The organism is Nocardioides sp. GCM10030259 (genome assembly GCF_042666375.1).
GTDB lineage: Bacteria > Actinomycetota > Actinomycetes > Propionibacteriales > Nocardioidaceae > Nocardioides.
The window spans coordinates 112689-167603 of record NZ_JBHTDF010000026.1; the positions used below are offsets into that span (position 1 = coordinate 112689).

A 54915-nucleotide genomic window follows, 5' to 3' on the forward strand; every position below is an offset into this window, starting at 1 on the left:
GTCGTCTCGTCCGGCAGGATCACGCCGACCTTGCCCTCGGAGGCGCTGCCGCCGCCGTCGCTGCCGCCGTCGTCGCCGCCGTCGGAGTCGTCCCCGCACGCAGCGAGGGCACCGAACGCCAGCACCCCCACCGCGACCAGGGACGCGAACCGCGCTCCCTTGTTCCTGACCATTTCCTCGACCTCCATGGCTCGGACTCGTGTGACCGCCACGCGCCTACTGTGCTGTGACCGCCATCACGGTATATGTTGTCCGGGACAACATACTCATGCCGACAGGGCCCGGCAAGGCGTTGTGAGCGCGTGTTTTGTTGCACGTTCCAACCAAGCGTCTCCCTGCGTGCGCGTAACCGAATCGTGATCGAAACCCGTCTAGAAACCCGTCTTGGAAGAAGGACCCCGATGAGCTCCAGCAGCACCGACCCCGCCGCCTTCACCCCCACCCGCGAGGACCGGTTCTCCTTCGGCCTGTGGACCGTCGGCTGGCAGGGCGTGGACGTCTTCGGTGGCGCCGTGCGCCCCGAGCTCGACCCCGCCGAGGCCATCCACCTGCTCAGCGACCTGGGCGCCTACGGCATCACGTTCCACGACAACGACGTCTTCCCGTTCGACGCCTCCCCCGCCGAGAAGGAGCAGCGGCTGACGTCGTTCCGCAAGGCGCTCGAGGAGACCGGCCTCGTCGTGCCCATGGTGACGACGAACCTCTTCTCGCACCCCGTCTTCCGCGACGGCGGCTTCACCAACAACGACCGCGACGTACGCCGCTTCGCCATCCGCAAGGCCGCCGACCAGATCGACCTGGCCGCCGAGCTGGGCGCGAAGATCTTCGTGGCGTGGGGCGGCCGCGAGGGCGCCGAGTCGGGCGCCGCCAAGGACGTGAAGTCGGCACTGTCGCGCTACAAGGAGGCGTTCGACGTCCTCGGCGCCTACTCCGAGGAGCAGGGCTACGGCCTGAAGTTCGCGATCGAGCCCAAGCCCAACGAGCCCCGCGGTGACATCCTGCTGCCGACCGTCGGCCACGCGCTGGCCTTCATCAACGAGCTCGACCGCCCCGACCTGGTGGGCCTCAACCCCGAGGTCGGCCACGAGGAGATGGCGTCGCTCAACTACGCGCACGGCCTGGCCCAGGCGCTGTGGCACGGCAAGCTCTTCCACATCGACCTCAACGGCCAGACCGGTCCGCGCTACGACCAGGACCTGCGCTTCGGCGCCGGCAACGCGCGCGGTGCGTTCTGGACCGTCGACATCGTCGAGAACGGCGGCTACGACGGCCCGCGTCACTTCGACTACAAGCCGCCGCGGACCGAGGACATGGACGGCGTGTGGGAGTCGGCCCGCGCCTGCATGCGCAACTACCTGATCCTGCGCTCGAAGGTGCAGGCGTTCCGCGCCGACCCCGAGGTCCAGCAGGCCCTCCTCGACGCCCGCCTCGACCAGCTCGCCCAGCCCTCGCTGGCCGCCGGCGAGACGATCGCCGACCTGCGCTCCGAGTCGTTCGACCCCGACGCCGCCGCCCTGCGCGGGATGGCCTTCGAGCGCCTCGACCAGCTCGCCCTGGAGCACCTGTACGGCGTGCGCTGAGGCGATGGTCCCTGACGTTCTCGGGGTTCGCACCGCGCGCAGACCCCGAGAACGTCAGGGACTACCCCAGCAGGGCCTTCTCGATGTCGGCCACCGCGGTCGGGACGCCGGCGGCGTACCAGGTGACGCCGCCGGCCTCGACCTGAGTGGTCGCGCCGCCGACGCCGAGGATCAGGGCGGCGCCGGGGAGGTCGTCCCAGGGCGGCAGCGAGTCCTGGCAGCGCACGTGCAGCTGGCCGGCCGCGATCGCGGTCGCGTCGAGCGATGCCGACCCGAGCATCCGCAGGGTCGCCGCTCCCCCGACCAGCCGGCGGAAGGCCGCGCCGGCCTCGCCGTCGTACTTCGGCGGGTGCAGGTACGTCGTGACGCACGACGCCGCGAGCGGCCGGTCCACAAGCGGCGGCAGTGGTACGCCGTCCACGGTGGTCGGCAGGCCGGGGCCACCGACGAACGTGCGGCCGGTGGCGGCGTGGTGCACCGCGCCCAGCACGAGCTCGTCGCCGTCGGTGAGCGCGAGGGCGGAGCACCACCAGTCCATGCCGGCCACGAAGTTGTAGGTGCCGTCGACCGGGTCGATGATCCAGGTCCGCCCGGAGGTGCCGGTCCGGGAGGCGCCCTCCTCCCCCAGCACGCCGTCGTCCGGCCGCTCGGCGGCCAGCGTCTCGACGACCTGTCGCTCGGCGGCGTGGTCGGCCGCGGTCACGACGTCGGAGATCGAGGTCTTGGTGTCGGGCTCGAGGCCCTCGGCGCGCATCCGGTGGGCGAGCTCGCCGGCCTCACGCACCAGCCGCGCGGCGAGCGCGGCGTCGTGCGCCAGCTTCATGCCCAGGCCTCGGCGAGCAGCGCGCGCGTGTCGGCGAGCAGCTGCGGCAGCGTCTTGGTGCCACCGAGCACGGTGATGAAGTTCGCGTCGCCCGACCACCGCGGCACGACGTGCTGGTGCAGATGCTGCGAGAGCGATCCGCCCGCGACGCCGCCCAGGTTGAGCCCGACGTTGAACGCGTGCGGTCCACTCACCCGGCGCAGCACCCGCACGGCGTCCTGGGTCATCGTCATCAGCTCGGTGACCTCCTCCGTCGTCAGGTCGTCGAGCTCGGCGACGTGGCGGTGCGGGAGCACCATCATGTGGCCCGGGTTGTACGGGTGCAGGTTGAGCACCGCGAAGCAGCTCTTGCCCCGGTGGACGACGAGGCTCTCCTCGAGCGGCAGGTCGCCCATCACGCAGAAGGGACACCCCCGGTCGTCGGGCGTCACGCTCGGTACGACGTACGCCAGCCGGTGCGGCGTCCAGAGCCGGTCGAAGCCCTCGAAGCCGTCGCGTTCGTGGCCGGCCGGATCGTTCATGGCCACAACCCTAGGGTGGTGCCGTGCACGTCCGTCCCGCGGCTCCTGACGACATGGCCACCGTCGCCGACATCTGGCACCGGGCCTGGCACGTCGCCCACCCCGGACACGTGCCGGAGGGGCTGACCGCCGCACGCACGCTCGCGGCCTTCCACGAGCGGACGCCGGCCCGGGTCGCCGACACCACGGTCGCCGAGGTCGACGGCCGGGTCGTCGGGTTCACGATGGTCGCCGGCGACGAGGTCGAGCAGGTCTTCGTCGACCCCGACGCCCACGGCTCCGGGGTCGCCGGCCCGCTGCTCGCCGCCGCCGAGGCCCGGCTCGCCGAGGCCGGGCACGAGGTGGTCTGGCTGGCCGTGGTCGTCGGCAACGCGCGGGCGCGGCGCTTCTACGAGAAGCACGGCTGGTACGACGCCGGCGACCTGCCCTACGAGGTCACGGCCGGCGGTACGGCGTACATCTCGCCCTGCCGGCGCTACGAGAAGCGCGTCAGTACTGCCGGAACCACTCGCCCAGGTCGGTGACGCCAGGGCAGGTCACGTCGAGGTCCCGCTGGCCCTCGACCCACTGCCCCAGCACCGCCTCGCCTCCCTGGATCTGCCAGTCGTCGCCGCAGCGCGACAGCGCCTCCTCCTGCGAGGTCTGGCCGGCGGCGCGCCACTCGGGCAGCTCGAGGGCGAGGTCACCGACGACCTCGCGCCACAGGTACGGCGTCGAGTAGACGCCGACGTCGTACCCGGCGTCGGCGTACCCCCGGGTCGCGCCCTGCACCACCGCCCCGTTGGCCTCGAGGTCGGCGCTCCACTCGAAGTCGCGGACGTGCTCGACGTCGACCCACACGATCGGCGAGTCGAGCCCGGCGGCACGCATGGTCGCGACGTTCGCGAGCGCCTGCTGGTAGCCGGTGTTCGCGAGCGTCCCGAGCTCCGTGGTGGCGTCGAAGGGGCCGTCCGCGCCGTGCTCCGCGATCATCGCGTCGTCGGGCCAGCTCGCCACGGCGTACGCCGCCGCCTGCAGCTGTCGCTCGCGGATCCAGTCGACCTGGTCGGCCAGGCAGGGGTTCGCGGTGAAGCCGGGTCCGTTGGTGAGGCCGACGACGACGTACTCCGCGTCGTCGCGCGGCATCGGCAGGCCCAGCGTCGGCCGCTCGGGGATGCCCATCCCCTTCGGGCACTGCGGCCAGCTGATGTCGGCGCCGATGACGGGTCCCTCGACGAGAGAGGTCGGCGAGGACAGGGACGGGGACTCGCTCGGCATCTCGCCGGCCTTCTGCTCGGCGAGCTGCGCGAGCGCCTCGAGGCGCGCCGACTCGGCGTCGGCGGTCGGCGTGACGACGGCGGTCGGGCGCGGCGTCGACGGCGTCGCCGGCAGAGCAGGCGTCGTCGCCTGCTCCGCGGTGGCCTCCCCGCCCGTGCCGCCCGACGAGCAGGCCGTGAGCAGCGCGGCGACGGCCACCAAGGCCGCGCCGCGCCGCCTCACGATCAGACCTGTTCGCGCGATGCCACCGCGTCGACGACCCGCTGGATCGCCTCGTCGAGAGGTACGCCGTTGTCCTGGCGGCCGTCCCGGTAGCGGAACGACACCGCACCTGCCGCCACGTCGTCGGCGCCGGCGATCATCATGAACGGCACCTTCTGGAGCTGCGCGTTGCGGATCTTCTTCTGCATGCGGTCGTCGGAGTCGTCGACCTCGACCCGCAGCCCGCGGGCCCGCATCTGCTTCGCCACGTCGTGCAGGTAGTCGGAGAAGGCGTCCGCGACCGGGATCGCCTGCACCTGCACGGGTGCCAGCCACGGAGGGAACGCGCCGGCGTAGTGCTCGACGAGCACGCCGAGGAAGCGCTCGATCGAGCCGAACTTCGCCGAGTGGATCATCACCGGCTCCTGGCGGGAGCCGTCGTCGGCCTGGTACTCCAGGCCGAAGCGGGCGGGCTGGTTGAAGTCGTACTGGATCGTCGACATCTGCCAGGTCCGGCCGATGGCGTCGCGGGTCTGCACGGAGATCTTCGGGCCGTAGTACGCCGCGCCGCCCGGGTCGGGCACGAGCTCGAGCCCGGACTCGGTGGCGACCTGCTCGAGCACGGCCGTCGCCTCGGCCCACTGCTCGTCGCTGCCGATGAACTTGTCCCGGGAGTCGTCGCGCGTGGACAGCTCCAGGTAGAAGTCGTCGAGCCCGAAGTCCTTGAGCAGGCCGAGGACGAAGTCGAGCAGGTGCTTGATCTCGCCGGGCGCCTGCTCGCGGGTCACGTAGGAGTGCGAGTCGTCCTGGGTGATCATCCGGACCCGGGTGAGGCCCTGGAGCACGCCCGACTTCTCGTCGCGGTAGACCGTCCCGAACTCGAAGAGCCGCAGGGGCAGCTCCCGGTACGACCGCCCCCGCGACCGGAAGATCAGGTTGTGCATCGGGCAGTTCATCGCCTTGAGCCGGTAGTTGTGTCCCTCGGCCTCCAGCGGCGGGAACATGCCGTCGGCGAAGTACGGCAGGTGGCCGGAGGTGAAGTAGAGGTCCTCCTTGGCGATGTGCGGGGTCCCGACGTACTGGAAGCCGGCCTCGATGTGGCGCGCGCGGACGTAGTCCTCCATCTCCCGCTTGATCACGCCGCCCTTGGGGTGGAACACCGGAAGCCCGGGGCCGATCAGGTCGGGGAAGCTGAAGAGGTCGAGGTCGCGGCCCAGCTTGCGGTGGTCGCGTCGCTCGGCCTCCTCGATGCGGTGCAGGTGCGCCTCGAGCGCCTCCTTGGACTCCCAGGCGGTGCCGTAGATGCGCTGGAGCTGCTTGTTCTTCTCGTTGCCGCGCCAGTACGCCGCGGCGGTGCGCATCAGCTTGAACGCCGGGATCCGCTTGGTGGTCGGCACGTGCGGCCCGCGGCACAGGTCGCTCCACGCGACGTCGCCGTTGCGGCGGATGTTGTCGTAGATCGTCAGGTCGCCCGCGCCGACCTCGACACTCGCGCCCTCGGCGGCGTCGTCGGACTTGCCAGAGCCCTTGAGCCCGATCAGCTCGATCTTGTAGGGCTCGTCCTTGAGCTCGGCGATCGCGTCGTGGTCGGTGGTGACCCGGCGGGAGAAGCGCTGCCCCTCCTTGATGATCTTGCGCATCCGGGACTCGATCTTCTCGAGGTCCTCGGGCACGAACGGGGTCTCGACGTCGAAGTCGTAGTAGAAGCCGTTCTCGACCGGCGGACCGATGCCGAGCCTCGCCTCCGGGAAGAGCTCCTGGACGGCCTGCGCCATCACGTGCGCGGTGGAGTGCCGCAGGATGTCGTGGCCGTCCCTGCTGTCGATCGCGACGCCCTCGACCTCGTCGCCGTCGGCGAGCTCGTGGGAGAGGTCCCGGAGCTGGCCGTTGACCCGGGCCGCGATGACCGCGGTGTCCTCGGCGAACGGCTCCCACGCCTTGGTGCCCGTCGTGACCGTCCGGTCCTCACGCGCGTCGGCGTGGACGAGGACGATCTTGATGTCGGGCACGGTGTCTCCTTCGGGTGGCGTCCCGGTCGCTCCGGGCGTCTCCCGATCGTATCGACCGGTCCCGGACCGCCGCGCGGCGGTTTCCCGTGCGGCCGTAGGGTTCGTCGTCGTGGAGGTACGCCGTGACGACCCGCTCACGCCCGACGTCGTGGCGCTGCTCGACGAGCACCTGTCCGACATGCACGCGACCTCGCCGCCCGAGAGCGTGCACGCGCTCTCCCACGCGGCCCTCGCCGACTCGACGATCACGTTCGTGACCGCCCGCGACGGCGGCGAGCTGCTCGGTTGCGGTGCTCTCAAGCAGCTCACCGCCGACCACGCGGAGATCAAGTCGATGCGCACGACCGACGCCGCCCGTGGACGCGGCATCGCCACCGCGGTGCTGGGCTGGCTGCTCGCCGAGGCCCGCGACCGCGGCCTGGCCAGGGTCAGCCTCGAGACCGGCACCGAGGACTACTTCGACGCCGCCCACCGGCTCTACCAGCGCCACGGCTTCGTCGACTGCGAGCCGTTCGCCGACTACGCGCTCGACCCGCACAGCCGCTACATGACGCTGTCGATCGACTGAGTCAGCGGCTGTCAGCGCAGCTTCTCGGGCACCTCGGAGTCGTAGCCGAAAACCTGGAAGTCGAGGGCGTAGAGCCGCACGATCCGCGCGGCCAGCGCCGGGTCGATCCGCACCGGCTGCGGCGGCGTCGCCGAGACGTTCTGCCGCGGCAGCGGGACCTCGCCGACCCCGAGGCGCTCGCAGACCTGCTCCCAGTCGTCCTGGAGCCGCTCGAAGCGGCCGAGGAACGCGAGCCGGTCCAGCGGCAGCGTGGCGGTCTGCGGCTTCACGTGCCGGTTGGTGACCAGCAGGTCCGTCGTCTCGAGCGCGGTCACGAACTCCTCGAACGTGCCGCCCTCGACGCCGGTCGGCCGCGACGTACCCTGCCCCTCGCCCACCACCTTGTCCTGCCAGCAGGACACGAGCCGGGTGTAGGGGTTCCGCACGAAGCCGAACGCCGCGTACTGGCGCTGGGGGCCCTGCGGCCAGCGCTTCAGGCCGCCCCGGTGCATCACGACCTCGAGGTCGGGCCGGCTGGCGAACGCCGCCGAGATCGACCGGGTCGCGACCTTGGCGGTGCGCACGTAGATGAATCGCCCCGGGTCGCTGACGGAGAGGCTGAACCGCTTGGCCGAGGGCCGGGTGACGACGCCGTGAACGTCCGAGGTCATGGGCCCATCCTCGCTTGCGTTGCCGAGCCGGCGCCGATCAGATGTCGATCAGATGTCGATCAGTGTGGAGCGCATCGGTGGGCGATACTGGGTTCGAACCAGTGACCTCTTCGGTGTGAACGAAGCGCGCTACCACTGCGCCAATCGCCCGTGCGGTCGCCGACTCTAGCCTACGTTGCGGCCACCTTCACATTCGGCACAGATTGGTCGGCGAACTCCGCGTCACGACCCTTCCTGCCGCCCGTCTCCTAGGCGTGAATCGCCTCCCGATGCCGCGCCGGCTCTCGCAGCAGGTCACCCTCCAGTGCCTCGACGCGCGGGGCCGCAGCATCGACCTGCCCGCCCTGCTCGCCTACGACCCGGCCGACCCATGGGCGATCGAGTTCACCTTCGGGCAGAAGTCCGGTCCGGTGCGCTGGCTGATCGGCCGCGACCTGCTGCTCGTCGGCCTGACCGACCCGGCCGGCGAGGGCGACGTCATGATCTGGCCGAGCATCGACGAGTACGGCCGGGCCGCCGTCGTGCTCGAGCTCAGCTCGCCCAACGGGCGGCTCGTCACCCAGCTCCCCAGCCGCGAGCTGGGGTCGTTCCTCGCCCGCACGCTCGTGGTGGTGCCGCAGGGCACGGAGGAGATCGACCTCGACCTCCTGGTCGAGTCGCTCACCGGGTCACAGACCCAGTAGCTCGGGCTCCCGGCTCCGCCACAGGGCCGCCACGTCGGCGGTGACCGGACCGGGCGCCGGCAGCTCACGGTCGTTCCAGCGCGCGACGGCCTGCACGTCGCGGGTCGTCGACACCAGGAACACCTCGGTTGCCGCGTCGACGGCCTCGATCGGCTCGTCGACCTCGCGCCCGCCGTACCACTCGAGCACGAGGCCCCGCGTCACCCCGGCCAGGCAGCCGCTGGCCAGCGTCGGCGTGCGCAGCTCGCCGTCGACGACATAGAAGACGTTGGATCCCGTGCCCTCGCACAGGTGTCCGGCGAGGTTCGCGAAGATCGCCTCGCTCGCCCCCTGCCGCTGCGCGGCGGCGAGCGCGATCACGTTCTCGGCATATGACGTGGTCTTGAGCCCCGCCAGCGCGCCGCGCTCGTTGCGGGGCCACGGCACCGTCGCCACCGCGGTCGTCCCCGGCCACGCCTTCATCGTGTCCGCGACGACGACCACGGTCGGCGGCGCATCGCCCCGACCCGACCCCATCGGCGCCGGCCCGCCGGTCACCGTGATGCGGAGCCGGCCCAGCGGCAGGTCCGCGCCGTCGAGCACGGCCGCCACTCCCCTGCGCACGTCGTCGACGTCGACCCCCGTCAGCCCCAGCCCCTCCGCGGACCGCTGGAGCCGCGCCAGGTGCAGGTCGAGCGCGAACGGGAGCCCGCCGATCACCTTGACCGCCTCGAACACCCCGTCGCCCACGGTGAGCCCGTGATCGGTGACGAGGACGGCCGGGGCAGTCGCGTCGGGGAGCAGTTCACCGTTCATCCACGCGCGCATGAGCGCCACCCTAAAGGGGCACAAACGGCGCACGACGCGCGGCTCGGGGGTCGATTTTGCATGGTCTGGGGCATCGGCTACTGTTCTCACGCACGCCGACCGGGAGACCGGACGGAGCGCAAGCGGACGTAGCTCAGTTGGTAGAGCGCAACCTTGCCAAGGTTGAGGTCGCGAGTTCGAGCCTCGTCGTCCGCTCGGAGAGGTCTCTCCCTGGTTTGGCCTCCATGGTGGGTTGGCCGAGAGGCGAGGCAACGGACTGCAAATCCGTGTACACGGGTTCAAATCCCGTACCCACCTCCACGCAGTCCCTCCGACTAACTCAAGACCCCGGGCGATTGGCGCAGCGGTAGCGCGCTTCCTTGACACGGAAGAGGTCACTGGTTCAAACCCAGTATCGCCCACCAGAGCGAGAACGGCCCCTGAGCAGGCACCACGCCTCTCAGGGGCTCTTTCGATTTCTGACCGTCAGCGGCGGGACCAGGCGGGGACGGTCTCGACGTCGCCGATCGGCTCGGGCAGGAGCGGCTCGGGGGCTCCCGATCCGTCTGCGTCGACGACCCAGATGCGGGAGCCGTCATCTGCTACATGGGCGAAGGCGATCCTGGAGCCGTCCTGAGGGGAGAAGGTCGGGTCCTCGTCGAGCCCGTCGAGGTCCGTCAGCTGCTCGACGCTGTCGACCGGAATCGACTCCTGTGAGCTGGAGAAGGGTGCGGTGAAGATCTCGAAGTCCCGGTTGTCGCCTTCGTCGAGGTCCTTGCGAAAGGCGATCATCGTCCCGTCCGGGGAGACGACCGGGTCGCTGTACTGACCGGGGAACTCCGCCCGCAGGAGGAGCCGCCAAGCTCCGGTGTCCACGTCGATGGCCCAGAGGGACCCACCCTGCACGTCAGACTCGGTGCTGCCCCACAGGACGATGGTGCGGCCGTCGCGCGAGTAGGTGGGGTCGTTGAGGCTCAGCAAGGCGGATTCAGCCGGTGGGTCGAAGGTCTGCAACGCGGTGCCGGTCTCATCGAGGAGCACGACGTTGATCGCATCGTTGCTGCCCAGGCAGCGGACGACCAGGCGCGTGCCGTCCGCCGACCAGGCCGGACGGCTCGTGCTCTGCTGGCACTGCTCGGGTGTGGTGTCGAAGAGCGGCCTGTCACCGCCGTCGTCCCCCGCTCCGGTGGTTCTCAGCTCGTAGAGATCGGCCGAGACCGACTTGGCCCGCGAGAAGATCATCTGGTCCCTGTCGGGGCCGAGCGCCGGGAGCCACTCCTTCAGGTCGCTGTCGGTCAGCCGCCGGTTGAGCGATGCGTCGTCGGTGTCGACCAACCAGATGTCCTGGGAGCTCCGGTCCGGCCCCGCGGCGATCAGGAGCTGGGAGTCGCTCAACGGCCAAGGGCCAGCCGTGTCGCCCTCAGCCTCGGGCGGGCCGGGGCCGTCGCCGCGGATCTGGGAGATCGCGAAGGCGACACCACCGGCCACGATGACCAGGGCCAGCGCGATGGCGATCGGCCGGGCGTGCGCCCGGAACCCCGCGACGAACCACTGCAGGAGCCGGAGCAGAAGCGGTGGCGGTGGCGGTTTCGGTGGCGGTTCCGGCTTCGGTTCCGGCGGCGGCGTTGGTAGTGGCGGCGGCGTCGGCGGAGGCACTGTCGGATCGAGGTCGAACAGCCTCGTGTCTCCAGAGCGCAGGAAGAGCACCGGGGTGCCGAACTCGGACTCCTTCTGGGCCGACACGATGGCCCGGCGCGCAGGAGCGACTGCCGCATCGATCGGAAGCCCTTGTGCCAACTGGGTGTACAGACTGCCGCTGAAGGCGATGGCCGCCTCGTCCGTGACCTCGAACTGCATGGCGATCACGGCGGGGATCTTGAACTCGATCAGGCTTCCGGCGACGCCGGAGAAGGGGTCGAACCGGGAGGCGCGCGCACCCTCGCACGAGTTGAGCACGACGAGCCGGAGACTCTTCTCGTCCTGCAGCATCCTGCCCAGCTTCTCGCCCGGGACATCGTCCGCGCGGCGACCTCGCGGGGACTCGAGGACGAGGATCCCGTGCTCGGTGGCCTCGTCGTACGCCCCGTGGCCGATGTAGTGGAGGACGTGGATCGGGTCGCGCTTGGAGACGCGTGCGCTCAGCTCGGCCAGGGTCCCCGTCTCCAGCCACTCCAGAGACACTCGCCCGTCGGCCGTCAGGTCCACGAGGGCCTCTTCGAGCTTGCGACGCTCCTCGGCGCTGTTCAGCTCGGGATATCCGGCGGGGCTGCTCACCATCCCGAGCACCTTCAGCGGAAACTCGACCTTCAGCGGCCAGCGGGCGCTCTCGAGGTCCAGGGCCCGGACGAGTGGCGTGTAGATGGACTCCGACAGGAAGCTCGGGCGGGAGTAGAGGTACTCCCACGGCAGCCGCGTGAGCTCCGGCGCGCCGGACAGGCTGATGGCGATCCGCAGCCCGCGTTGCTTCTCCTCCGCGGCCGCCCTGGCCGCGTTGTACACGGCGGCGACGTGGTCCTGCATCAGGGCATCGAACAGCCCCGTGCCCAGCGTCTTGATCTCGTCGACGCGCTCGTCCTGAGGCCCCCTCGAGCGTCGGACCTGGCCGACGCTCTCCACGAAGTCGTCGAGCTCGTCGTCCGTGAGCGGCGACCGGAAGTGCCCGCGTCCGACTCGTCCGCTCGGGGTCGACGCCAGCACCCGGTAGGACCCATCGGTGTCGCGCTCGATGCGGAGATGGAGCTCGTCGTAGTCGGGAACGTCCTCGATCATCAGGGCCCCCTCCCGCAGCCCGAGCCCTCTCACCGATTCTCCCACCCGTCGAGGCGGAAGTCAGCAGCCGCGGCCGGGACGCAGGCCGGCCTACACGGCTGGACGGGCCAGCAGCAGCCCGCCGTCGACCGGCAGGACATGCCCGGTGATCCAGGCGGCGTCGGGGGACGCGAGGAACCCGACCGCGGCCGCGACGTCGGCCGGCTCCCCCACGCGACCGAGCGGATACAGCGGGAGCATCCGGTCGGCGCCGCCCTCTTGTCCGTCCCACACGCCGGTCCGGATCGTGCCGGGGGCGACCGCGTTCACTCGTACGCCGTCCACCGCCAGGTAGCGCGCGAGGTTGGCGGTCAGCGCCGTCAGGCCGGCCTTCGCCGACGAGTAGGGCTCGCTGCCCAGCGCCGCCTGGCCGTTGATCGAGCTGACCGTGACGATCGCCGGGCTCCGGGGGCTGCGGCGCAGGAAGGGGATCGCGGCGCGACAGACCCGCGCGACACCGGTCAGGTTCAGGTCCAGGAGCGTCGTCCAGGTCTCGTCGTCGGTCTCCTCGAAGACGCCGTGGGGCAGGTCTCCCCCGGCGACGTTGACGACGACGTCGACCCCGCCGAGCTCGTCCGCCACCCGGGCGACGCCACCGTCGACGGACTCCCGGTCCGTCACGTCGATCCCCAGCGCCATCCGCCCGGCCCGTGCGGGCAGGCCGTCGGCGACCGCCCGAGCCAGGTCCGGGTCCAGGTCGCTGACCGCCACCCGGGCACCCTCGGTCGCGAGCCGGACCGCGCACGCCCGGCCGATCCCCTGCCCCGCGCCGGTGACCAGGGCGGTCGCGCCGTCGAACCGTGTCGTCGGGCTCGCCACGTCGTCATACCCTCCTCGTTGGAAGACGGTCAGGCGAACCTACCGGGTTCCGGTCTCACGTGACGGCCGCGACTGCTGCGACAGGTGTCAGTCGACCCACCCACGGGTATCTCCAGGTCATGAGCGCCCAGTTCCTCAGCTGCGAGGTCACCCGCTGCCCCGCCTGCGGGCGGCGTTCGATGGTGGTGACCTACGAAGGTCTCGCCGACCCCGCGCAGCCGGACGAGGCGGCGGTGTGGATGCCGACGGACGCGGCCTGCGAGCACGGCTGCGACACCCGGGACCACCCCCTCCCGGGGCTCTCGCGCGAGGTCGCCTGACGGACGCGACCGCAGCGCGCCCGGGGCAGACACCCGGCGGCCGCGCGTGCCCCCGGACCCCCCGAGGCACGAGGAACCACCTGCGCCCGCCGCCGGGTGCAGCAACAGCATGAGCGCGGCCCCGGTGTACCGGCTCACCCCGACGAATGAGGTCAGGCGTCGTCGGTGGCGAAGTCCTCGTCGTGGGTGCCGGGACGCGGCGCCCAGGGCAGCTCCTTGGCCGGGCGTACGACGATGAGGCGGTCGCCGCGGGCGAGCTGGGTGACCACGGGGTCGAAGTAGCGGTAGACCTTCTCGTCGCGCACGACCGCGATCACCTGGTCGGGCAGCTGCTGGGGCTGCTTGCCGACCTCGGAGACGATGAGCTCGCGCTCGGCCACCTCGAGGCCCTCCCCGTACGTGAGCAGGTCCTCCATGACCTGGCCGAGCGTCGGCGACAGCGAGGACAGGCCGAGCAGGCGGCCGACGGCGTCGGACGAGGTGATGACCGAGTTGGCGCCGGACTGGCGCATGAGGGCGACGTTCTCCTGCTCGCGGACGGCGGCGACGATCCACACGTCGGGGTTGAGCTGGCGAACCGTCAGCGTGGCCAGCACGTTGGAGTCGTCGCGGTTGGTCGTGATGATCACCTGGTCGGCGTCGCCGACGCCGGCCCGGCGGAGCACGTCCTGACGGGTGGCGTCGCCGGTGACGACGGCGAGCCCGTCGGCGTGTGCCTCCTGCAGCGCGCCGGCGCCGGGGTCGACCACGATGATCGCCTCCCGCTCGAGCCCGTTGTTGACGAGCGTGTCGACGGCGGCCCGGCCCTTCGTGCCGTAGCCGATGACGACCACGTGGGATGACATGTGTTTCCTCCAGCGGGCGGTTCGGAAGAGCTCGCGGCCCTGCGAGGCGAGCACCTCGAGGGTGGTCCCGATCAGCAGCACGAGGAAGGCGATGCGCAGCGGGGTGATGACGAAGGCGTTGATCATCCTGGCGTGTGCGGCGACCGGCGCGATGTCGCCGTACCCGGTCGTGCTCAGCGTGACCGTCGTGTAGTAGATCGAGTCGACCAGGTTGACGCCGTAGCCGGGCGGGTCGTTTCCGTCCCGGTAGGCCGCGCGGTCCAGGTACACGATCAGGACGGTGCCGACCAGGATGGCCAGCGCCAGCAGCAGCCGGCGGCCGAGCTCCCACCACGGTGAGCGGGTGCTCGCCGGCAGGGACAGCTTCCCGCGGCTGCGTCCCTGGGTGATGTCGCTGGAGTCGTCGGACACGCGCGTGAATCTAGTCGGTCTCGGCCCGTGAGCCGATGCGGCGGAGCCGTTGCACGAGCTCCGACCTGGCGAGCACGGTCGACGACTGCGGGAAGACCGAGTCGAACGCCGCGTTGACGGCCGCGCCGATCAGCACCGCGATCGAGACCAGGTAGAGCCACAGCAGCACGGCGATCGGCGCGGCGAGCGGGCCGTAGATCGACTTCGAGTCGGCCGAGGTGACGGTGAGGAACCAGCGCAGCAGGTAGGAGCCGACGATCCAGCAGAAGAGCGTGAACGTCGCGCCGGGGAGGTTGAAGCTCCAGTTGGTCCGCACCGGCACCGACACGTGGTAGAGCGTCGCGAGGAAGCAGATGCAGATGACGAGGACCACCGGCCAGTAGAACGCCATCAGGACGTCGGCGCGCTCGGGCAGCCAGTCCGCGACCAGGCCGGGACCGGCCACCATGAGCGGGATGGAGACGACGCCGGTGACCATGGCCAGGATGTAGAGCAGGAACGACAGGGCCCGGGTCTTGACGATCCCGCGGTGGCCCCCGAGCCCGTGCATGATCGTGATGGTGTCCACGAAGACGTTGAGGGCGCGGGACCCGGACCACAGGGCGAGCACGAAGCCCAGCGAGATGATGTCGAACCGGCCGCCTTCGAGGACGTCGTCGATCGTCTTCGTGATGATCTGGTTGACGGCGTTCTCCGTCAGCGCACGGCCGGAGAGGTCGATGACCGCCTGCCGGACCTCGTCGACGCGAGCCGGGCTGAACTGGTCGGTGACGAAGCCGATCGCGCCGGCCATCGCGAAGATCAGCGGCGGCACGGAGAGCACGGCGAAGAACGCCGCCTCGGCCGCCAGCCCGGTCACCCGGTAGCGCAGGCACGACGCCACCGTCGCGCCCAGCAGCCGCCAGAGGACGGCGCGGGTACGCCGCAGCCACTCGACCACCGCCGTCTGGAGGGTCCCCGAGGACGCGGTCTCCTGGGACTGCGCGCGCTCCGCCGGGGGCATGGACCTACCGTAGACACATGGGTTCCGACATCCGGGTAGCCACGAACCAGGCGCCGCCGCTCGTTGGTCACAACATCGTCACGGGTGACGCCGCGCTGGTGGAGGCGATCACCCGGCACGCCAGCGCCGACGTGGTCGACGACCTGGCCCCGATCGGCGCGCTGGCCGGCACCGCCGAGGCCCGCGAGCACGGGATGCTCGCGAACGAGTTCCACCCGCGGCTGACGCCGTACGACCGGTTCGGCAACCGCATCGACGAGGTGCAGTTCCACCCGTCGTGGCACTGGCTGATGGACCGCGCGGTCTCGCAGGGCCTCGCGGCCGCGCCGTGGGAGTCGGACTCGCCGCACGCGCACGTGCGCCGCGCGGCCGGCTTCATGGCGTGGTCGCACACCGAGCCGGGCCACGGCTGCCCGATCTCGATGACGTACGCCGCGGTGCCCGCGCTCCGCGCCGACGACGCGATCGCGAAGGAGTGGACGCCGCTGCTCGCGTCGTACGCCTACGACCCCGGCGTCCGCGTCGCGTCGGAGAAGCTCGGCGCGCTGGCCGGCATGGGCATGACGGAGAAGCAGGGCGGCTCCGACGTCCGCGCCAACGTCACCGAGGCGCGGCGCACCTCGGTCGAGGGTGAGTACACCCTGCACGGCCACAAGTGGTTCACCTCGGCGCCGATGAACGACGTCTTCCTGGTGCTCGCGCAGGCCCCCGGCGGCGTCACGTGCTTCGTCGTACGCCGCGTGCTGGCCGACGGCACGCGCAACCGGCTCGACGTCGTGCGCCTCAAGGACAAGCTCGGCAACCGGTCCAACGCGTCGTCGGAGCTCGAGTTCGACGGCACGATCGCGCAGCGGCTCGGCGACGAGGGCCGCGGCGTGCGGACGATCATCGAGATGGTCGCCGCGACCCGGCTCGACTGCGTGCTCGGCTCGACGTCCCTGATGCGGCGCGCCGTCAACGAGGCGACGTGGCACGCCGCGCACCGCTCCGCCTTCGGCTCGCTGCTCATCGAGAAGCCGCTGATGCAGAACGTGCTCGCCGACCTCGCCGTCGAGACCGAGGCGGCCACGGCGCTGGCGATCCGGCTGGCGGCGGCGGTCGACGACATCGACGACCCGCACGAGGCGGCGCTGCGGCGGATCGCCCTCCCGCTCTCGAAGTTCTGGGTCTGCAAGCGCACCCCCACGCTGGTGGCCGAGGCGCTGGAGTGCCTCGGCGGCAACGGGTACGTCGAGGAGTCGGGCCTGCCGCTCCTCTACCGCGAGGCGCCGCTCAACTCGGTGTGGGAGGGCTCGGGCAACGTCAACGCGCTCGACGTGCTCCGCGCGCTGGGCCGCGAGCCGGAGGTGCTCGACGCCTGGATCACCGAGGTCGGCCGGGCGCGCGGCGGCAACGCCCACCTCGACCGCGCGATCGAGGAGACCCTTGCCCTGATCGGCTCGCTGATGGGCGAGCCCGCGTCGCTGGAGGCCAACGCCCGGCGACTCGCGATGCGGATGGCGCTGTGCCTGCAGGGCTCCCTGCTGGTGCGCCACTCCCCCGCCGAGGTCGCCGACGTCTTCTGCGCGTCGCGCCTCGGCGCGGCGTACGACGGCGTCTTCGGCACGCTCGACGGCGGTGACCTCCGGGCGATCGTGGAGCGCGCGACGCCCGTCGTCTAGGCGGGCAGCGGGTACGGCGCGAGGACCGGGAGGTACGGCGCCGGGTCGCCGTCCCAGTCGGCGGCGAGGATCGCCGCCTTGCTGCGCCGGCCGGAGATGAGTCGGAAGAGCTCGTGCCGGTCGGCGGTGAGCGTGGCGGCGGGGTCGCCGTCGCCGACGACCCAGGAGCGGCGCCCGTCGGTGAGGGTCAGCGCCGGGGTGTCAGTCTCGACGAGCCGCGCGGCCAGCCAGTGCCGGAACGTCGCGAAGCCGAAGCGGGTGACCTCGCCCCGGGGCTCCGGCTCGGCGCCGACGGCCTCGCGCAGGTCGTCGAGGTGGACGGCGAGGTCGGCCACCGGAGCGGCGAGCAGCCAGTCGGATCCGCCGACCGCGCGCGCATCGCCGCTGCGCACCGCGTAGACGAGGCACTGGCCGTGCTGGTGGAGGTCGCCGAGCAGCGCGTCGAGGGAGCGGGCGCCGCGGCGGTCGACGTGGCCGGCCGTCCAGCGCTCGCGCTCGGCGGCCACGGCGGGGTCACGCCAGGCACGGTCGGCGGCGTCGAAGAACCCGCCGCGCGCCGAGTCCGCGGCGACGCCGACGAGGTGCGCGACCAGCGCCCGCACCGTCCAGTCGGGGCAGGCCGGCACGACGATGTCGCCCACGTCGCCGGCCGCCTCCAGGAGCGACCCGACCCGGCGCAGGCCGTCGTCGTACGCCGTCGCGACGCGCCAGCGGGCGGACCGCTCGGGCGTGAGGACGTCCGCAAGGCTGGTGCGCTTGGTGAACGTGTCGAGGAACTGCTGTGCGGCGCCCGGGTCGGCGCCGATGCCGGCGAACAGCCCGTCGGCATCGGCGGTCGGGAACCGGGCAGCGGCGAACGACCACTCGTAGTGCCCGGCGGCGCGCGCGTCGCGCCATGCCGCGTAGTCGGCGAGGCTGCCGCCGGCGAGCAGGTCCGCGGCGACGTGCCGGGCCTGGGCGACCGCGTCGCCGATGCCCTGCGCGGTGGCCGGGTGCTTGAGATGGCCGGCGTCACCGAGGGTCGCCCACCCGGGTCCGGTCGCCGGCCGGAAGAAGCCGCGCATCATCGTCTCGGGGACGGCGATGACCCGGCTGATGCGTGTGGCGCCGGCGAGGAGCCGCGGGTTCAGCACGCCCGGGAACGACCGGAGCAGGTCGTCGTACCGCCGCTCGAGCTCGGCCGGCGTCCCGCGGGTCAGCTCCGGGCGAGCGGCGACGTTGAGCAGATGCACTCCGTCCTCGCAGGGCACGGACATCAGCGCCCGGTCGGCGTGCACGTCGAGGTGGCACCAGCCGCTGCGGGGCAGGCCGGTCCAGTAGGCCATCAGGAAGGCCATCTCCCCACCCAGCTCCTGCTGCGTGGGCAGGCCGAGCCGGTGGGCGACGGTCGAGCGCTGTCCGTCCGCGGCCAGCAGCCACCGGCCCTCCAGGCGGCGGCCGTCGTCGAGCACCACGCCGCGGGCGGGGTCGTCGGGGGTGCCGGCGCCGAGCACGTCCGCAACCCGACTCCCGAGGTGCAGGTCGACCCCCGCCCCGCGCGCGAGGTCGACCAGCACCGCGTCGAGGCTGATCCGCCGCACGTTGAGGCAGCGGTCGTGCCCGCCGTAAGGCGTGAAGGTGCCGGCCACCTCCCGCCCCAGGACGCGCCAGCTGAACCGCACCGGCGAAAGGTCGTGCCGGGAGCGCAGCAGGTCCATCGCTCCGAGCCGTTCGAGCGCGTCGAGGGTGTCGGGGAACATCGTGTGGGTGGAGATCGAGTCGCTCGGGAAGTCGGCCCGGTCGACCAGCGCGACGCGCCAGCCGCCGCGAGCGAGGAGGGTCGCCACGGTGGCGCCGGCGCACCGGGCGCCGACCACCACGGCGTCGTACTGTGCAGCGTCGGAGGTCATGGCCCCACCCTCGCCGGGGCCCGTTGAGTTCGCGTTGAGCCGGCGTCGCAGCGGCTCAGCCAGCGGTCACCTGCGCCGATCCGGGCGTAGACGGCGCGCGCCAGGTCGCGCTGGCGGGGATCCAGCAGCGCCCACGCCAGGTGGACCTCCGCCTGCCGCCAGGGCAGCCGGTAGCGGGTGAACGCCGCGACGGCGTCCTCGAACGCGGCCCGGGCGCCGCGCGGCCGACCCCAGCGGGCGTCGACGCGCGCCCGTGCGAGCGCCACCTCGCCGCGCAGGCCCGCCCAGCCGTCGTGGGTGACGATCTCCTCGCAGCGCAGCACGTGCTCCTCGTCGCCGGGCGCACCGAGCTGCGCGAGCCGGGCGCGCACCCACACCTCGCTGGGCACCTGGGGTCCGTCGACCGCGATCAGGAGCGCGTCGTCGAGCACGCCGACGGCCCGGTCGGTGTCGCCGAGGAGGGTCAGCACGTCGGCCAGCCGGCGCGCGTCGAAGAGCACCTCGTGCCGACTGCCGGCCGCCCGGTCGCGGGCGAGGGACGCGGCCGCGTCGTCGGCGACCCGCTCCCACTCTCCGCGGTAGAGGTCGAGCACCCGGTGGGCGAGCGCGCCGTCGGGCAGCGGCTCTGCGGCGTGGCGCGCGGCGTCGAGCTCGCCCATGACGGCCATCGACCGGACGAGCTGGTCGACGACCGCCTCGTGCGGATGGGCGAAGGCGGCGAACCGCGGCTGCGCGAGACCCCGACGGCACCAGGCGCGGCCGGCGGTCGGGTCCAGCAGGAGCTCGGTGGCGACGTGGGCGGCGCCGCTGGCCGGCCACCATGCGAGGTAGGCGTCGCCCAGCGGTTGCGCGTAGCGCCAGGCGCGGGCGAAGTGGTCGAAGGCGACGGTGATCTCGCCCCGGTTGGCGGCGTGGTAGGCCGCGCCCCAGGCGGCGTACGCGAGCAGGTCGTCGCGGCCGCTCGCCCCCGCGATCTCCCCCGCGCGGTCAGCGGCCCGCCCGAGCATGTCGGTGCGGACGCCGAACATCCCGGCCTGCATCCGGCCGCGGTGCAGGAGGAACTTCTCGTCGATGCCCGGCCGGAGCCGCTCGGCGGCGTCGAAGTGCTCGAGCGCCCGCGGGATGTCCATGACGGTGTGGTGCATGCTCAGGGCGCCGCCGATCCGGCTGTGCGTGGTGCCTGCGGCGAGGGTGTCGCCGTGCTCGATCTGCCGGGCCAGCGCGTCCTCGAGCAGCGCGAGGGCCCGCGCGTGGTCGTGGCCTGAGGTCAGGTGCAGCATCGCGAGGCCCACCCGCGCCTCTGCCTGCTCCTCGGGCGGAGCGCCCCGGTCCAGGAACGGAAGCGCGGCCTCCGCGTGCTCCACCGCCTCGGCCCACGCCAGGCTCCGCGCCGCCGCCTCCGAGGCGCGCAGGCTGGCGCGCCCGGCCTCGGGAGGGTCGACCGCGGCGCCGGCCTGCCGCAGGTGCACCGCCGCGGCCATCAGGTCCGCGTCGGCCGGAGCCGGTACGGCGAGCAGCGCCTCGGCCGCCCGGCGGTGGAGCTGCTCGCGGCGAGGCCTGGGCGCCTCGGCGTACACCGCGGCGCGCATGAGGTCGTGCGGGAACGCGTAGCCACCCGCCCACGAGCGCCCGGACTCCACGAGGAACCCGCGCGCGACCGCTGGCTCCAGCGCCGGCACCAGCTCCTCCTCGTGCCAGTCGAGCACCCGGCCGAGGAGCAGCACCTCGACGTCGAGGCCGAGCACGGCCGCCGCGGTGACCGCCTCGCGGGTGTCCGTCGGGAGCGTCACCAGCCGGTGCCGCAGGACGTCGCGCACCGCCACCGGCACCGCGTCGGCGAGGTCGGCGGCCGCGAGGTCGCTCGGCGCCAGGTCGCGGAGCACCTCGGTGGCGAAGAACGGGTTGCCGCCGGTGCGCTCCCACAGTCGCTCCACGAAACGGGCGTCCGGTTCGGCGCCGGCCAGTCCGGACATCAGGACGGCGAGGTCGTCGATCCCCAGCGGATGGAGCGCCAGCCGGTCGGCGAGTGCCGCGGCGGTCGCATCGCCGACGAGCTCCAGGAGCGGCGGATGGAGGCTGCCGGGCGGGTCGCGGTAGGCGATCACCAGCATCACGCGGGCCGGGAGCCGTCTGCCCAGCTGCCGGAGCAGCGTGGCCGTCGCCGGGTCGATCCGCTCCCCCTCCTCGACCGCGAGGAGCACGGGCGCGCTGCCGGCGAGCTCGCCCAGCAGCCACCCGGACGCGCTGAGCAGCTCGGACCGGTTCCCGTCGCGGCCGGGCTCGGCGTCGTCCGGCAGCAGTGGCGCCAGCCGCTCGCGGACCGGGCCCGGCGCGTCGTGCAGGACCTCCGCCACCTCGCCGCTGGCCCGGAGCGCGGCGGCGAGCGGCTGGTAGGGCAGCGACGCGTCGTCGCACCGGGCGACCATTACGACGGCGTCGTCCTCGGCTGCTCGATGGGCGAGCTCGGCGACCAGCCGGCTCTTGCCGATCCCGGCCGGACCGGACACGAGCGCGATCGCCGCACCACCCGCGACGACGGACTCCCACCGGGTCTCGAGCGTGCGGAGCTCGCCTGGACGGCCGACGATCGGGGTGCGCCGCAGCGCGGCCAGGACGGCGTCCGGCGGCTGGCTCCCCCGGCTCCTCGGCGCAGGCGCCCGGTCCGGGGCGCCGGTGCCGAACCCGTCCAGCAGCGGGTCCTGGCGCAGCAGCGCGGTCTCGAGCGACTGGAGCTCCGGGCCAGGGTCGAGGCCGAGCTCCTCGCCGAGGCTGGCCTTCGTCGCGGCGTACGCCGCCAGCGCGTCGGCCTGCCGGCCGGACCGGTAGAGGGCGACCATGAGCTGGCCGACGAACCGCTCGCGGAAGGGGTGCGCCGCCACCAGTGCCTGCAGCCGGTGCACGGCCTCGCGGTGCCGGCCCAGGGCGAGCTCGGCGGCGAAGAAGGCCTCCTCCGCGACGAGCCGGAGCTCGTCGAGCCGCGCGGTGGTGGTGGCGGCGAAGTCCGGCGGTCCGAGGTCGACGAGGACCTCCCCGTCCCACAGCCCCAGGGCCCGCGCCAGCAGGGCGTTCGCCTGCGTGTGGTCGCCGAGGCCGAGGGCCTCCTGCCCGCGCGCGACGAGCCGCTCGAAGAGCTCGGCGTCGATCTCGTCGCGGTCGAGCTCGAGGCGGTAGCCGCCCGATCGGGCCTTCAACGCGTCCCGGGCGCCCGCGGACTCCAGCACCCGGCGTACCGCGCCGACGTGCGTGCGCAGCGTGGTCGTGGCGCCGTCGCTGGCCGTGGCGCCCCACAGCGCGTCGACGAGCCGCTCCCGGGACACCACCTCGTTGGGGTGGATCAGCAGCAGGGCCAGCAGCTCGCGCGGCCTGCGGCCGCCGAGCGGCAGCGTCGTGCCGTCGGGTCCCCACACGCGCAGCGGTCCGAGAAGGCTGTAGCGCGGGCGGACCTCGGTCTCGCCCATGACGGGCAACCTAGCCGCTTCCGGCGCCACGAGAGCGGCCTGTCATCGAAATGGGTGAGCCGCGGAGGGGGGATCCGCGGCTCACCCGGTCGGGGGTCGACTGCGCCGTCGTCAGGCGATCCCGGTGGTGTCGGCCGCGGGGGCGAGCACGCACCGCGACCACGCGTAGGTGGCGAAGGAGGTGTTGCCCTCTTTTCTCACGCTCACCAGCCATCGAGTGCCCTCCTGGTACGGCGTCGGGTCCACGACCCGGGCGTCGGTCGGGCAGACGACGACCCACGTGGGGGACTCGTCGACATCGGTCACTTGGGTGGTGACGCCGGCGGTGTTGGTCCGGTTGCCAGTTCCGACGCCGTGGCCGATGTCGGTCTCGGCGGCGGCGGTGCCGGCGACACCGGCGACCAGCGCTAGGGTGCCGAGCACGAGGACGGCCGTGCGGGGGCCCTGTGTCTTGATGTTGTTCATGGGTCTGTTCCTTGTCGTGAAGGGTCGTGAAGGGTCGTGATCGGTGGGTGATGGCGGCCGTCAGGCGCGCCGGGCGGTGAAGAGCAGGTACTCCCAGCCCACGGACGGGCGGGACTGGAACTCGCCGCGGGCGAGGTCGAGCAGCGCGTGCTCGAGCTCCGCTGCGCGGTCGGGCTGGTCGGCGAGGTTGCGGAACGCCGTCAGCGTCGGGCCGTAGTTGGTCTTGAAGAACTCGACGAACTCCTCGGGACCGGTGAACCGGTCGATCGGCAGCTGCCGGCGCTCCCACTGGACGTCGGTGACCCGGTCGCCGAACAGGGCGGACACGTGGTCGGGGTCGCCCCACAGCGGCGGCGGCTGCGCGCCCGGCGGGGGTGCGGGCACGAACGGGCGCATCGTCGCGAACATCCGCCCGATGAAGCCCCCGGGCGTCCAGCTGGCCAGCCCGATGCGGCCGCCCGGACGGGTGACCCGGACGAGCTCGTCGGCGGCAGCCTGGTGGTGCGGCGCGAACATCACGCCCACGCTCGAGATGACGACGTCGAACGACGCGTCGCCGTACGGCAGCGCCTCGCAGTCGCCCTGCTCCCAGGCGATCTCGACGCCGGCCCGCTCGGCGACCGTGCGGCCGTGCTCGAGCAGCGCGGTCGTCAGGTCGCTCGCCACCACGACGGCGCCGCGCTGGGCGGCCGGGATCGCGGCGTTGCCGCTGCCCGCGGCGACGTCGAGCACGTGCTCGCCGGCCTGTACGTCGGAGGCGTCGACGAGGATCCGGCCGAGCGCCGGGATCACCTCGCGGGCCACGGCGGCGTAGTCGCCGGACGTCCACATCGCCTCGTGCTTCTCCTTGATCGCGTCGCGGACGGCGTCGGGACGGATCTTCACTGCGTTGGTCATGACGTTGTTCCTTCGGTTCAGGGTGAGTGACCGACCGTGTCGATCGGTCGATGAAGACCCTGAACCGCGCCTGTTGAGATGGCGTTGACGTCGCGCGCAGGTGAGTTGAAGTCGAATCGGGACCTGTGCCAGTCGAGTCCGGACAGTTACTCCCGACTCAACCGGCACAAGTCCCGAATCAACCTTCGGTGTCAGCGGGTGGCTGGCTCCGGCTGGGGTGACTCCTCCGGTTCGACGTCGACCATGGTCTGCTCGTCGAAGGGCAGGTCGCCCGCGAGCACCCGGTCGAGGCGCTCGCGGTCGAGGCCGTCGGTCCAGTTGCCGATGAGCACGGTGGCGACGGAGTTGCCGGCGAAGTTCGTCAGGGCACGCGCCTCGGACATGAAGCGGTCGATGCCGACGATGAGGCCGACGCCGTCGACGAGGTCGGGGCGGTGCGACTGCAGGCCACCGGCCAGGGTGGCGAGCCCGGCGCCCGTGACGCCGGCGGCACCCTTCGACGCGATGATCATGAAGACCAGGAGCCCGATCTGCTCGCCGATGCTCAGCGGGTCGTTGAGGGCCTCCGCGATGAAGAGCGTGGCCATCGTCAGGTAGATCGCCGTGCCGTCGAGGTTGAAGGAGTAGCCCGTCGGCACCACGATCCCGACGGTCGTCTTGTCCACGCCGGCGTGCTCCATCTTGGCGATCAGCCGCGGTAGCGCGGACTCCGAGGACGACGTGGCGAGAATCAGCAGGAACTCGCGGGCCAGGTAGCGGAACAGGCTGAGGATGTTCACGCCGGTGAAGACCTTCAGCACCGTGCCGAGCACGACGAACACGAACAGGGCGCACGTGACGTAGAAGCCCAGCATCAGGACGGCGAGGCTCTTGAGGGCGTCGACCCCGGTCATCCCCACCACGGCGGAGATCGCGCCGAAGGCGCCGACCGGGGCCGCCCACATGATCATCGCGAGCACGCGGAAGACCAGCCTCTGCGCGTACTCGACGACCGTGATGATCGGCTTGCCCGCGGCGCCCATCTGCTGGAGGGCGAAGCCGATCAGCAGCGCCACCAGCAGCGTCTCGAGCACGTCGCCCGACGTCAGCGAGGAGAAGAGCGAGTCCGGGATGATCCCGAGCAGGAAGTCGACGGTGCTGGCGTGGCCCTCCTCGGCCTGCGCCGCGCCTGCCGCAGCGGTCTCGTCGCTGACGTTCAGGCCGTCCCCGGGGTGGAGCACGTTGCCGACCACGAGCCCGATGGTGAGCGCGAAGGTCGACATCAGCAGGAAGTAGGAGATCGCTCCGATCCCCACCTTGCCGACCTTCGCCGCGCTCGCGACCGAGCCGACGCCGATGATGATCGTGCAGAAGATGACTGGCTGGATCATCATCGTGATCAGCCCGACGAACCCGTCGCCGAGCGGCTTCAGCTCGGTCGCGAAGTCCGGGAAGAGCAGCCCGACGACGATGCCGAGAGCCACGGCGACGATCACCGCGAGATAGAGCCAGTGGGTGCGGTTGCGCGGTGGCGCAGCCTGGGCAGTTCTGCTGCTCATCGTTCCTCCTGTTCTCGCCCGGCGGAACCCCGGGAACACGCGTGAGCCTGCGCGAACCTGTGACCGGCGTCACCGTTCTGGTCGTTGAGTTCACGGCTCTCGTCGTCCGGTGCAGGTGGGGCACAATGCGCGTCATGCGCGGGCGTCCGGACCGACGGGAGCCGTCGGTCGCGCGCCAGATCCTGGTCCTGCAGGTGCTCGTGGTGCTGGTCCTGGTCGTCGTCGCGATCGGGCTCGCGGCGTACGACGCGCGCGGCGACGTGCGCTCGGCGGCGACCGAGCATGCGGTGGCCGTGGCCACGACGATGGCCGACTCCCCCTCGCTCGTCGCCGCCCTCGACGACCCCGATCCGAGCCTGGTGATCCAGCCGATGGCCGAGCAGGTCCGCCACGACGCGGACGTCGACTTCATCACCGTGATGAACATGGACCGGGTCCGCTACAGCCACCCGGACCCGGACGAGATCGGGGGCGAGTTCATCGGCGACGTCGGCGGCGCTCCCGAGGGGCACGTCTTCAGTCAGGAGTACGCCGGCACCCTCGGCCCGTCGATGCGCGCGGTCGTACCCGTGCGCGACCGGGCGGGCGAGGTGGTCGCGATGGTCTCGGTCGGCATCACCATCGAGAACCTCGATCGCGCTCTGCGCGACGACGTCGTGGCGATCGCGATCGCTGCGATCGCCGTGCTCGCCATCGGGCTGCTCGGCACCTGGCTGGTCGCGCGCCGCCTGCGCCGGCTCACGCACGGCCTCGGTGAGCGCGAGATCACCCGCATGTACGAGTACTACTCGGCCGTGCTGCACGCGGTCCGCGAGGGCCTGCTGCTCATCGACGACCGGGCCCGCGTGCAGCTCGTCAACGACGAGGCGGTGCGGCTGCTCGACCTCGGCGATGAGCCGGACGCGGTGGTCGGCCGCTCGGTCCACGACCTCGGACTCCCGCCCGGCCTGGTGGCGGCGGCCCTCAGCCGCACCGCCGAGAGCGACGACCTCTACGTCGCGGGCGAGCACCTCCTGGTCGTCAGCTCCGCCCCGGCGCGATGGCAGGGCCGCGAGGTCGGCGCCGTCGTCACGCTCCGCGACCACACCGAGCTGCGGTCGGTGACGGGCGAGCTCGACGTCGTCCGGGGCCTCACCGACTCGCTGCGCGCCCAGAACCACGAGGCGGCCAATCGACTGCACACCGTGGTGTCGCTGATCGAGATGGGGCGGCCACAGGAGGCGGTCGACTTCGCGACCGAGGAGCTCCACGTCGCCCAGCTCCTGACCGATCAGCTCGTCGGCCAGGTCGCGGACCCCGTGGTCGCCGCGCTGTTGCTCGGCAAGACCGCCGAGGCGGCCGAGCGCGGCATCGAGCTCACGATCTCGGGCGAGGTGCCCGTCGGCACGGAGGGCCACTCCCGGGACCTGATCACGGTGCTCGGGAACCTGGTGGACAACGCCTTCGACGCCGTCGCGGGCGCCGTCACCCGCAGGGTCTCGGTACGGCTGGGCGGGGACGAGGACCACCTCGAGGTGGTCGTCGGCGACAGCGGGCCCGGCCTGACGCCCGAGCAGGCGACCCACGCGCTCGACCGCGGCTGGACCACCAAGGCCTCCGCGACCGACGCGCCCGGGGGCCGCGGGCTCGGGCTCGCGCTGGTCGGCCAGGTCGCGCGCCGCCGGCACGGCGAGGTGACGATCGGCTCCTCGCCGCTCGGCGGCGCGGAGTTCCGGGTCGCCCTGAGGACGGAGCCGGTCCGGTGAGCGTCCGGGTGCTCGTCGTCGAGGACGACGCGCGGGCGGCCGAGGCGCACGCGACGTACGTCGGGCGTGTCGACGGCTTCGAGCTCACCGGCGTCGCCCGGTCCGCGGTCGAGGCGATGCGCGCGCTGGAGTCCGCGCGCGCCGACGGCCGACCCGTCGACCTCCTGCTGCTCGACATGAACCTGCCCGACGGCCACGGCCTCGGGCTGCTCCACCAGGCCCGTGCATCCGGCCACCTCTGCGACGCCATCGCAGTGACGGCCGCCCGCGACACCGACGTCGTTCGTCGCTCCGTGGCGCAGGGCGTCGTGCTCTACCTGATCAAGCCGTTCACCTACCCGTCGTTCCGCACCAAGCTCGAGCAGTACGCCGCCTACCGCGCCGCCATCGCCGCGAGTCCGACCGAGGTGGTCCAGGACGAGGTCGACCGATTGTTCGGGTCGCTGCGCACGAGCGGCACCGCGCCGCTCCCGAAGGGCATGAGCGCCGAGACCCTGCGCGACGTCACCACCGCACTGCGCGACGCGACCGAGGCGATGTCCGCCAGCGAGGTCGCCGACGTCGTGGGAGCGTCCCGCGTCACCGCACGCCGCTACCTCGAGCACCTCGCCGACACCGGCCTGGCCGACCGCCGGCCGCGCTACGGGCGGGGCGGCCGGCCCGAGCTGGAGTACTCCTGGATCGGCTAGGCCAGGTTCAGACCGGGGTACAGCGGGTGCTTGTCGAGCATCTCGGCCGAGGCGTCCTTGACCTTGTCCGCCACGCCCTCACCGAGGCTGTACGACGCCTTCGACGGCCGGCCGTCCTTCGTGGTGCCCGGCTGGGTGTTCTGGAGGACCTGCACGATCAGCTCCGCGACCCGGTCGAACTCGTCGTGGCCGAAGCCGCGCGTCGTGAGGGCGGGGGTGCCGAGCCGGATGCCGGAGGTGTACCAGGCGCCGTTGGGATCCTGCGGCACCGAGTTGCGGTTGGTGACCACGCCGGCGTCGAGCAGCGCCGACTCGGCCTGGCGGCCGGTGAGGCCGAACGACGTGACGTCGAGCAGCACCAGGTGGTTGTCGGTGCCGCCGGTGACGAGGTTCGCGCCGCGCGACAGGAAGCCGTCGGCGAGCGACTTGGCGTTGTCGGCGATCTGCTGGGCGTAGGTCCGGAACTCCGGCTGGCGTGCCTCGGCGAGCGCGACGGCCTTCGCGGCCATCACGTGCGACAGCGGGCCGCCGAGCACCATCGGGCAGCCGCGGTCGACGTCGGCGGCGTACTCCTCCTGCGCCAGCACCATGCCGCCGCGCGGGCCGCGCAGCGACTTGTGCGTGGTCGTCGTGGTGAGGTGGGCGTGCGGCACCGGGTCCTCGTCGCCGGTGAACACCTTGCCCGCCACCAGGCCGGCGAAGTGCGCCATGTCGACCATCAGGGTCGCGCCGACCTCGTCGGCGATCTCGCGCATCTTCGCGAAGTTCACGCGGCGCGGGTACGCCGAGTAGCCGGCCACGATGACGAGCGGCTTGAACTCGCGCGCCTTCGCGGCGACGGCGTCGTAGTCGAGCAGCCCGGTCTCGGGGTCGGTGCCGTACTGCTGCTGGTGGAACATCTTGCCGCTGATGTTGGGCCGGAAGCCGTGCGTGAGGTGGCCGCCGGCGTCGAGGGACATGCCGAGCAGGCGCTGGTTGCCGAGCTCGTTGCGGAGGCTCTCCCAGTCCTCCTCGGTGAGCTCGTTGACGTTCTTCTTGCCGAGCCGCTCCAGGGTCGGGGTCTCGACGCGGTGGGCGAGGATCGACCAGAAGGCGACCAGATTGGCGTCGATGCCGGAGTGCGGCTGGACATAGGCGTACGGCGCACCGAACAGCTCGCGGGCGTGCTCGGCGGCGACGCTCTCGACCGTGTCGACGTTCTGGCAGCCGGCGTAGAAGCGGTGGCCGACCGTGCCCTCGGCGTACTTGTCGCTGAACCAGGTGCCCATGGTGAGCAGGACGGCGGGCGAGGCGTAGTTCTCGCTCGCGATCAGCTTGAGCGAACCTCGCTGGTCGGCGAGCTCCTGGCGGGTCGCGTCGGCGATCCGCGGCTCGACCGAGGCGATCACCTCGAGGGCCTGCTGGTACGCGCTGCTGGTGAGGGCGGAGGTCCGGTCGTCGCTCATGAGCGCAGCCTAGTGTCGTCCGGCGCCGCGGATCGAGGAGGAATGTCCGCGCCGGTCGCGCGGTTGCATGTGACGTGGAACGCAGCCGCCAGCGGCTCCCGTCGGGAGATCACCGCCCGTGTCTCACATCATGGATCGGCGTCTCACATCACGAGATCTCGGGTTGTGGGGCGGCAGTCCGGACCGTGAGACTCCTTGACATGAGCTTCGCTGCAACGCATGCCTACCTCGTGGTTCGCCGCCACGTGGACTTCGGGCGTACGCGCAGCATGATGTGTTGGCATTCCTGACCAGCCGCCCAGCAGCAGCCCCGCCGCGCAGCTGACCGCCCCGGCAGCGGAGGACCCCGACGACGTGGTCCCGCCCGGAACGTGCGTCCTGCGCCTCCCGTCAAGGAACGCCCCGCATGTCCGACCTGCGATACACCGCCAAGCGTCCCGAGCGCACCGACGTCCCCCGCCCCAAGCGCGGTGAGGGCCAGTGGGCGCTCGGCTACAGCGAGCCCCTGAACAAGAACGAGCAGTCCAAGAAGGACGACGACCCGCTCAACGTCCGCGACCGGATCCTCTACACCTACTCCAAGCGCGGCTTCGACTCGATCGACCCCGCCGACCTCCGCGGCCGGTTCCGGTGGATGGGCCTCTACACCCAGCGCAAGCCCGGGATCGACGGCGGCAAGACGGCGATCCTCGGCGAGGAGGAGCTCGACGACCGCTACTTCATGATGCGGGTCCGCTCCGACGGCCGGCTGCTCTCCCCCGCCACGGTCCGCGCGCTCGGCGCCATCGGCGTCGACTTCGCCCGTGACACCGCCGACGTCACCGACCGGGAGAACATCCAGTTCCACTGGATCCGCATCGAGGACGTGCCCTCGATCTGGGAGCGCCTCGACGCCGCCGGGCTGTCCAGCATGGAGGCGTGCGGCGACTCCCCCCGCCCGTTCCTCGGCTCGCCGGTCGCCGGTGTCGCCAAGGACGAGATCATCGACGGCAGCGCCGCGCTCGAGGAGATCGCCCGCCGCTACCTCGGCAACCCCGACTTCTCGAACTTCCCGCGCAAGTTCAAGACCGCGCTCACGGGCCACCCGTCGCACGACGTGGCTCCCGAGGTCAACGACGTCGCGTTCGTCGGCACCGTGCACCCCGAGAAGGGCGCGGGCTTCGACCTGTGGGTCGGCGGCGGTCTCTCGACCAACCCGATGCTCGCGCAGAAGATGGGCGTCTGGATCCCGGTCGACGAGGTGCCCGACGCCTGGGAGGCCGTCGCCTCGATCTTCCGCGACTACGGCTACCGGCGGCTGCGCTCCCGCGCCCGGCTGAAGTTCCTCGTCCAGGACTGGGGCGTCGAGAAGTTCCGCGAGGTCATGGAGAACGAGTACCTCGGTCGCCAACTCGTCTCCAACCCCTCGCCCGAGTCGCCCGTCGGCCACCGCGACCACATCGGCGTCCACGAGCAGAAGGACGGCAAGCACTACGTCGGCATCGCCCCGACGGCCGGCCGCGTGTCGGGCACCCTTCTCGTGCAGCTCGCCGACCTCATGGACGAGTACGCCGTGCTGGGCGCCCGGCTCACGCCGTACCAGAAGATCGTGCTCATCGGCGTGGACCCGTCGGTCACCGACGAGCTGCTCGACCGGCTCGACGAGATCGGCCTGTCGGGGCGCCCGTCGCAGTGGCGCCGCAACACGATGGCCTGCACCGGCATCGAGTTCTGCAAGCTCGCGATCGTCGACACCAAGGAGCGGGCCCGCGACCTGGTCGCGGAGCTCGAGCGGCGCTTCCCCGACCTCGACACCCCGATCACCGTCAACGTCAACGGCTGCCCCAACGCCTGCGCCCGCACGCAGGTCGCCGACATCGGCCTCAAGGGCCAGCTGGTGATGCACGAGGGCGAGCAGGTCGAGGGCTTCCAGGTGCACCTCGGCGGTGCCACCGGCCTGCACTCCAACTTCGGCCGCAAGCTGCGGGCGCACAAGGTGACGAGCGCCGGGCTCGACGACTACGTGACCACGGTGGTCACGAACTTCCTCGCCGACCGCGAGGACGGCGAGCTGTTCGCGGCCTGGGTCGCGCGCGCCGACGAGGACCTGCTGCGGGGCGACAAGGTCCTGGAGGGAGCCCTCTCATGAGCGAGCGCGCCGTGCCCTTCCACTGCCCCTACTGCGGGGAGGAGGACCTGCGCCCGCACGAAGGCGCGCACGGCGCCTGGGAGTGCCGCGCGTGCATGCGGGCCTTCAGCCTCAAGCTCATCGGTCTCCTCCGCCCGGGAGGTGCGTCATGACCGCAGCAACCACGATCACCGCACGCAACAACCGCGCGACCCACACCGAGGGCCGCTCCCCCGAGGAGCTGCGCGAGCTGGTGTCCCACTGGGGCGCCGAGCTCGAGCTCGCCCCGGCCGAGCACATCATCGAGTGGGCGGTCGCGACGTTCGGTGAGCGCTTCTGCGTGACGTCGTCGATGGGCGACGCCGTGCTCGCAGACATCGCGTCGAAGGTCGCGCCGGGCATCGACGTGGTCTTCCTCGACACCGGCTACCACTTCGTGGAGACGATCGGCACCCGCGACGCCGTCGAGGCGACCTTGCCGGTCAACCTGCGCACGATCACGCCGGAGCAGACCGTCGAGGAGCAGGACGCGGCGTACGGCAAGGACCTCTACAAGACCGACCCCGACCTGTGCTGCGCGCTGCGGAAGGTGAAGCCGCTGGCCGAGGCGCTGTCCGGCTACGACGCCTGGGCGACCGGGCTGCGCCGGGCGGAGACCCACAACCGGATCATCGCGCCGGTCATCGGCTGGGACGCCAAGAAGCAGAAGGTCAAGGTCTCCCCGATCGCGCGGTGGAGCGACGAGCAGGTCGAGCGCTACATCGCTGAGAACGGCGTGCTCGTGAACCCGCTCGTGTACGACGGCTACCCGTCGATCGGCTGCTGGCCCTGCACGCGTCGCGTGGCGCCGGGCGAGGACCCGCGCAGCGGCCGCTGGGCCGGCACCAACAAGACCGAGTGCGGGATCCACTCATGAGTGGCCGCACCCCGCAAGCCGGCAGCGTGGCCGGCGTTGCACCCCCCGCAGAAACACGCATCGCAAAGGAGGCAGTGTGATGGCTGCTCCTGCCCTGGTGGCCCTGGCCCACGGAAGCCGTGACCCTCGGTCCGCCGCCACGATCAAGGCACTCGTCGGCGAGGTCAAGGGGATGCGCCCCGACCTCAAGGTCGAGGCGGCCTTCCTCGAGCTGTCGAAGCCGTCGTTCCAGACGGTCGTCGACCGCCTCGTCAAGGCGGGTCACGACGAGATCGTCGTCGTGCCGCTGCTGCTGACCGAGGCCTACCACGCCAAGGTCGACGTGCCCGGCGCCATCGCCGAGGCGACCGAGCGGCACCCGGGCGTGCAGATCCGGGCCACGGACGTGCTCGGCATGGAGGCCCGCTTCCTCGAGGTGCTCGACCTGCGGATGCGCGAGGCCCTGAAGGCGTCGCGGGTGCGCGAGCTCGACGCGCTGGTGCTGGCCGCGGCCGGCTCGAGCGACCCGCTCGCCAACCAGGCCGTCGCCCGGCTCGCGCGGGTCTGGGGCGCCCGGCACAAGCTGCCCGTGACCGCGGCGTACGCCTCCGCCACGCCGCCGGCGACCGGTGAGGCCGTGCGCGCCTTCCGCGCCGAGGGCCGTCGGCACATCGCCGTCGCGTCGCTCTTCCTGGCCCCCGGCTTCCTGCCCGACCGGGCCGCCGAGCTCGCGCTCGAGGCGGGCGCCGTCGCCGTCTCCGAGCCGCTGGGTGCGCACCCGGAGCTGGCGCGGACGATCCTGGCGCGGTACGCCGTGGGCGCGGTGGAGCTGGTCCCGGTGTGATACCTGAGGACCGCCCGTCGGCACCTCAGGTGGAGGCGGGTGAGGGGTCGCCGTTCCTAGCGTGATCGGCATGACGATCCTGCTGTCCGACGCCCGGGTCCGGGCCCTGCCCGTGGTCGAGTGCGGGGAGCCGCTGGTGCGGCTCCCCGCCGACCTGTCTCCCGCGGGCGCCCTGGTGCGCGCCGGTCTCGCCGAGCGGCTCACGGCCGCCGACGCCCAGCTCCCGCCGGGCCTCCGACTGCGGGTGGTGGAGGGGCACCGGACCGTCGAGCGCCAGCGCGCGATCATCGCGGCGTACGCCGCCGAGCTGTGTGCCCTGCACCCCGGCATCGGCGCAGCCGACCTGGAGCGACTGACGAGCCGGTTCGTCTCCCCGATCGACGTCGCGCCCCACGTGGCCGGCGCCGCGGTCGACCTCACGCTGGTCGACGTCTGCGGCGAGGAGCTCGAGCTCGGCACCCCCATCGACGCGACGCCGGAGGAGAGCGACGGGCGCTGCTGGTTCGCGGCCGACGGCATCGGCGCGGACGCGCGGGCGCACCGCACGCTCCTGTCGGAGGTGCTGCACGCGCACGGGCTGGTGAACTACCCGAGCGAGTGGTGGCACTGGAGCTTCGGCGACCGCTACTGGGCACTCGTCACCGGCGCGCGGCACGCGGTCTACGGCCCGGTCGCCGCGGCGGTGGCGGCATGAGCGACGTCGCCCTACGGCCACGCACCAGCGCGCCCACCCGGCCGCAGCTGACGATCGACCTCGCGGCCGTGGCCGCCAACACGCGGCTGCTCGCCGACCGCGCGGGCGGTGAGCTGATGGCGGTCGTGAAGGCGGACGGGTTCGGCCACGGCGCGGTCGACGTCGCGCGCACCGCACTCGCCCACGGCGCCACCCGGCTCGGCGTCACCACGCTGGACGAGGCGTGGCCGCTGCGCGACGCCGGCCTCGCCGTTCCGCTCCTGAGCTGGCTCAACCCGGTCGACGCCGACTGGGCGGCGGCTGCCGCGCGCGACGTCGACGTGGCGGTGCCCAGCCTCCAGCACCTGGCCGCGGTGGCGGCCGCACCCGGGCGGCACCGCGTGCACCTCCACGTCGACGCGGGCATGGCCCGAGACGGCGCGGACCCCGCCTCCTGGACCCAGCTCTGCCGGGGGGCGCGCCGCGCGGAGCAGCGCGGCGAGCTCACCGTCGTCGGCGTGATGGGCCACCTCGGCTGTGCCGACGACCCGGACGACGACTGCAACGCGCTCGGCCGGACCCGGTTCGCGTGGGCCGTCGAGGTCGCCCGCGCGACGGGGCTGCGGCCGCGCGACCGCCACCTCGCGGCGACCTCCGCGACGCTCACCGACCCGCGCGCCCACCACACGATGAGCCGGGTCGGCGCCGGCCTGGTCGGCATCGACCCGACCCGCACGACCGACCTGCGGCCCGCCGCAACGCTCACGGCACCGGTGGTGCAGGTGCGCCGGGTGCGTGCCGGGACGCCCGTCGGCTACGGCCACGCGCACCGCACGCGGAGCGCGACGTACCTCGGGCTGATCCCGGTCGGGTACGCCGACGGGCTGCCGCGCGCTGCCGCCGGCCGGGCCGAGGTGCTCGTGCGCGGCGTGCGCCGGCCGGTCGTCGGACGCATCTCGATGGACCAGGCCGTCGTCGACCTCGGTGGCCGCGGCGTCGACCTCGGCGAGATCGTGACGGTGTTCGGGCCCGGAACGCAGGGCGAGCCCACGGTCGCCGAGTGGGCGGACTGGGCCGGCACCATCGAGCACGAGGTCGTGACCGGCATCGGCGCGCGCGTCGGGCGCCGTACCCTCGCCGTCCCGCACCTGCGGAGCCTGTCGTGAGGACGCGGGTCGCCGTCATCGGCGGCGGCCAGAACTGCGAGCACGACGTCTCCCTCGCCTCGGCGGCGTCGGTCGCGGCGGCGCTCGAGCCGTCGAGGTACGACGCCGTGCCGCTCACCATCGGCCGCGACGGCACCTGGCGGGACCGCGGCCTGCGCCCGATCGGCCTGAGCGGCGCGGCGCAGGTGCTGCGCGGCTGCGACGTCGTCTTCCCGGTCGTGCACGGGCCGCGGGGCGAGGACGGTGCGCTCGCGGCGCTCTGCGAGCTCGCCGGCCTCCCCTACGTCGGGTCGGGCGTGCGCCCGGGCGCCATCGCGATGGACAAGTGGGCCACCAAGCTCGTCGCCGGCGCCGCCGGCCTCGCGACCGCGCCGGGCCTGCTCGTCACGGCGGCGACGGCCGCCCACCTGCGCTGGACGCACCCGGTGGTCGTCAAGCCGGTCGCCGCGGGGTCGAGCCGGGGTGTGAGCCTGGTGCGCTCTGCCGACGCGCTGCGACCGGCCCTCGACGCCGCGCTGGCGCTCGACGACCGGGCGCTGGTTGAGGACGTGGTCGTCGGCCGCGAGATCGACGTCGCGGTGCTGCGGTGTGCGGACGGCACCCTGCTCGCCGCACCCGCCCTCGAGATCGTGGTCGACGGCCTCTTCGACTACGACGCGAAGTACGGCGGCCACGCCGACTTCCGCGTCCCCGCACGGCTCACCGAGGTCGACGCCAAGGCGCTGGAGGACGCCGCGCTCACGGCGTACGACGCGCTCGGCTGCTCGGGCGTGGCGCGCGTCGACTTCTTCCTCACCGAGGACGGGCCCGTGCTCAACGAGGTCAACACGGCGCCCGGGATGACCCAGCACTCGCAGGTGCCGCGGATGTTCGCTGCGGCAGGGCTGTCCTACCCCGCGCTGCTCGACGAGCTCGTCCGCGGTGCACACCTCTGATCCCCGGGCCACTAGCCTTCGCGGCATGACCCGCTGGCAACCGTGGTGGCCCGACCTGGCCGCGGGTCTCTTCGTGCTCGTCGTCGGCGTGCTCGAGGTCTTCAACATCGACCCCTACTACTACGTCGACGACCCGCGACCGCCGCTGCTGGTGGTCGCGCTCGGCACCGCGACGGCCGTCGCCCTGTCCCGACGCCTGCCCGCCGCGGCGCTGGCGATCGTCTGGGTGGTGGGCGCGATGCAGGTCGTCACGGGCACCCAGCTCTTGATGGTCCAGCTCGCGATCGCCGCCGTCGCGTTCGGCACCGCTCGCTGGGGCAGCATCGGCACCGTCTGGCTGAGCGCGCTGTCGATACCGCTGGCCGCCGTGATCACGGTCTACTGGATGAGCGCCAGCGTCTTCTACGAGGCCCTCGACACGGCCGGGTTCCGGGTGCTCATCGACCAGACGACGCGCTTCAGCAGCCGCTGGCAGGTGACCGCCGCGATCGCCGGCATGGCGGTGCTCGGCGTGCCGTGGCTGGCCGGCCTGTCGCTGCGGTTCTCCGCGCGGGCGGAGCAGTCGCGGGCCTCGCAGGTCGTCGCCGAGGCCGAGCGCGACCAGGCGGAGGAGATCGCCGAGCTCCGGGAGCGGCAGGCCCAGCTCGCCCGCGACGTGCACGACGTCGTCGGCCACTCGCTGGCGGTGATCCTCGCGCAGGCCGAGTCGGCGCAGTACATCGAGGACGCCGACACCCAGCGGCTGAAGCAGACGATGCAGAACATCGCCACCTCGGCCCGCACCTCGCTCGACGACGTACGCCAGGTGCTGGCGTCCACGTCCACCGCCGCCCCCGCTGGCCAGCGCACCCGGCACGTCGACCTCGACGGCCTCGTCGACGGAGTGCGGGCCAGCGGCCACGAGGTCGTCACCACCGAGGTCGGTACGCCGCAGCCGATGCCGCCGGAGCTCGAGGTCGTCGCCTTCCGCGTGCTCCAGGAGATGCTCACGAACGCGATCAAGCACGGCCGGCGCGACCGGCCGGTGCTGGTCGAACGACACTGGGAGGGTGACCTGCGCATCGAGGTCCAGAACACCATCGCCGCCGGGACCGACGAGACCCGCCCGATCGCGCTGCCCGCGGAGCCGCCGCCGGTGGGCGGCCAGGGCATCGACGGCATGCGGCGCCGGCTCGAGGCCGTGGGCGGCCGGCTCGACGTACGCCGGCGCACGGATCCGCCGACGTTCACCGCGACGGCCTGGGTGCCGGTGAGGACGCGATGACCCTCCCCGTGGCCGAGCCCATCCGGGTGCTGCTCGTCGACGACCAGGAGCTCTTCCGCGAGGGCGTGCGGGTGATCGTGGACGCCCAGGACGGCATGGAGGTCGTCGGCGCGGCCGGCGACGGGCTCGAGGCGGTGCGCCTCGTCGACGAGCTCGAGCCCGACGTGGTGCTGATGGACGTCCGGATGCCGGAGATGGACGGCGTCGAGGCGACCCGCCAGATCTTCCTGCCCGACCGAGCCGCCCGCCGGGATCAGCCGGTGCGCGTCGTGGTGCTGACGACGTTCAACCTCGACGACCGGGCCGCGGCCGCGATCCGGTACGGCGCGAGCGGCTTCCTGCTCAAGGGGACGACGCCGGTGATGCTGCGCGACGCGATCCGCACGGTTCACGCCGGCAACGCCGTGCTGGCCCCGGCCGACCTGTCCACGCTGCTCGACAGCCAGTTCCAGGCGCCGACCGCACCGCCCGCGCCGTACCTCTTGCTCACGGAGAAGGAGCGCGAGGTGTTCGGGGCGGTCGCGAAGGGGCTGTCGAACACCGAGATCGCCGGCCAGGTCTTCCTCAGCGAGTCGACCGTCAAGACGCACGTCGGCGCCATCCTGCGCAAGCTCGGGTTGCGCGACCGGGTGCAGATCGTCGTGTTCGCGCACGAGCACGGCCTCGTCGCGCGTTGATTCAGCTCTGGGTCCGGCGGGTACCTTGTCGCCATGACCGCCGTCCTCGAGCGCCCCGTGACCACACCCGGCGGGCTCACGCTCGAGCAGGTCGACCTGCTGGGCGCCGAGCTCGACCGGATCCGACAGGACGTGCTCGACTCACGCGGCGCCCGCGACGCGGCGTACATCCGCCGGCTCGTCCGCGTGCAACGGCTGCTGGAGCTCGGCAGCCGCGCCGTGCTGATGGGCAGCCGCAACAAGGTCGCCTGGGTCGCCGGCACCGCCGGCCTCGCGCTGGCGAAGGTGCTCGACAACATGGAGATCGGGCACAACGTGCTCCACGGGCAGTGGGACTGGATGCGCGACCCCAAGATCCACTCGAGCACGTGGGAGTGGGACCACACCACCCCGGCCGCGCAGTGGAAGCGCGCCCACAACGAGACCCACCACACGTACACGAACATCCTCGGCAAGGACAACGACCTCGGCTACGGCATCATGCGCGTCGACGAGGCGCAGGAGTGGCAGCCCCGCTACCTCGTCCAGCCGGCGTGGAACTTCGTGACCGCCTGCATCTTCGAGTACGGCATCACCATGTTCGACCTCGACCTCGGCGACCACCTCCGCGACAAGCGGCAGATGACCGCGGAGAAGAAGGCCGAGGTGAAGACCGCGCTCGCCAAGGTACGCCGCCAGCTCGCCAAGGACTTCGTCGTCTACCCGGCGCTCGCCGGGCCGGCATGGCGCTCGACCCTGGCCGCCAACGCGACCGCCAACCTGCTGCGCAACCTGTGGAGCCACTCCGTCATCATGTGCGGCCACTTCCCCGAGGGCGTCGCGACCTTCGAGCAGGAGCAGCTGGACGAGAACGAGACCCGCGGCCACTGGTACCTGCGGCAGATGCTCGGCTCGGCGAACATCTCCGGCTCCCGGCTGCTGCACACGCTGACCGGCAACCTCTCCCACCAGATCGAGCACCACATCTTCCCGGACCTGCCGAGCAACCGCTACATGGAGATCGCCCCGCGGGTCCGGCAGGTCTTCAACAAGTTCGACCTGCCCTACAACTCCCGGCCTCTGGTGCAACAGGTCGCGAGCGCCTGGCACAAGGTGGTGCGGCTCTCGCTGCCCAACGGCTGGATGGCCGAGACCAACCGCCGCAACCTGCTGCCGCAGCTGCGCCGGCTGGCCATCGCGACCCGCCAGCCGAAGGCACTCCCGGCTGCTAGCTGACCAGCCGCTCCAGCAGATGCTCGAGCTGCCGGGCCGGGTCGGCGGTCACGCCGCCGTGGACCGGTCCCGGCTGGATCACCGTGCTGCGCGGCGCCTTCAGGAAGCCGAACCGCTGGCTCAGCGACGCTCCAGCCGCTGCTCCCCCGCGCTCGTCACCCGCGCAGACGCCCTCGACGAACGCGAGCGCCTCGCACACCTGGTCGAGGTCGAGCCCGGGGTCCAGAGCGCCCAGCCGGTCGCGGTCGACGTGCCACGCCACCTGGAGGAAGTCGGTGGCCTGGCAGTAGACGACCACGCCGACGTTGACGAACTCCTCACGGTCCACGCGAGGCACGCAGCGGAGCACGACGTACTGGTAGGCGAGCTTGCTCATCGCGCCGCCACCTCGGTCGAGGGCAGCCACTGGCGGGTCCCGAGGCGGGCGGTCAGGAACGCGACGTACGCCGCGCGCACGGCCTCCGCGGTCTCGGCGCCGGGCACCGGCTCCAGCCACTCGTCGGGGACCTCGGCGACCACCTCGCGGAACGCCTGCTCGTCCAGGAGCGTGCCGACCTCGGCGTCGACCTGCGGGAGGTCGGCGGCGTGCCGGAGCAGGACGTGATCCTCGGGGTTCCACGGCTGACGGGCGAACCGCGCCGGATCGGTCACGCCGCCGCTCCACGCGTGGTGGAAGTAGAGCGAGGCGCCGTGGTCGATCACCCAGACGTCGCCGTGCCACACCAGCAGGTTCGGGTTGCGCCACGAGCGGTCGACGTTGGCCGTGAACGCGTCGAGCCAGAGCACGCGGGCACCGACGCCGTCGCCGGCGGGGAGGTCCCCGTCGTACCCGAACGCGCCGGGCAGGAAGTCGATGCCGAGGTTGAGGCCGGCGCTGGCGTTGAGCAGGTCCTGCACCTCCTCGTCGGCCTCGTAGCGCGCGATCGCCGGGTCGAGGTCGAGCGCGACGAGCCGCGGCGTGCGCAGCCCGATGCGGCGGGCGAGCTCGCCGACGATGACCTCGGCGACCAGCACCCGCAGGCCCTGGCCGGCGCCGCGGAACTTGCAGACGTAGGTGCCCAGGTCGTCGCCCTCGACAATGCCGGGCAGGCTGCCGCCCTCGCGGAGCGGGGTCACGTAGCGGGTGACGCCGACGGTGGGGATCACGAGGCCCCATCCTCGTGCACCAGGCGTGCACGCTCGGCATCGACGTCGAAGTCGGCGGTCGGCCAGTGCAGCGCCATCCCGCGCAGCGACTCGAGGAGCAGCTGCCCCACGGCCAGGTTGCGAAGCCACTTCCGGTCGCTCGGCACGACGTGCCACGGGGCGCACTCGGTGTTGGTCCGCTCGAGCGCGACGGCGTACGCCGCCTGGTAGTCGTCCCACTTCGCGCGGGCGTCGAGGTCGGCCGGGTTGTACTTCCAGTGCTTCTCGGGGTTGTCGAGTCGGGCGAGGAGCCGCTCTCCCTGGGTGTCGCGGGAGATGTGCAGCATGCACTTGAGGACGACGGTCCCGTCGTCGACCAGCTCGCGCTCGAACGCGTTGATCTCGTCGTACCGCCGCTCGATCTCCTCGGGCTCCGCGAGCGCATTGACCCGGCCGATCAGGACGTCCTCGTAGTGCGACCGGTCGAAGACGCCGAGGTATCCCGGCGCCGGCAGCGCCCGGCGGATCCGCCAGAGGAAGTCGTGGCTGAGCTCGTCTTCGGTCGGCTTCTTGAAGGATGTGATGCGCACGCCCTGCGGATCGACGAGCCCGACCGTGTGCTTGAGCGTGCCGCCCTTGCCGGACGTGTCCATCCCCTGCAACACCAGCAGCAGGCGGCGCCGAGACCCCGCCGCCACGCCCTCGGCGAACAACCGCTCCTGCAGGTCCGCCAGCTCCTCGCCCATCGCGAACAGCGCCGCCTTCGCCTCGTCCTTGTCGCCGTCGAAGCCGGGCGCCGCGTCGGTAGGGATCTCGTCGAGCCGTACCGGACCCGACGGCAGCCGAAGGTGGTGGGTGCTCATCGCCCGATCATCCCAGCACGCGGCGTACGTCGAGGGAGCAGCCGACGACCGTGTCGACCGTCCCGTCCTCCTGCGGCTCGTCGAACCAGACGCCCTCGACGAAGCCCGCCTTCGCGAGCATCCGCAGCGACGGGGAGTTGCGGTGGTCGGGCGCCGCGAAGAACGTCGTCGCGTCCGGGAACCGGCGCTGGGTGCGGAGCATCCAGGCCCAGAGGACCCGCACGCCCAGGCCACGGTGGCTCCACTCCTCGGCGAGCGCGTAGTCGACGCCGACGGCGTCGGGGTCGGGCCCGAGCACGGCGTACTCCGGGTAGTCGCCGATGCGGTAGTCCTGCACGAACCCCACCGACCGGCCGTTGACCTCCGCGACCCACATCCGGGTCGGGCTCATCCCGTCGATCCGGGGCCCGTAGCGCTCCTCGATCCGCTCCCGGGTCGGCTCGCCCTCCGATGCCCACCAGCGGGCCACGTGCTCGGACTGCCGCCACCGCACCAGGTCAGTCAGGTCGCCCTGGGTCATCGCTCGCACGAAGACCCGGGTGTCGTGGTCGACCACGAACTCCTTGACGTGGCCGGACAGGTCGCGGGGTACCGGATCGGCATGCATGCTGGCACAGGTGCGCCGGGCCGCATCCGCCCACGACTCCCCCGGCCGCACGACGCCACTGAGGTCGCGGCCGCGATCGTGCACCACCACGCGCTCCGACACCCGAGCATTCTGACCGTTCTGTCCGGCCGTCGCACGCCGAACGGCGTGCTCGGCGTCGCCGCCGTCACGGCCGCGGTGGTCGTGCTCACCGGCTGTGGCGACACCCAGCGCGACCCGGTGGTCGAGACCGCGAGCGGCTTCTACGCCGCGCTGGCCGCAGGTGACAGCGCCGCGGCCTGTGCGGCGCTCGCGCCACGGACCCGCAGCGCGGTCGAGCAGTCCGCGCAGAAGCCCTGCGAGCAGGCCATCCTCGAGGAGGACATCCCCGGCCTCGGGGACGCACCCGACCCCGACGAGGTGTCGACGTTCGGCACCAGCGCGCAGGTGCGGTGGGCCGGCGAGACGACGTTCCTGTCCCGCTTCCGCACGGGGTGGCGCGTGGTCGCGGCCGGCTGCGTACCCGAGCCGGAGGTGTACGACTGCCAGGTGGAGGCGGGCTGATGCGCCTGATGTACGTCACCTACCTGACGCTGATCTGCCTCGGACTCGTGTTCTTCCTGGTCACGTCGCTGGGGCACGCGTGATGTCCGCCCCGCGTCGCCTCCGCACGTTCCTGCGGGAGAACTCCCTCAGCCTGTTCTTCCTCGTGCTCTTCCTCGTGAGCCTGGTCGGGCAGGCCTTCGCAGGATGGAAGCAGTTCAATTCGATGCAGGTCGCTGAGGGCCTCGGCACCGTGCCCCTCGACCGCTACCTGCTGTCCGCGAACTTCGCCGTCGACGTCACCGAGAACTGGCAGAGCGAGTACCTGCAGTTCCTCACGTACCTGATGGCCACCGTCTGGCTGCTGCAGAAGGGCTCGCCGGAGTCCAAGCCCCTCGACATGGCCGGCCGCGAGACCCAGGAGGAGCAGCGGATCGGCGAGCACTCACGCTCCGACTCGCCCCGCTGGGCGAGGCACAGCGGCGGACTGCGGCTGCGGCTCTACTCCTCGTCGCTGCTGCTGGTCATGGGCGGGATCTTCCTCGCGTCGTGGCTGATGCAGTCGATCGGCGGATGGGCGACGTACAACGAGTCACGCCTGCAACAGCTCCAGGACCCCATCCCGTGGACGAGCTATCTCGTCAACGCCGACTTCTGGTCCCGCACTTTGCAGAACTGGCAGTCGGAGTTCCTCGCCGTCGGGTCCATGGCCGTGCTCGCCATCTACCTGCGCCAGCGGGGCTCCTCGCAGAGCAAGCCGGTCGGGATGGCGCACGACGTGACCGGCATCGAGGGCTGACCCGTCAGGGCGTACGACGCACCAGCGGCGGCTCGGCCGACCACGGGAAGTCGATCCACCGCTCGGTGTGCCGCCAGACGTACTCCGGGTGGATCACCGTCCACGGCTTCTGGTAGATCACGGCGGTCCGGGCCTCGGCGACATGGTCGGCGCAGAAGTCCCGCACGACCTCGAGCGTCTTGCCGGTGTCCGCCACGTCGTCGGCGATCAGCACCTTGAGGCCGGTCAGGTCGACCACGTCGGGGGTCGGCGGCAGCATGATCGGGACGTCGAGGCGCTCGTCGACGCCGGTGTAGAACTCGACGTTGACCGCGGAGAGGTTCTTGACGTCGAGCGCGTAGCCCAGCCCCATGCCCAGACCGAGGCCGCCGCGGGCGATCGAGAGCACCAGGTCGGGCTCGTAGCCGCTGTCGACCACCTGCTGAGCGAGCTCGCGCACCGCCGTGCCGAACAGGTCGTAGGTCAGGATCTCCCGCTCGGGCACCGCGTCAGTCGTCACCGGAGCATTCTCGCCCAGCCTCGGCCAGCTCGTCGCGGACGACCGCGAACGCCAGCCCGGAGCCGTAGCCCTTGCGGGCCAGCATGCCGACCAGGCGCCGGGTGGCGGTCGCGTCGTCGACCCGGCTGAGCGAGCGCAGCTTCTTCCGCACGAGCGCGCGGGCGGCCTGCTCCTCGTCGGCCGGGTCGATCTCGTCGAGCGCCTCGCGGGCGACCTCGTCGTCCACGCCCTTGCGGCGCAGCTCCTGGGCCAGCGCGCGCTTCGCCAGACCCTTGCCTCCCCCGGGTCCAGCCGAGCGCCGGCTCGCGATCCAGGAGCGGGCGAAGGCCTCGTCGTCGACCAGCCCGACCTCCTCGAACCGGTCGAGCAGGCGGACCGCGATGTCGTCGGGCACGTTCTTCCTCGCCAGCTTCTCGGCGAGCTCCTTGCGGCTGCGCGCCTGCCCGGTCAGCTGGTCGAGCAGGATCTTGCGGGCCACCGACTCGGCGTCCGCCTCGGGCACCTGGGCGGCGGTGTCCTCGGGAGGCGACGTCTTCGGGGTGGACGCGCCCGGACCCGACCCACGCCGGGTCCACGCGTCCACGCCCGTCGAGACGTCACCGAGCCACTCGGGCGGTGGCCTGTCCTCGTCGAGGGTCATCTCGTGCCTCCGTGGTGGTTTCGAGACGGTTGCAGAGCAACCTCCTCAACCACCGTGTCCGGTGGTTGAGGAAGGCGCCCTGGCGCCTGTCGCGAACCCGCGGCGTCCGGTGGTTGAGGAAGGCGCCCCGGCGCCTGTCGCGAACCCGCGGTGTCCGGTGGTTGAGGAAGGCGCCCCGGCGCCTGTCGCGAACCCGCGGCGTCCGGTGGTTGAGGAAGGCGCCCCGGCGCCTGTCTCGAACCCGCGGTGTCCGGTGGTTGAGGAAGGCGCCCCGGCGCCTGCCGCGAACCCGCGGTGTCCGGTGGTTGAGGAACGCGCCCTGGCGCCTGCCGCGAACCCGCGGTGTCCGGTGGTTGAGGAAGGCGCCCTGGCGCCTGTCTCGAAACCACCGGTCAGAAGGAGTCGACGCCGATCGGCTCGTCGGAGAGAGGAGCCTCCTGGTCGACCTGCGGGCCGACGCCGAGCTTCTCGAGGATCTTCTTCTCCAGCTCGTTGGCGAGGTCGGGGTTGTCCTTGAGGAACTTGCGGGAGTTCTCCTTGCCCTGGCCGAGCTGGTCGCCCTCGTAGGTGTACCAGGCGCCCGCCTTGCGGACGAGACCCGCCTCGACGCCGACGTCGATCAGGCCGCCCTCGCGGCTGATGCCCTTGCCGTACATGATGTCGAACTCGGCCTGCTTGAACGGCGGGGCGACCTTGTTCTTGACGACCTTGACGCGGGTCCGGTTGCCGACCATGTCGGTGCCGTCCTTGAGCGTCTCGATGCGGCGCACGTCGAGGCGGACCGAGGAGTAGAACTTCAGCGCCCGGCCACCGGTCGTGGTCTCGGGCGAGCCGAACATGACGCCGATCTTCTCGCGCAGCTGGTTGATGAAGATCGCGGTGGTGCCGGAGTTGTTGAGGGCACCGGTCATCTTGCGCAGCGCCTGGCTCATCAGTCGGGCCTGGAGACCGACGTGGCTGTCACCCATCTCGCCCTCGATCTCGGCGCGCGGCACGAGCGCGGCCACCGAGTCGATGACGATCAGCGAGAGCGCGCCGGAGCGGACCAGCATGTCCGCGATCTCGAGCGCCTGCTCACCGGAGTCGGGCTGGGAGACCAGCAGCGCGTCGGTGTCGACGCCGAGGGCCTTCGCGTACTCCGGGTCGAGCGCGTGCTCGGCGTCGATGAACGCCACGATGCCGCCGGCGGCCTGGGCGCTGGCCACCGCGTGCAGGGCGACCGTCGTCTTACCGGACGACTCAGGACCGTAGATCTCGACCACGCGGCCGCGCGGCAGGCCACCGAGGCCGAGCGCGACGTCGAGCGCGATCGATCCGGTCGGGATGATCTCGAGGGGTGCGCGGGTCTCGTCGCCCAGGCGCATGACCGAGCCCTTGCCGAACTGCTTCTCGATGTTGAGCAGCGCAGCGTCGAGGGCCTTCTCGCGGTCTCCACCAGCCATGTTCTTCGTCCTTGTCTGTCGTCGGGTTCCAGGCACATCGGCGACGCTACGGCGAGCCACCGACATCGCCTGGTCAGCGCTGTCGACACCTGTGGAGAACCTCGCCCGCGTCGTGCCTGTGGAGACAAACTAGCCCGAACACCTGTTCGATGCCGGCATTGGGCGCGGCGTGTTGCGGGTCGACGCGACCATCACGGGACCTCGTAGGTGAGCTCGATGCCGTCGGCCCAGGTGGAGCAGGTGCATCCGTCCGGGTCCGGGAGTCCTTCGATGCTGCGCGTCAGCAGGGCGCCGAGCCGCTCGAGGTTCGCGCGGAACAGCGCGAAGACCTCCTCCTGGCCGACCCCCTCGCCGCCCTCGGTGCCGGCGTCCATGTCGGTCACCAGCGCGATCGCGGCGTAGCACATGCGCATCTCGCGGGCGAGCGCCGCCTCGGCCGCGCCGGTCATGTTGACCAGCGCCCAGCCCTGGTCGGCGTAGTGGCGCGACTCCGCGCGCGTGGAGAAGCGCGGGCCCTCGATGACGACCATCGCTCCCCCGACCTTCACCTGCGGGTCGGCGGCGGCGACCGCGGCCGAGACGTGCGGGCAGTACGGGTCGGCGAACGGGAGGTGGACGGCTCCGCGCTCGACGTACGACGGGACCCGCCGGAACGTCCGGTCGACGAGCTGGTCGGGCACGACCACGTCGCCGGGCGCCACCGCGTCACCCAGGCCGCCGACGGCGCACGGCGCGAGCACCTGGCGTACGCCGAGCGCGCGCAGCGCCCAGAGGTTGGCGCGGTACGGGATGTCGTGCGGCGGGTGCTCGTGGTGCGGCCCGTGCCGCGGGAGGAACGCCACCCGACGACCGGCCAGCGTGCCGACCGCGACGGGCGCCGACGGCGGGCCGTACGGCGTCTCGACCTGGTGCTCGTCGTGGTCCTCGAGGAACGAGTAGAAGCCGGTGCCGCCGATCACGGCGACGTCAGCGATGCCCATGCGGGTCAGACTGCCACCCGCGTGGTGGCCCGCGCGCCGAGCCCGCCGACCGCCACCAGTGCGACGAGACCGATCGAGCAGACCGCCAGCTCGGGGTAGCCCCACGCGCCGACGACCACGCCGGCCAGTCCGCCCGCGCCCGCCGCCGTCAGGCCCATCACCAGGTCGGCGGCGCCCTGCACGTCGGTGCGCGCGTCGAGCGGCGCGTGCTGCGCGATCAGCGTCGAGGACGCCACCGTCGCGAAGGACCAGCCGACGCCGAGCAGGAAGAGGCCGGCGAACATCTGCCACGACGACCCCTCCGGCGCACTCGCGCACAGCACCATCGCCACGAGCAGCAGCCCGGCGCCCTCCATGAGGACCGTGGACCGGCCGGTGCGGTCGGCGAGCATGCCCACCAGCGGCGAGAACGCGAACATGCCCAGGACGTGCAGACTGATGACGAGGCCGATCACCCGCAGCTCCGCGTGGCCGTGCTCCATGTGGAGCGGCGTCATCACCATCACGCCCACCATCGCGGCGTGGGCGCACGCCATGCCGAGCACGGCGAACCCGAGCACCGGCCGCTCGCGGGATGCGGCGACCGCACGCGACCAGGCCGTGCCGGACGGCGGCTCGGGCGGCACGCCCGCGGCCTCGCGGGCGAGCAGCAGCGGGTCGGGCCGCAGCAGCGTGAGGACGACCAGCGCGGCGGCCAGCATGCCGATGCTGCCCAGCGCGAACGGCCCGGTCAGCTCGGGGATGCCGACCGCGTCGGCGAACGCGCCGGACGGACCGGTCAGGTTGGGGCCCGCGACCGCGCCGATCGTGGTCGCCCAGACGACCGTCGAGAGCGCGCGGCCCTTGTGGGCGTCTTCGGCGAGGTCGGTCGCGGCGTACCGCGCCCCGCTGTTCGCCGCCGTGGTCGCCCCCAGCAGCACCGCGCCGACCATCAGCACCAGCATCGACTCCAGCACCCCGGCCAGCACGGCGAGCACGGCGCCGCTGGCGCCGATCAGGTAGCCGGCGCCGAGGCCGACCCGCCGGCCACGGCTCGCCATCACGCGGGCGAGGAGGTACGCCGCGACCGCGGCGCCGAGCACCTGCGCCGTCTGGGCGAGCCCGGCGAGGCTCTCCGAGCCCGACAGGTCGCGCGCGAGAAGCGACGCGGTGGCGATGCCGATCGTGATGCCGATGGCGCCGACGGCCTGGGCGATCACCAGCGTGCGGATCGTGCGCCGCTGCACGATCGCGAGGTCCGGGAGGGTGCGAGCCGGCGTGCTCACTTCTCGCTGCTCACTTCTTGGCGGCCGGCAGCTCGAGGGTTCGCCAGACGGCGAGCCAGACCTCCTTCGGGGAGACGCCGGCCTGCAGCGCCTCGGACGCCGTACGGCCGTCGAGCTCGCGCATCACGATGCTGTCGGCCCAGGACCGGGCGTACGCCGGCCCGAGCGCATCGTCCATGCGCGCCCAGAACTCCGTGTGCCTCATGCGCGCTCGGCCCGGACGTCGAGCCACGGCTCGCCGGTCTTCGCACTGCGGCCGCGGCGCACCTCCGTGACCCGCCATCCGGCCTCGCCGAGCGCCTCGCGCAGCGCGGGCTCGCGCCAGAAGACGAAGCGGCGCGGCGCCGAGACGTTCCCGTGCTGCGACCAGCCCTCGCCGTCGCCCTCCTTCAGCGTCAGCACCAGCGGCCCGCCGGCGCGGGTGACCGCGGCGAGACGGGCGAGGAGCCGCGGCAGGTCGGACCGGTCGACGTGCAGCAGGCACGCGTTGGCCCAGACCCCGTCGTACGGCGTGCCCGGCCGCGCCGGGTCGTCGAGGTCGTCGGTGAGCGGGTCGAGCAGGTCGGCGTGGTGACCGTCGGCGCGCAGCATCTCGACGAACGCCGGCGCGACGTCGGTGCGCCGGACGCCGAGGCCCGCGGCCTCGAGGGCCGCCGCGTCGCGACCGCTCGCGCTGCCGATCTCGAGGACCCGACCATCGCGAGCCGCGGCCGCCATGAAGGCGATGTTCTCCGCCACCTCGTCGGGGATCGTGCGCGTGCTGGCGGCGTACGCCGCCGCGTGCCCGTCGTACGCCGAGATCGTCGCGCGCTTCACCGCGTCGCGGACGTCCCACTCGTGGTGGACGAGGTCGTGCAGGTGGTAGAGCCCGATGGTCTCGATCGTGAACTCGCTGCCGTTGCTGCGGAAGCCCCGGCGGCCCCACGCACCGGGCGGCACCGACTCGTAGCGCTCGGCGACCCGCTCGGCCGCGTCGAGCAGCTCCGTCGCGACTGTGGCCGGGTCCTGCTCGGCGTACCGCTCCTCGACCGCGGTCTCGTCCTGGTCCCAGTTGGGGAAGCGCGGGTCGTCCTCGTCGAGCATCAGCCCGACGCGGACGTCGAAGATGCGGTGCACGTCGCGGACGTGGCAGGCGTACTCGAGCGGCGACCACGTGGTCGGGTCGGGCCGCACCGCGGCGTCGACGAGCGTGAGCACGGCCCCCCAGGTCGTCGCGTTGTCGCGGATGACCGCCGGGATCCGGTCGACGGTCAGGGTCGAGGCGTCGAACCCGCACTCCGGACAGGGCTCCCGCAGCACCCACGTCCAGTCCTTCGTGTCGGGGGCGATCGTCTCGGCGCTCATGGGGCCCATCCTCCCAGCCGGCACGGACGGCCGTCGCCGGATATCCGGACAGCCGCCGGGAAGATGGTGCCAGCGGCTGCGATCGTCGAGTCAGGCGTACCGGAACGTCCGCGCGTGTGCGCGGGCGAACCGCCCGCGGGTGACCAGCCAGACCAGCCGGAACATCCGCCCGCCGGGCTGGGCGAGGATCCGGTCGAGCGCCGTGCGCGGGACGCCGTACGCCGCCCACGGGACGATCCGGACGACCTTGCCGAAGCCGACGTCCTTGCCGGCGTGCTCCTCCTCGACGCGGGCCCAGTCCTCGACGGTCATCAGCCGCTGGATGATCGCGATCGCGTCGGTCTCCTCGTGGGCGAGGTGCCGACGGAGCGACTCGCGGGCGGCGATGACGCGTACGGCGAGCGCCGCACGGACGTCCTCGTCGGCCCGCTGACCGGATCCCTGGTCGGATCCCTGGTTGGATCCCTGGGCGAGCCGCCGGAACCCGGCGGCGCACCCCTCGAGGAGCGGGTCGAGCTCGCCGTGCTCCGCCTCCATGGCGTGGAGGACGGCGACGTCGGCGTCGGTGCCGAGCCGCTCGAGCTCCGGCCAGATGCCGACGTCCTCGACCGTGTGGTGCTCGTGGAGCACGTCGGCGAACAGCTCCCAGCGCTCGGCCAGCAGCGCCCACGTCGCCCGGTCGTCCGCCGGCGTGTTGCGCACGGCGGCGGCGAACAGGTCCAGGTCACGCCGGAAGGCGTGGTGCATCAGGTACATCATCTGCATGTCGATCGGCCCCTCCGGGGCCGCGACCTGGCCCGGCAGCCGGAGCTGCCGGGGCCAGGTGCTGCTCGTCGTGGCCATCTCAGGCACCGACCTTCTGGCCGTCGGAGGCCGACTCGGCCTCGTCCAGCTCGGCCCAGATCTCCTCGTCGTCGTGCTCCTCGGCCTTGATCGTGGGAAGCAGGCGGTCGAGCCACGCGGGCAGCCACCAGTTCCACTTGCCGAGCAGGGTCATCGTGGCGGGGACGAGCACCATCCGGACGACGGTGGCGTCGAGGATGATCGCGACCGCCATGCCGAGGCCGAGCTGCTTGACGACCGTGTCGGCCTCGGTCGAGAAGCCGAGGAAGACGACGACCATGATCGCCGCGGCCGACGAGATCACCCGGCCGGTGGCGGCCAGGCCGCGCTCGACGCTGGCGGTGGCGTCACCGGTGCGCAGCCAGAACTCGCGGATCCGCGAGAGCAGGAAGACCTCGTAGTCCATCGACAGGCCGAAGAGGATCGCGAAGTTGAGGATCGGGATCCAGCTCGACACGGCGACCGCGTGGTCGATGCCGAGCAGGCTGCCGCCCCAGCCCCACTGGAACACGGCGGTGAGGACGCCGTACGACGCGGTGATCGACAGCAGGTTCATCACGGCGGCCTTCACGGGGACGACCACCGAGCGGAACATCATCGCCAGCAGCAGCACCGACACCGAGACCACGAACCCGACGACCAGCCACAGCCGCTCGGAGAGCATCCCGGAGATGTCGGCGAAGAGCGGGGTCGTGCCGGTCACCTCGACGCCCTCCGGCAGGTCGTCGCGCAGGGCGGTGACCAGGTCGGAGGTCCGCTCGTCGGCCGGGCCGTACGACGGCTGGGCGTCGAACACGGCGAGTGCGCCGTCGGGGGTCGTCACCGGCGTGGTGACGTCCACGATGCCGGCGTGGTCGGCGATCCGGTCCGCCACGGCGTCCGCGTCGGCGCGGGTGGTGTCGACGACGATCGTGAACGGGCCGTTGGCGCCGGGACCGAACTCGCCGTCGATGAGGTCGTAGGCCTGCCGCTGCGACGTGTCGGGGCTCGCGCTGCTGCCGTCCTGCGGCCAGGTGCGCATGCCGAGCACGGGGGCGGCGAGGACGAGCAGGAACACCAGCGCGGCGAGCGCGAACGCGATCGGACGCTTCACGACCCGGGCTGCCCAGCGCGCGGTCAGCGGCGTCTTCTGCACGCGGGAGGCCCGGCCCTTCCGGACCTTGCGCGGCGTCAGCCGACGGCCGGCCAGCCCGCACAACGCCGGCACGAGGGTGAGTGCTGCGGCGAGGACGGAGACGACGGCGATCGCGGTCGCGTAGCCGAAGGTGGAGTACACGGGCAGACCGCCGAGGCGGAGACCCATCAGGGAGATCAGCACGGTGAGGGAGGCGAACACGACCGACCGTCCGGCCGTCGCCATCGCGCGACCGGCCGCCTCGCGCTTGTCGAAGCCCTGGCCGAGGAACTCCACGTGGCGCGTGACGATCAGCAGCGCGTAGTCGATGCCGACGCCGAGCCCGACCATGGTCGCGACGGTCGGCGCCGCGGTGGAGACGTCCATCGTCGCCGCGAGCAGCGTCACGCCGGCGGAGCCGACGGCGAGGCCGAGCAGGGCGACGGCCAGGGGGAGGCCGGCCGCCACGACGGAGCCGAAGGCGACGATCAGCAGCGCCAGCGCGGCGATCACGCCGACCAGCTCGCCGGTGCCCTTCATCTGCGACTCGGCGCCACCGGGGAGCTCACCGCCGAGCTCGGCCTGGAGGCCGGCGTCGCGCAGCGGCTCGATGGCGTCCTCGAGCGGCTCGTAGCCGCTCTTGCCGACGAGATCCGGGTCGGTGACCGGTACGTCGTACGCCACCACCATCAGCGCGGTGTCGGTGTCGGCGGAGATCCGCGGCGGGCTCACCGAGGTGACGTGGTCGAGGCCGCTCAGCCGCTGGTAGAGCCCGTCCAGGTCGGCGGACTGGAGGGGGTCGCCCTCGCGGTCGTGGACGACGACCTGCGCGGTGGCGCCGCCGCCGTCGGGGACGTGGGCCCGGAGCTGGTCGACGCCGACCTGGGCGCGGGCGTCCGGAATGTCGTAGTCGTCGCGCGTCGTGCCCCCGAAGGCGTTCGCGAGCCCGAAGGCGACGACGAGCACCACGAACCAGGCGGAGATCGTCCGCCAGGGGTGGGCCGCGGTACTGGAGCCGAGGCGGTGGAGGATGCGAGACACGGTGGTTGCTCCCGTCGGAGGTGATCTGGTGCCCCGACTCTGACCCCGACCACTTGGGGTCGACTGGGAGCTGGCTTGAGGTGTCGGTAGCGTGTGCCGCGACATGACCGACACCGAGATCCAGCTGATGGCCGCGATCATCGCCGGCTTCGTGCTCCTCGCGCTCAGCGTGGGTGCGTTCGCGACCCACCGCTCGCGCCTCGGCGTGACCCTGCTGGTGCTCGCCGCCGTCGCGACCGTGGTCTCCTACCCGCTGATCACGAAGGTCGCGCGCGACCAGGACGACGCCACCCGTGAGGCCATCGAGCAGAAGTACGGCATCGACGTCGAGGACTGGGGCCCTCCGCTGGGTGACGCGACGGTGTGGGTGATCGACGGCGAGCAGCAGTCCTGCGAGCACATCGACCTCTCCGACCGCGACGACCCGGTCCTCGAGTGCGTTCCGCTCGCGGTCGACGACGTCCCGTGAGCGGTCAGCTGCGCGCCGGCTGACCGAGCGGCCGCCGCCAGGTGGCGACGCCCTCGTCGAGGTGCAGCTCCCCGTCGGTCTGCTCGGCGGCCTCGGGGTCGTGCGTCGCCATCACGACGACGGCGCCCCGCTGGGCCTCGGCACGCAGCACGGCCATCACCCGCTCGCGGTTGGCGGCGTCGAGGTCGCTGGTCGGCTCGTCGGCGAGCAGCACCGACGCCTCGGCGGCGAAGGCCCGGGCCAGCGCGACCCGCTGCTGCTGGCCGCCGGAGAGCTCCTCGATGAGGTGGTTGCCGGACTCCTCGAGTCCGACGAGCCCGAGCGCGTGGCCGGTACGCCGGGCGGCCTCGTCGGCCGGCACCCGGCCGGAGAGCAGCGGGACGACGACGTTCTCCGCCGCGGTCAGCGACGAGGCGAGGCCGTTGCCCTGCGGCACGACGACCACGCCGAGCGACGCCGCCTGGGCGCGGTCGGTCAGGCTCGTGCCGGCCAGGCTCACCTCGCCGGCGTCGGGGCGCAGCGCTCCCGCGAGCGCCCACAGCAGCGTGGACTTGCCCGCGCCGGAAGGCCCCGTGACGGCCAGCAGCCGGCCCGGATGCACCGTCAGGTCGACCCCGTGCAGTGCGACCACCTGGGTGTCGCCGTGGCCGTAGCGGACCTCGAGCCCGCGCGCTTCCAGCTCAGGCATCGGTCTCCCCCGCCTCCCGGACCAGCGTGTAGCTCCCGTCCTCGAGCAGGTGGAACCGCACGAGGGTGCCCGGCAGCAGCTCGTCGCGGACGTGTCCGGGCAACGGGAGGAACCCGTCGGGCGTCACCACGGCGTACTCCTCGCCGCTGCGCCCCTCGCCGCCCACGCGGCCGTCGCGGATCGTGATGGTTCGCGGCAGGAACGCCGCCACGTCGGGGTCGTGCGTGACCAGCACGACGGTCGTGCCGAGCTCGCAGTTGAGCGCTGCCATCCGCTCCAGCACCAGGTCGCGGGCGCTGTGCTCGAGCTGGCTGGTCGGCTCGTCGGCGAGCAGCAGCCCGGGCCGCGGCGCCACCGCAACCGCGAGCGCCGCCAGCTGGAGGTGGCCCGGCGTGAGCTCGGAGAGCGACCGGTGCGCCTCCGCGGCGCCGAGCCCGACGCTCGCGAGCACCTCCTCGGGCTCGGGCAGGTCCTTGCCCGCCCTGCGGGCGACACCCTGGGCGAAGCGGACGTTCTCCAGCGGCGTGAAGTAGGGCAGCAGGTTGCGCCCCGCGCCCTGGAGCATCAGCGAGACGTCGAGCGCACGCAGCTCGTCGAGCTGGCGCTGCGCGGCCGAGGACAGCTCGTGCGGCCCGACGTGCACCTTGCCGGCGCTGGGGCGGAAGAGTCCCGCGAGCAGGCTGAGCAGCGTCGACTTGCCCGATCCCGACGGGCCGAGGAGCCCGACCAGCTCACCCGCCTCGATGTCGAGGTCGACGCCCGAGAGCGCGGCCACCTCGTGGCCCTCGGAGCGATAGATCAGCACGAGGCCGCGGGTGCTCACCCGCAGGCCCCTCACCGAGGCCGTCCCGGCAACCGCGCTCACAGGCCCGCCTCCCTCAGCCGTCGTACGTCGGAGCGCGCGGCCAGCGCGCGCCCGATCAGCGCGCTGGCGACGCCGAGGACGATCGCGGCCGCGAGGGCCGCCCCGACCACGCCGGTCCAGGCGGTGCCCAGGTCGAGGGTCGACACCTCCGGCGGCGCGGCGAAGAGCGGCACCGTGGGCATCACCAGCGACGCGCCGACCAGGCCGCACGCCGTGCCCGCGGCGACGCCGAGCAGCACCGCCGGCACCTGCGCCGCGACCGCCATGGTGCGGACCGTCCGGACCGGGATGCCGCTCATCCGCAGCGCTGCGAGGTCCCGCGACCGGGACCGCCAGGTGCTGGCCGCGCTCACCACGAGCACGAGCAGCGCGATCAGGATCGCCAGGACCCCCACGAGCGCCGCGAGCTGGAGGCTCCACGCGGCCGCGGTCTCGTCGTACCCCTGGCGGACGTCCGCGAGCGTGGTCGTGCGCGCGATCGACACCCCGCGCTCGTCGAGCGCCGCTCTCACCGCGCCGAGCAGCTGGGGATCGTCGTCCGCGAACCAGATCGCGACCCGGTCGCTGGTCGAGACCACTCGCCCGCGTTGGAGGGTGTCGAGGTCCGCGACGAACGTCCGGGGTCCCGATCCGGGGACCCGGTCGAGCGTGCCGACCTGCTCGGCCGGCTGGCTCTCGCCGTGGAGACCGATGAGCTGGTAGGTCTTGCCGACCGCGTCCACGGGCAGCGCGCCGCTGGTGAGGGTCGGCGTCACGTCGGGCATCCAGGCGCTCTGCATCGTCAGCAACGACGCCCCGGCGCCCTGCACCTCGACGACGAGCGCGTCCGCGGAGGTCGATCGCGGGACGACCTTGCCCGTCGTCCGTTCGCGGAACGGGGTCCACAGGTCGGCCGGCCCGAGCGCGACCCGCTCCCCCGAGGGCGCGACCTCCAGGTTGCCCAGGGTCACCCTGCCCGCGATCCG

At 72.5% G+C, this 54915-nt stretch carries 54 protein-coding genes and 4 tRNA genes (2 of these 58 running past the window's edge); 24 read left to right on the top strand and 34 right to left on the bottom strand.

Going from position 1 to position 54915, the window contains the following annotated elements; genetic code table 11:
* Positions 1 to 188, bottom strand: partial view of a sugar ABC transporter substrate-binding protein gene (locus ACFQQI_RS24115; RefSeq protein ID WP_378569163.1) — the start only. It extends 946 nt beyond the left edge of the window; 188 of the gene's 1134 nt are visible here — the first part of the coding sequence; the start codon lies at positions 186 to 188; its stop codon lies off the left edge, out of view.
* Between the two features lie 213 nt (positions 189 to 401).
* Between ACFQQI_RS24115 and xylA the strand changes: the two genes are divergently transcribed.
* Positions 402 to 1580 (top strand): xylose isomerase, encoded by a 1179-nt coding sequence (gene xylA, locus ACFQQI_RS24120; RefSeq protein WP_378569164.1) that lies wholly within the window; start codon positions 402 to 404, stop codon positions 1578 to 1580.
* A 61-nt stretch (positions 1581 to 1641) separates the two neighbouring features.
* Here the strand turns inward: xylA and ACFQQI_RS24125 are convergent, their stop codons facing one another.
* Both ACFQQI_RS24125 and ACFQQI_RS24130 read right to left on the bottom strand, forming a co-directional pair.
* Positions 1642 to 2403 carry an inositol monophosphatase family protein gene (locus tag ACFQQI_RS24125; RefSeq protein ID WP_378569165.1) on the bottom strand — a complete coding sequence of 254 codons (762 nt, stop codon included), beginning with the start codon at positions 2401 to 2403 and terminating at the stop codon, positions 1642 to 1644.
* Complete coding sequence (locus ACFQQI_RS24130) at positions 2400 to 2924, bottom strand: HIT family protein (RefSeq protein ID WP_378569166.1); 525 nt, start codon at positions 2922 to 2924, stop codon at positions 2400 to 2402. Before ACFQQI_RS24130 ends, ACFQQI_RS24125 begins: the two co-directional genes overlap by 4 nt.
* 23 nt (positions 2925 to 2947) lie before the next feature.
* Here ACFQQI_RS24130 and ACFQQI_RS24135 point away from each other — a divergent pair, with 23 nt between their 5' ends.
* Positions 2948 to 3448 (top strand): GNAT family N-acetyltransferase, encoded by a 501-nt coding sequence (locus ACFQQI_RS24135; protein ID WP_378569167.1) that lies wholly within the window; start codon positions 2948 to 2950, stop codon positions 3446 to 3448.
* On the opposite strand, the gene ACFQQI_RS24140 is transcribed toward ACFQQI_RS24135, so the two are convergent.
* Entirely contained in the window at positions 3414 to 4403 is a 990-nt protein-coding gene (locus ACFQQI_RS24140) for a hypothetical protein (protein ID WP_378569168.1), read from the bottom strand. The genes ACFQQI_RS24135 and ACFQQI_RS24140 overlap by 35 nt on opposite strands.
* Positions 4404 to 4405: 2 nt before the next feature.
* Positions 4406 to 6391 (bottom strand): threonine--tRNA ligase, encoded by a 1986-nt coding sequence (gene thrS, locus ACFQQI_RS24145; RefSeq protein ID WP_378569169.1) that lies wholly within the window; start codon positions 6389 to 6391, stop codon positions 4406 to 4408.
* Between the two features lie 109 nt (positions 6392 to 6500).
* Here thrS and ACFQQI_RS24150 point away from each other — a divergent pair, with 109 nt between their 5' ends.
* Positions 6501 to 6959, top strand: coding sequence for a GNAT family N-acetyltransferase (locus tag ACFQQI_RS24150; protein WP_378569170.1), 459 nt, complete (start codon positions 6501 to 6503; stop codon positions 6957 to 6959).
* Between the two features lie 11 nt (positions 6960 to 6970).
* Here ACFQQI_RS24150 and ACFQQI_RS24155 read toward each other — a convergent pair whose 3' ends face one another.
* Both ACFQQI_RS24155 and ACFQQI_RS24160 read right to left on the bottom strand, forming a co-directional pair.
* Positions 6971 to 7609, bottom strand: a complete 639-nt coding sequence (locus tag ACFQQI_RS24155; RefSeq protein ID WP_378569171.1) for a sulfotransferase family 2 domain-containing protein — start codon at positions 7607 to 7609, stop codon at positions 6971 to 6973.
* Between the two features lie 78 nt (positions 7610 to 7687).
* A tRNA-Val gene (locus tag ACFQQI_RS24160) sits at positions 7688 to 7759 on the bottom strand.
* Positions 7760 to 7863: 104 nt separating this feature from the next.
* Here ACFQQI_RS24160 and ACFQQI_RS24165 point away from each other — a divergent pair.
* Entirely contained in the window at positions 7864 to 8292 is a 429-nt protein-coding gene (locus tag ACFQQI_RS24165; RefSeq protein ID WP_378569172.1) for an SsgA family sporulation/cell division regulator, read from the top strand.
* Here the strand turns inward: ACFQQI_RS24165 and ACFQQI_RS24170 are convergent.
* On the bottom strand, positions 8278 to 9099 hold the full coding sequence (locus ACFQQI_RS24170) for an aminotransferase class IV (RefSeq protein WP_378569173.1): 822 nt from the start codon (positions 9097 to 9099) through the stop codon (positions 8278 to 8280). The genes ACFQQI_RS24165 and ACFQQI_RS24170 overlap by 15 nt on opposite strands.
* 122 nt (positions 9100 to 9221) lie before the next feature.
* Here ACFQQI_RS24170 and ACFQQI_RS24175 point away from each other — a divergent pair.
* The 3 genes from ACFQQI_RS24175 to ACFQQI_RS24185 all read left to right on the top strand — a co-directional run bounded on the left by ACFQQI_RS24175 (position 9222) and on the right by ACFQQI_RS24185 (position 9503).
* Positions 9222 to 9294, top strand: a tRNA-Gly gene (locus tag ACFQQI_RS24175).
* Positions 9295 to 9325: 31 nt separating this feature from the next.
* A tRNA-Cys gene (locus ACFQQI_RS24180) sits at positions 9326 to 9399 on the top strand.
* A 29-nt stretch (positions 9400 to 9428) separates the two neighbouring features.
* Positions 9429 to 9503, top strand: a tRNA-Val gene (locus ACFQQI_RS24185).
* A gap of 61 nt (positions 9504 to 9564) precedes the next feature.
* Here ACFQQI_RS24185 and ACFQQI_RS24190 read toward each other — a convergent pair.
* Positions 9565 to 11847, bottom strand: coding sequence for a CHAT domain-containing protein (locus ACFQQI_RS24190; RefSeq protein WP_378569174.1), 2283 nt, complete (start codon positions 11845 to 11847; stop codon positions 9565 to 9567).
* A 90-nt stretch (positions 11848 to 11937) separates the two neighbouring features.
* The gene (locus tag ACFQQI_RS24195) at positions 11938 to 12705 is read right to left on the bottom strand and encodes an SDR family NAD(P)-dependent oxidoreductase (RefSeq protein WP_378569175.1); all 768 of its coding nucleotides are present in this window, start codon (positions 12703 to 12705) and stop codon (positions 11938 to 11940) included.
* Positions 12706 to 12824: 119 nt separating this feature from the next.
* Here ACFQQI_RS24195 and ACFQQI_RS24200 point away from each other — a divergent pair, with 119 nt between their 5' ends.
* On the top strand, positions 12825 to 13025 hold the full coding sequence (locus ACFQQI_RS24200; RefSeq protein WP_378569176.1) for a hypothetical protein: 201 nt from the start codon (positions 12825 to 12827) through the stop codon (positions 13023 to 13025).
* A 152-nt stretch (positions 13026 to 13177) separates the two neighbouring features.
* Here ACFQQI_RS24200 and ACFQQI_RS24205 read toward each other — a convergent pair whose 3' ends face one another.
* Entirely contained in the window at positions 13178 to 14281 is a 1104-nt protein-coding gene (locus ACFQQI_RS24205; protein ID WP_378569177.1) for a potassium channel family protein, read from the bottom strand.
* A gap of 10 nt (positions 14282 to 14291) precedes the next feature.
* Positions 14292 to 15284, bottom strand: a complete 993-nt coding sequence (locus tag ACFQQI_RS24210; RefSeq protein ID WP_378569178.1) for a YihY/virulence factor BrkB family protein — start codon at positions 15282 to 15284, stop codon at positions 14292 to 14294.
* Between the two features lie 17 nt (positions 15285 to 15301).
* On the opposite strand from ACFQQI_RS24210, the gene ACFQQI_RS24215 reads away from it, so the two are divergent.
* Positions 15302 to 16945: an acyl-CoA dehydrogenase family protein gene (locus tag ACFQQI_RS24215; protein WP_378569179.1), complete on the top strand. Its 1644-nt coding sequence runs from the start codon at positions 15302 to 15304 to the stop codon at positions 16943 to 16945.
* Here the strand turns inward: ACFQQI_RS24215 and ACFQQI_RS24220 are convergent.
* The 5 genes from ACFQQI_RS24220 to ACFQQI_RS24240 form a co-directional block, all read right to left on the bottom strand.
* On the bottom strand, positions 16942 to 18834 hold the full coding sequence (locus tag ACFQQI_RS24220) for an FAD-dependent monooxygenase (protein ID WP_378569180.1): 1893 nt from the start codon (positions 18832 to 18834) through the stop codon (positions 16942 to 16944). The two genes, ACFQQI_RS24215 and ACFQQI_RS24220, sit on opposite strands and share 4 nt — an antisense overlap.
* On the bottom strand, positions 18831 to 22292 hold the full coding sequence (locus ACFQQI_RS24225) for a BTAD domain-containing putative transcriptional regulator (RefSeq protein ID WP_378569181.1): 3462 nt from the start codon (positions 22290 to 22292) through the stop codon (positions 18831 to 18833). Before ACFQQI_RS24225 ends, ACFQQI_RS24220 begins: the two co-directional genes overlap by 4 nt.
* A 111-nt stretch (positions 22293 to 22403) precedes the next feature.
* Positions 22404 to 22757: a hypothetical protein gene (locus tag ACFQQI_RS24230; protein ID WP_378569182.1), complete on the bottom strand. Its 354-nt coding sequence runs from the start codon at positions 22755 to 22757 to the stop codon at positions 22404 to 22406.
* Between the two features lie 60 nt (positions 22758 to 22817).
* Positions 22818 to 23654, bottom strand: coding sequence for a class I SAM-dependent methyltransferase (locus ACFQQI_RS24235; RefSeq protein ID WP_378569183.1), 837 nt, complete (start codon positions 23652 to 23654; stop codon positions 22818 to 22820).
* Positions 23655 to 23845: 191 nt separating this feature from the next.
* Positions 23846 to 25192, bottom strand: coding sequence for a cation:dicarboxylate symporter family transporter (locus ACFQQI_RS24240; protein ID WP_378569184.1), 1347 nt, complete (start codon positions 25190 to 25192; stop codon positions 23846 to 23848).
* Between the two features lie 134 nt (positions 25193 to 25326).
* Here ACFQQI_RS24240 and ACFQQI_RS24245 point away from each other — a divergent pair, with 134 nt between their 5' ends.
* Positions 25327 to 26937 carry an ATP-binding protein gene (locus ACFQQI_RS24245; RefSeq protein ID WP_378569185.1) on the top strand — a complete coding sequence of 537 codons (1611 nt, stop codon included), beginning with the start codon at positions 25327 to 25329 and terminating at the stop codon, positions 26935 to 26937.
* The gene (locus ACFQQI_RS24250; protein ID WP_378569186.1) at positions 26934 to 27626 is read left to right on the top strand and encodes a response regulator; all 693 of its coding nucleotides are present in this window, start codon (positions 26934 to 26936) and stop codon (positions 27624 to 27626) included. Before ACFQQI_RS24245 ends, ACFQQI_RS24250 begins: the two co-directional genes overlap by 4 nt.
* Here ACFQQI_RS24250 and ACFQQI_RS24255 read toward each other — a convergent pair.
* Entirely contained in the window at positions 27623 to 29071 is a 1449-nt protein-coding gene (locus tag ACFQQI_RS24255) for a glycine hydroxymethyltransferase (protein ID WP_378569187.1), read from the bottom strand. The two genes, ACFQQI_RS24250 and ACFQQI_RS24255, sit on opposite strands and share 4 nt — an antisense overlap.
* Positions 29072 to 29477: 406 nt before the next feature.
* Between ACFQQI_RS24255 and ACFQQI_RS24260 the strand changes: the two genes are divergently transcribed.
* From ACFQQI_RS24260 to ACFQQI_RS24305, 10 genes are all read left to right on the top strand, one after another.
* Positions 29478 to 31199 (top strand): nitrite/sulfite reductase, encoded by a 1722-nt coding sequence (locus ACFQQI_RS24260; RefSeq protein ID WP_378569188.1) that lies wholly within the window; start codon positions 29478 to 29480, stop codon positions 31197 to 31199.
* Positions 31196 to 31351, top strand: coding sequence for a hypothetical protein (locus tag ACFQQI_RS24265; RefSeq protein ID WP_378569189.1), 156 nt, complete (start codon positions 31196 to 31198; stop codon positions 31349 to 31351). Before ACFQQI_RS24260 ends, ACFQQI_RS24265 begins: the two co-directional genes overlap by 4 nt.
* Complete coding sequence (locus ACFQQI_RS24270) at positions 31348 to 32094, top strand: phosphoadenylyl-sulfate reductase (protein ID WP_378569190.1); 747 nt, start codon at positions 31348 to 31350, stop codon at positions 32092 to 32094. The genes ACFQQI_RS24265 and ACFQQI_RS24270 overlap by 4 nt, the downstream gene beginning before the upstream one ends.
* A gap of 79 nt (positions 32095 to 32173) precedes the next feature.
* Positions 32174 to 32917, top strand: a complete 744-nt coding sequence (locus ACFQQI_RS24275; protein WP_378569191.1) for a sirohydrochlorin chelatase — start codon at positions 32174 to 32176, stop codon at positions 32915 to 32917.
* Positions 32918 to 32987: 70 nt separating this feature from the next.
* The gene (locus ACFQQI_RS24280) at positions 32988 to 33611 is read left to right on the top strand and encodes a M15 family metallopeptidase (protein ID WP_378569192.1); all 624 of its coding nucleotides are present in this window, start codon (positions 32988 to 32990) and stop codon (positions 33609 to 33611) included.
* Positions 33608 to 34756 (top strand): alanine racemase, encoded by a 1149-nt coding sequence (gene alr / locus ACFQQI_RS24285; RefSeq protein WP_378569193.1) that lies wholly within the window; start codon positions 33608 to 33610, stop codon positions 34754 to 34756. The genes ACFQQI_RS24280 and alr overlap by 4 nt, the downstream gene beginning before the upstream one ends.
* The gene (locus ACFQQI_RS24290) at positions 34753 to 35691 is read left to right on the top strand and encodes a D-alanine--D-alanine ligase (protein ID WP_378569194.1); all 939 of its coding nucleotides are present in this window, start codon (positions 34753 to 34755) and stop codon (positions 35689 to 35691) included. Before alr ends, ACFQQI_RS24290 begins: the two co-directional genes overlap by 4 nt.
* Positions 35692 to 35716: 25 nt before the next feature.
* Positions 35717 to 36955: a sensor histidine kinase gene (locus ACFQQI_RS24295; protein WP_378569195.1), complete on the top strand. Its 1239-nt coding sequence runs from the start codon at positions 35717 to 35719 to the stop codon at positions 36953 to 36955.
* A complete protein-coding gene (locus ACFQQI_RS24300; protein ID WP_378569196.1) occupies positions 36952 to 37632 on the top strand; it encodes a response regulator in 681 nt (226 codons plus the stop codon). Before ACFQQI_RS24295 ends, ACFQQI_RS24300 begins: the two co-directional genes overlap by 4 nt.
* Before the next feature lie 33 nt (positions 37633 to 37665).
* Positions 37666 to 38847, top strand: coding sequence for a fatty acid desaturase family protein (locus tag ACFQQI_RS24305; protein WP_378569197.1), 1182 nt, complete (start codon positions 37666 to 37668; stop codon positions 38845 to 38847).
* Here ACFQQI_RS24305 and ACFQQI_RS24310 read toward each other — a convergent pair.
* From ACFQQI_RS24310 to ACFQQI_RS24325, 4 genes are read right to left on the bottom strand one after another with little or no spacing between them, the layout of a single operon-like run.
* Complete coding sequence (locus ACFQQI_RS24310; protein WP_378569198.1) at positions 38840 to 39220, bottom strand: DUF3037 domain-containing protein; 381 nt, start codon at positions 39218 to 39220, stop codon at positions 38840 to 38842. The genes ACFQQI_RS24305 and ACFQQI_RS24310 overlap by 8 nt on opposite strands.
* Positions 39217 to 39990: a HipA family kinase gene (locus ACFQQI_RS24315; RefSeq protein WP_378569199.1), complete on the bottom strand. Its 774-nt coding sequence runs from the start codon at positions 39988 to 39990 to the stop codon at positions 39217 to 39219. Before ACFQQI_RS24315 ends, ACFQQI_RS24310 begins: the two co-directional genes overlap by 4 nt.
* A complete protein-coding gene (locus ACFQQI_RS24320) occupies positions 39987 to 40832 on the bottom strand; it encodes a PPK2 family polyphosphate kinase (protein ID WP_378569200.1) in 846 nt (281 codons plus the stop codon). The genes ACFQQI_RS24315 and ACFQQI_RS24320 overlap by 4 nt, the downstream gene beginning before the upstream one ends.
* Positions 40833 to 40839: 7 nt before the next feature.
* Positions 40840 to 41439 (bottom strand): GNAT family N-acetyltransferase, encoded by a 600-nt coding sequence (locus ACFQQI_RS24325; protein WP_378569201.1) that lies wholly within the window; start codon positions 41437 to 41439, stop codon positions 40840 to 40842.
* Between ACFQQI_RS24325 and ACFQQI_RS24330 the strand changes: the two genes are divergently transcribed.
* Entirely contained in the window at positions 41434 to 41982 is a 549-nt protein-coding gene (locus ACFQQI_RS24330; protein ID WP_378569202.1) for a hypothetical protein, read from the top strand. The genes ACFQQI_RS24325 and ACFQQI_RS24330 overlap by 6 nt on opposite strands.
* A gap of 82 nt (positions 41983 to 42064) precedes the next feature.
* Positions 42065 to 42760: a DUF6766 family protein gene (locus ACFQQI_RS24335; protein ID WP_378569203.1), complete on the top strand. Its 696-nt coding sequence runs from the start codon at positions 42065 to 42067 to the stop codon at positions 42758 to 42760.
* 4 nt (positions 42761 to 42764) lie between these two features.
* Here the strand turns inward: ACFQQI_RS24335 and ACFQQI_RS24340 are convergent, their stop codons facing one another.
* The 9 genes from ACFQQI_RS24340 to ACFQQI_RS24380 form a co-directional block, all read right to left on the bottom strand.
* Positions 42765 to 43259 (bottom strand): phosphoribosyltransferase, encoded by a 495-nt coding sequence (locus ACFQQI_RS24340; RefSeq protein ID WP_378569204.1) that lies wholly within the window; start codon positions 43257 to 43259, stop codon positions 42765 to 42767.
* Entirely contained in the window at positions 43249 to 43899 is a 651-nt protein-coding gene (locus ACFQQI_RS24345; RefSeq protein WP_378569205.1) for a regulatory protein RecX, read from the bottom strand. The genes ACFQQI_RS24340 and ACFQQI_RS24345 overlap by 11 nt, the downstream gene beginning before the upstream one ends.
* Positions 43900 to 44291: 392 nt before the next feature.
* Positions 44292 to 45341, bottom strand: coding sequence for a recombinase RecA (gene recA, locus ACFQQI_RS24350; RefSeq protein WP_378569206.1), 1050 nt, complete (start codon positions 45339 to 45341; stop codon positions 44292 to 44294).
* Between the two features lie 191 nt (positions 45342 to 45532).
* A complete protein-coding gene (locus ACFQQI_RS24355) occupies positions 45533 to 46321 on the bottom strand; it encodes an S-methyl-5'-thioadenosine phosphorylase (protein WP_378569207.1) in 789 nt (262 codons plus the stop codon).
* 5 nt (positions 46322 to 46326) lie between these two features.
* Positions 46327 to 47586, bottom strand: coding sequence for an MFS transporter (locus ACFQQI_RS24360; protein ID WP_378569208.1), 1260 nt, complete (start codon positions 47584 to 47586; stop codon positions 46327 to 46329).
* Between the two features lie 10 nt (positions 47587 to 47596).
* A complete protein-coding gene (locus ACFQQI_RS24365; protein WP_378569209.1) occupies positions 47597 to 47791 on the bottom strand; it encodes a DUF3046 domain-containing protein in 195 nt (64 codons plus the stop codon).
* Entirely contained in the window at positions 47788 to 48930 is a 1143-nt protein-coding gene (locus ACFQQI_RS24370; protein WP_378569210.1) for a methyltransferase domain-containing protein, read from the bottom strand. The genes ACFQQI_RS24365 and ACFQQI_RS24370 overlap by 4 nt, the downstream gene beginning before the upstream one ends.
* 90 nt (positions 48931 to 49020) lie before the next feature.
* The gene (locus ACFQQI_RS24375; RefSeq protein ID WP_378569211.1) at positions 49021 to 49773 is read right to left on the bottom strand and encodes a hemerythrin domain-containing protein; all 753 of its coding nucleotides are present in this window, start codon (positions 49771 to 49773) and stop codon (positions 49021 to 49023) included.
* A gap of 1 nt (position 49774) precedes the next feature.
* A complete protein-coding gene (locus ACFQQI_RS24380) occupies positions 49775 to 51928 on the bottom strand; it encodes an MMPL family transporter (RefSeq protein ID WP_378569212.1) in 2154 nt (717 codons plus the stop codon).
* Positions 51929 to 52031: 103 nt separating this feature from the next.
* Between ACFQQI_RS24380 and ACFQQI_RS24385 the strand changes: the two genes are divergently transcribed.
* Entirely contained in the window at positions 52032 to 52397 is a 366-nt protein-coding gene (locus ACFQQI_RS24385; RefSeq protein WP_378569213.1) for a hypothetical protein, read from the top strand.
* A gap of 4 nt (positions 52398 to 52401) precedes the next feature.
* Here ACFQQI_RS24385 and ACFQQI_RS24390 read toward each other — a convergent pair whose 3' ends face one another.
* The 3 genes in view from ACFQQI_RS24390 to ACFQQI_RS24400 are tightly spaced (at most 38 nt apart) and all read right to left on the bottom strand, a layout consistent with a single transcriptional unit that may run on beyond the window.
* A complete protein-coding gene (locus ACFQQI_RS24390; RefSeq protein ID WP_378569214.1) occupies positions 52402 to 53085 on the bottom strand; it encodes an ABC transporter ATP-binding protein in 684 nt (227 codons plus the stop codon).
* Positions 53078 to 53908 (bottom strand): ABC transporter ATP-binding protein, encoded by an 831-nt coding sequence (locus ACFQQI_RS24395; RefSeq protein ID WP_378569215.1) that lies wholly within the window; start codon positions 53906 to 53908, stop codon positions 53078 to 53080. The genes ACFQQI_RS24390 and ACFQQI_RS24395 overlap by 8 nt, the downstream gene beginning before the upstream one ends.
* A 38-nt stretch (positions 53909 to 53946) precedes the next feature.
* Positions 53947 to 54915: the final stretch of an FtsX-like permease family protein gene (locus ACFQQI_RS24400; protein ID WP_378569216.1), read on the bottom strand. The gene runs 2109 nt beyond the window's last position; the window shows 969 of its 3078 coding nt (coding positions 2110-3078); its start codon lies beyond the right edge, outside the window; its stop codon occupies positions 53947 to 53949.

Excerpts from the sequence above, each read along its gene's own strand:
- xylA (WP_378569164.1), top strand. The coding sequence starts at position 402 with ATGAGCTCCAGCAGCACCGACCCCGCCGCCTTCACCCCCACCCGCGAG.
- ACFQQI_RS24125 (WP_378569165.1), bottom strand. The coding sequence starts at position 2,403 with ATGAAGCTGGCGCACGACGCCGCGCTCGCCGCGCGGCTGGTGCGTGAG.
- ACFQQI_RS24130 (WP_378569166.1), bottom strand. The coding sequence starts at position 2,924 with ATGAACGATCCGGCCGGCCACGAACGCGACGGCTTCGAGGGCTTCGAC.
- ACFQQI_RS24155 (WP_378569171.1), bottom strand. The coding sequence starts at position 7,609 with ATGACCTCGGACGTTCACGGCGTCGTCACCCGGCCCTCGGCCAAGCGG.
- ACFQQI_RS24170 (WP_378569173.1), bottom strand. The coding sequence starts at position 9,099 with ATGCGCGCGTGGATGAACGGTGAACTGCTCCCCGACGCGACTGCCCCG.
- ACFQQI_RS24190 (WP_378569174.1), bottom strand. The coding sequence starts at position 11,847 with ATGATCGAGGACGTTCCCGACTACGACGAGCTCCATCTCCGCATCGAG.
- ACFQQI_RS24200 (WP_378569176.1), top strand. The coding sequence starts at position 12,825 with ATGAGCGCCCAGTTCCTCAGCTGCGAGGTCACCCGCTGCCCCGCCTGC.
- ACFQQI_RS24210 (WP_378569178.1), bottom strand. The coding sequence starts at position 15,284 with ATGCCCCCGGCGGAGCGCGCGCAGTCCCAGGAGACCGCGTCCTCGGGG.
- ACFQQI_RS24215 (WP_378569179.1), top strand. The coding sequence starts at position 15,302 with ATGGGTTCCGACATCCGGGTAGCCACGAACCAGGCGCCGCCGCTCGTT.
- ACFQQI_RS24220 (WP_378569180.1), bottom strand. The coding sequence starts at position 18,834 with ATGACCTCCGACGCTGCACAGTACGACGCCGTGGTGGTCGGCGCCCGG.
- ACFQQI_RS24225 (WP_378569181.1), bottom strand. The coding sequence starts at position 22,292 with ATGGGCGAGACCGAGGTCCGCCCGCGCTACAGCCTTCTCGGACCGCTG.
- ACFQQI_RS24230 (WP_378569182.1), bottom strand. The coding sequence starts at position 22,757 with ATGAACAACATCAAGACACAGGGCCCCCGCACGGCCGTCCTCGTGCTC.
- ACFQQI_RS24235 (WP_378569183.1), bottom strand. The coding sequence starts at position 23,654 with ATGACCAACGCAGTGAAGATCCGTCCCGACGCCGTCCGCGACGCGATC.
- ACFQQI_RS24240 (WP_378569184.1), bottom strand. The coding sequence starts at position 25,192 with ATGAGCAGCAGAACTGCCCAGGCTGCGCCACCGCGCAACCGCACCCAC.
- ACFQQI_RS24245 (WP_378569185.1), top strand. The coding sequence starts at position 25,327 with ATGCGCGGGCGTCCGGACCGACGGGAGCCGTCGGTCGCGCGCCAGATC.
- ACFQQI_RS24255 (WP_378569187.1), bottom strand. The coding sequence starts at position 29,071 with ATGAGCGACGACCGGACCTCCGCCCTCACCAGCAGCGCGTACCAGCAG.
- ACFQQI_RS24260 (WP_378569188.1), top strand. The coding sequence starts at position 29,478 with ATGTCCGACCTGCGATACACCGCCAAGCGTCCCGAGCGCACCGACGTC.
- ACFQQI_RS24265 (WP_378569189.1), top strand. The coding sequence starts at position 31,196 with ATGAGCGAGCGCGCCGTGCCCTTCCACTGCCCCTACTGCGGGGAGGAG.
- ACFQQI_RS24270 (WP_378569190.1), top strand. The coding sequence starts at position 31,348 with ATGACCGCAGCAACCACGATCACCGCACGCAACAACCGCGCGACCCAC.
- ACFQQI_RS24275 (WP_378569191.1), top strand. The coding sequence starts at position 32,174 with ATGGCTGCTCCTGCCCTGGTGGCCCTGGCCCACGGAAGCCGTGACCCT.
- ACFQQI_RS24280 (WP_378569192.1), top strand. The coding sequence starts at position 32,988 with ATGACGATCCTGCTGTCCGACGCCCGGGTCCGGGCCCTGCCCGTGGTC.
- alr (WP_378569193.1), top strand. The coding sequence starts at position 33,608 with ATGAGCGACGTCGCCCTACGGCCACGCACCAGCGCGCCCACCCGGCCG.
- ACFQQI_RS24295 (WP_378569195.1), top strand. The coding sequence starts at position 35,717 with ATGACCCGCTGGCAACCGTGGTGGCCCGACCTGGCCGCGGGTCTCTTC.
- ACFQQI_RS24300 (WP_378569196.1), top strand. The coding sequence starts at position 36,952 with ATGACCCTCCCCGTGGCCGAGCCCATCCGGGTGCTGCTCGTCGACGAC.
- ACFQQI_RS24305 (WP_378569197.1), top strand. The coding sequence starts at position 37,666 with ATGACCGCCGTCCTCGAGCGCCCCGTGACCACACCCGGCGGGCTCACG.
- ACFQQI_RS24310 (WP_378569198.1), bottom strand. The coding sequence starts at position 39,220 with ATGAGCAAGCTCGCCTACCAGTACGTCGTGCTCCGCTGCGTGCCTCGC.
- ACFQQI_RS24320 (WP_378569200.1), bottom strand. The coding sequence starts at position 40,832 with ATGAGCACCCACCACCTTCGGCTGCCGTCGGGTCCGGTACGGCTCGAC.
- ACFQQI_RS24330 (WP_378569202.1), top strand. The coding sequence starts at position 41,434 with ATGCATGCTGGCACAGGTGCGCCGGGCCGCATCCGCCCACGACTCCCC.
- ACFQQI_RS24325 (WP_378569201.1), bottom strand. The coding sequence starts at position 41,439 with ATGCATGCCGATCCGGTACCCCGCGACCTGTCCGGCCACGTCAAGGAG.
- ACFQQI_RS24335 (WP_378569203.1), top strand. The coding sequence starts at position 42,065 with ATGTCCGCCCCGCGTCGCCTCCGCACGTTCCTGCGGGAGAACTCCCTC.
- ACFQQI_RS24345 (WP_378569205.1), bottom strand. The coding sequence starts at position 43,899 with ATGACCCTCGACGAGGACAGGCCACCGCCCGAGTGGCTCGGTGACGTC.
- recA (WP_378569206.1), bottom strand. The coding sequence starts at position 45,341 with ATGGCTGGTGGAGACCGCGAGAAGGCCCTCGACGCTGCGCTGCTCAAC.
- ACFQQI_RS24355 (WP_378569207.1), bottom strand. The coding sequence starts at position 46,321 with ATGGGCATCGCTGACGTCGCCGTGATCGGCGGCACCGGCTTCTACTCG.
- ACFQQI_RS24365 (WP_378569209.1), bottom strand. The coding sequence starts at position 47,791 with ATGAGGCACACGGAGTTCTGGGCGCGCATGGACGATGCGCTCGGGCCG.
- ACFQQI_RS24370 (WP_378569210.1), bottom strand. The coding sequence starts at position 48,930 with ATGAGCGCCGAGACGATCGCCCCCGACACGAAGGACTGGACGTGGGTG.
- ACFQQI_RS24375 (WP_378569211.1), bottom strand. The coding sequence starts at position 49,773 with ATGGCCACGACGAGCAGCACCTGGCCCCGGCAGCTCCGGCTGCCGGGC.
- ACFQQI_RS24385 (WP_378569213.1), top strand. The coding sequence starts at position 52,032 with ATGACCGACACCGAGATCCAGCTGATGGCCGCGATCATCGCCGGCTTC.
- ACFQQI_RS24390 (WP_378569214.1), bottom strand. The coding sequence starts at position 53,085 with ATGCCTGAGCTGGAAGCGCGCGGGCTCGAGGTCCGCTACGGCCACGGC.